Below are 52,518 nucleotides of genomic sequence, written 5' to 3' on the forward strand. Positions count from 1 at the left end.
GGGCCAGGTGATCATCAACCGCGCCGAATCCGGCCAGTTCCCTTCCGATTACTGCGGCGTCGTATTCCAGCGTGCCCAGTTCTCGTTCGTGCGCGGTGGCACAATGCCGAGGATCGATCGCGGATCGGCTGCCTGGCGCCGTGCCAGCGCGATAGCCCGGATCGCCCATGAAGGTCTCTGGGACAGCCAGGCGGGCGATGCGCTGTATTTTCACGCTCGCTACGTGAAGCCGAGCTGGAGCCGCACCAAGATCGCCCGGGCAACGATCGACACCCATATCTTTTACCGCTGACCGGGCAGGAAGCGCCTCAGCCGGCCAGCTCGACCCATACAGGGACGTGGTCGCTCGCCTTCTCGCGGCCGCGGTATTCCTTGTCGATACCGGCGGCGGTCATCCGGTCGGCGGCTTCGGGGCTCAGCAGCATGTGGTCTATGCGAAAGCCATGATCCCGCTGCCAGGCCCCCGCCTGGTAGTCCCAGAACGTCCACAGGCCCCCACGCGGGTTGAGAGCGTCGAGGGCATCGGTCCAACCGTCGCCGAGGATTCGGGCGTACGCGTCGCGCGATTCGGGTTGCATCAACGCATCGGAGGCCATCGCGCGCGGCGACCAGACGTCCTTGTCCTGCGGGATGACGTTGAAATCACCCACTACCGCGACGGGGATCTCAAGCGCCCATAGCTCGCGCATCCGAGCGCGAAGGCGTTCCATCCAGGCAAGCTTGTAGTCGAACTTGGGCCCTGGGACCGGGTTGCCGTTCGGCAGATAGATGCAGGCGACCCGCACTCCGCCGACATCGGCCTCGATATAGCGGGCATGCTCGTCGGTGGGATCGCCCGGCAGGGTCCGCTGCGCCTCGACCGGCTTCACCCCGTCGGCAAGGATGGCGACCCCGTTGAAGCCCTTCTGTCCGTGCCAGATGGCCTGGTAGCCGAGCTTTTCGAATTCTTCGTAGGGGAAGCCTTCGTCCTGGCTCTTCACCTCCTGCAAACAGGCGACTGTAGGACGGCGCTCCTCGAGCCACTCGAGCAGGCGGGGCAGGCGCGCCTTTACGCCGTTGATGTTGAAGGATGCGATCCGCATCCCGCCGGTCTTAGATGCCAAAGCTCGAACCGCAACCGCAGCCGGCGGCCGCTTGCGGATTTTCGACCTTGAACGCCGCTCCGCCGAGCGATTCGACGAAATCAACCGTGCTGCCGGCAATCAGGTCGAGGCTGATGGGGTCGACCACCAGCTGGACCCCGTCGCGCTCGGTGACCGTGTCGTCTGACTCTGGCGTCTCGGCCAGATCGAACTTGTACTGGAAGCCGGAACAGCCCCCGCCTTCGACCGCGAGGCGCAGAATCGCAGGCTTGCCCTGGCGCTGAGCGATCGCGGCAACGCGCGCGGCGGCGCTGGGCGTGAGGATGAGTGGCTCGGCCATACGGGCAATATGGGGCTTCGGTCGTCCCGGCTCAAGCGGCGCCGTCAGGCCGTCTGGATATAGACCCGCATCGCCTCGGCTTCGGAAGCGATCGCATCGACCTGCGCTTTGACAAGGTCGCCGATCGACACGAAGCCGCACATGGAACCGTTCTCCACCACCGGCAGGTGGCGAATGCGCCGGCGGGTCATCAATTCCAGAGCGTCTTCGATCCGCGTGCCCGGCGTGGCCGTGATGGGCGGCGCGGTCATTACCTCTCCGACCGGTTTGTCGAGGCTCGCCTCGCCTTCGGCCTCAAGGCAGTAGATGACGTCGCGTTCGGAAAAGATGCCGGCAACTTCACCGTCGCGGATCACCGGCATGGCGCCGATCCGGCGTGCGGCGAGGATCGACACGGCATCGCGCATCCGATCGTTCACGTCGCAAACGATCACTTCGTTGGTCGCGCGGCGTGCCAGCAAGTGGGCGATGTCCATAGGACTCTCCCTTTCTCTCAACCCGTGGGACGGAGAGAGTGACACGATTGGGCGCCGAAGGCCAGCATTGCCCATTGCGGCCGGATGAGCGCATCCCATTTAGGCGCGATGCCCCAGCCCTCCCCGCTCGACGATCCGGAAAGCGCTGCCTTCGCGTGGGGCCGCTACAGGCGAATAATGCGCCTGATGAGCTGGATCAGCCTGTTCACGGTGGCGCTGGTACTCGTATACCTGTGGGTGACGCTGCCCGGCCTGCCAATACACTTCTACATCGCGACCGGCCTCGGCGTTGGCGCTTCGATGCTGCTGATGAGCACGCTGATGGGCCTGGTCTTCATGTCGAACGGCACCGGGCATGACGAGTCGGTCACCGACTCGCACGATCGCCGCGGCTGACCCGGTTACTCGCCGCGTTGCGCGGGGTCTTCGCGCAAGCGCAATTCCTGCACCGGCTCGCCGCCGATGAGATGCTGCCGGATGATCTTCTCGAGCGCCGCCTCGTCGCACGAGTGATACCAGACGCGGTCAGGCCAGACGACCGCGATCGGACCCGCTTCGCAGATCTGCAGGCAATCGGCTCTGGTCCGTTGGACCGTCCTTCCCGCCAGGCCCAGCTCTTTCAGCCGGCGCTTGAGATACTTCCACGACCGTGAACCCTGTTCGCGCGAGCAGCACTTCTGCTTGTCCGACAGGGCGCACAGGAAGATGTGCCGCTCGACATGCTCGCCGCCGATCTTCGCCAGCGCGGCCTGCGCCTTTGCAATATCGGCGGCCCCGGTCACTTGCCCGAGGTCTGCGCGGGCTTGAGCCAGCGATCGAGCCAGTCGAACACCGTCTTGTGCCACTGGAGCGAGTTCTTTCCCTTGAGCACCCAGTGGTTCTCATCCGGAAACACCAGCAGTTGGCCGGGTACGCCCTTCATCTGCAGCGCGGTGAAGGCGGCCAGGCCCTGGGTGTAAGGGATGCGGAAGTCCTTTTCGCTGGTGATGACCAGCATCGGCGTCTTCCAGTTGTCGACGTAATTCACCGGGTTCCACTTTTCGTAGGCGGCGGGATCCTCGAAGTAGGTCTTGCCGCCGTGCTCCCAGGTGTCGAACCACAGTTCTTCGGTTTCGTATGCCATCGCGCGCGCATCGAACACGCCGTCATGCTGGACGAGGCACTTGAACTTGTCGGGCCAGCGGCCGGCGATCCAGTTCATCATGTATCCGCCATAGCTGGCCCCCATCGCACAGGCATTGTCCCCGTCGATCTGGCCGTCGAGCGCGACCGCGGCGGCAAAGCCCTTCTGCAGGTCCTCCAGCGGCTTCCCGCCCCAGTCGTTGGTGATGCTGTCCGTGAAAGCCTGGCCGTAGCCTGTGCTGCCGTGGAAATCGACCGACACCACCGCGTAGCCCTGGCTGGCGACCACGCGCGGATTCCAGCGGCTCGACCACGAATCGTCGAAGCTACCCTGCGGCCCGCCATGGACGTAGAGAATCGCCGGCATCGGGCCCTTCTTGCCGTCGAGCTTCGTAATCTGGCCCCATACGGTGTCGCCGTTCGCGCCCCTGAAGCTGAAGCGGCGGGTCACGATCGGTGCCCGCTTGCCCATGATAGACGTCGCTGCATCGGTCAGCGGAGTGGCCTGGCCCCAATTCTTCGACAGGTAGAGCTCGTTCGGGGCGCCGATCGAGTTGCGGGTGAACACGAGGTCGCCTCCTGACAGCGGCACCACGTCACCGATATGCGCTTCGTTGCCCGCCATCAGGTCGAGCTTCTCGACCTTGCCGGTGACGGGATCGATGCGGAATACCGGCGTATCGAGGACGTCGCCCGCGGTGGCGACGATCCAGCGCGAATCCGGCGTCCACGCGAGCGAGCCGGCCGAACGGTCCCAATCGGTCGTCAGTGCCCGCACCTTTCCGGTGGCGAGCTCGCGCAGCATCACGGTAAGCTTGTCAGCCTCATAGCCTGGGCGGGCCATCGCGGCGTAGGCGAGCCATTTACCGTCGGGAGAGGGGGCGGGCAGCGTGTCGGTCCCCTCGTTGGCTTGGGTCAGGTTGACCGGCGCGCGGCCGGAAAGGTCGTTGAACCACAAGTCGATGTTGGTGGAGCGCGGTTCGTCCGCATCGGCCTTGCGCGCGGCAAAGAACAGCCCGTGGCCGTTCGCGGCCCAGGCAACGTCTTCGCCGCCGCCGAATGGCTTCGTGGGCGTGTCGCCGACCAGAGCGCCCTTGCCTGCCGGGCCATCCAGCGGAACTCCGTCCCCCGTCGCCTTGCCGCCGACGAGCGGGAACGCAAACGTGCGGCCATAGACTCCCGGCGTTTCCCACTGGTCCCAGTGCCGGACGAAGCCGGTGCTGGCATCGTAGAGCCGGCCGGTGCCCGGGCCCGGCAGGTGGGTCGATCCGTCGGGATCGCAGCCAAAACCGGCGCACTCCCGCCCAACGTCTCCCCACACAGCGATACGCGTGGCATCAGGAGACAGCGCAAAACCGGCAACCGCGGCCTTGAGCGCGGTAACTTGCGAAACGTCCGCCGCGCTGCCGTCCGCGCTGATCCGGGCACGCCAGACCTGGTCGCTGCCGCCCTCGCCGCGGTCGGACAGGAAGTAAAGCCAGCCGTCATCGCCGAAGGCCGGACTGGATGCCGTGCCACCTAGGTCAATCCGCCGTGGCATCGCCTTCGCGTCTGCAAGGCTGCGTACGAAAAGCGCGGTGGAGCGCTTGAAGCTGGCCGGGTCGGTTTCGGTGACCGGGTACACCGCCATTGTCCCGTCACCACTCACCGCTGCGCCGCCGAGTCGCGGAAGCGTCACCAGATCCTGCGCGCTGAACGGCGCCCGCGCGTCCGCTCGCGCGGCTTTTGGCTTGGCGGCGGCGGGGGAGGCGATCGCGCAAAGCGCGGCGAGAGCTGCGAGCCCGGTGGTCTTTTTCATGAGCCCCCGACTAGCGGGCGCGCCCGGCGGAGGAAAGCGCCTTTAGCCGCGCTTGCCGGCAATGCGCGCAATCTCGTCCTTCACCAGCCGTTCGACCATGTCGGGCAGGTGCTTGTCGAGCCACTCGCTGAGCATCGGGCGCAGAAGATCCCGCGTAAGGCCTTCGAGCGAGGTCTCGCCCGACCGCACGATCTGCGGCGGAACCCCGGGCTCGGCGAGCATCGCCAGCGCGGCGAGGTTATGGCGCATCGAGACGCGCGCGGCCTCGGTCACGAGCGGACCATCCTCGACGAGATCCTCGTCGTCAGCCTTGTCCCGGTCGGCATCGTGAATGTCGTCGGAAGTCTCGGCGTCCTGGTACTCGGCAGCCTGCTCGACGTAATCGGCCGCCGCAAGGTCGAGCACTTCGCCCGCTTCTTCGGCATCCACGGGTTCGGGCAGGCTGTCGGAAAGCCCTTCGTTCTCACGCCGGCGGCGCGTCTCGAAAGCGCTGGCGCGGTTGTCCCGCGCGATCACTTTCTTGATCGATTCGAGGATTTCCTCGACCGAAGCTTCGCCGTCCTGGCGCATGTTCAAAGGGCCCCCGCCTCAATAGACGCCGCTGCCGGGCGTCGAATCATCGTTAACGGGAATGTCCGCGCCCGGGGCGGGTATGTCAACGGTGCGCGTGGACTGCACGACTGGATCGGGATCGCGCTCCCAGTCCCACCACTTGTTCTTCACCCGGTCGTAATTGATTTGCGGATCGTAGAGCGGGCCGTCGTCATCCAGGCCCAGGTCACGCGCCTCGGCCTTGCCCATGGCCGCCAGCAGGCTGAAACCCGCCACATAGGCATTGCGCCGCGCGGTCACCAACTGCGCCCGGGCCGCGACGAGTTCCTGCTCGGCGTCGAGAATGTCGAGAATCGTGCGATTGCCTACAGTGCTTTCGGCACGGACGCCTTCAAGGCTCAGTGCAGCCGCCTCGATCGCCACCTGCGTGCTATCGATGATCTGGTTAGCGGCCTGCCAGCTCGAATAGGCGGAGCGCACTTGCGCGATCACGTCACGTTCGGCTGCAATGACGTTTTCCTGGGCCGCTGCCGAGCGTGCCTGCGCCTGGCGCTGGAGCGCCGCGGGACGCCCGCCCTGAAAGATCGGAATCGACACCTGAACTCCGGCCTGCACCCCGAGGCCCGACTGGGAGACACTGACGCCCGGCGCGGGACCGTCGAGCGAACCGAGGTAGTTGCTGTAATCGCTGCCGGTAAAGACCGAAACCTTCGGGAGGCGCCCGGCGCCGGCGACGTCGATGTCGTACCTTGAAGCATCGGCCCGCTCCCGCGCGGCGATGAGATCGGGATTGTTGTCGAGCGCCGTCGCGACGGCCTCGGCTGCGCTGGCGGGCAGCCCCGGCAGCGGGGGTGGCGGCTGGAGATCGTCGGGTGCCATCCCGGTCACGCGAATGTAATCCTCGCGCGCGCTGATGAGGTTCGCCTGCGCGCTCCTCAGATCACCCTGCGCGATGGCGAGGCGCGCCTGCGACTGGGCAACGTCGGTGCGGGTGAGGTCACCGATCTCGAACCGGTCGCTGGTGGCCTGGGAGTTGACCGTCAGCACATCGACCTGGTTGGCGCTCAGCTGCACCAGCGCCTCCCCGCGGATCACGTCCATGTAGGCGGCGACGGCCTGGGTGAAGATCGAGGACTCGGTCCCACGCAGATCGGCCTGTCCGGCCTCGACCCGAGTCTCTGCCGCCTTGATCGAATTCTTGACCGCTCCGCCCGAATAGATCGGCACGCCCAGATCGATGCTGGCACCCAGCGAGCGCGACGGCGCGAACTGGCTGTCCGAGCTCTGTTTCACGAACTCGACGTACTGAACGCTACCAGTGGCATTCGGGCGTCCGGCAGATTTCTCGAGCGGCACGGTCTCGTCGGTGGCCCGCTGCTGGGCCCGCGCGCTCTGCAAGATTGGGTTGGTCCGGTAGGCACCATTAAGTGCGTCGCGTAGCGTATCGGCCGCCGCGGGAGCGGGAAGCGCGCATGCAGCCAAACCGGCTCCGGCAAGAAGGAGCGGCTTCAGCCTCGCTCGAATGGTCATGATCAGAAGGTCCACGCCTTAGGTCTGTCAAACGCAGCGATGCGTGGGATGCCCATCTCCGCCAGTGGCAGAAGGGCAACGGCGCCTGAGGTCTTGCGGCCGATCGCCAGCCGGCTCACCCCATCGTCGACGATTCCCGTCGCGACGCGGGCACCCTCGGCCAGGCGCTCCACCAATTGGTCCGGCAGATGCTCCGCGGCACCGTCGACCAGCAGAACGGAGTAGCCACCGGCTCCGCTGCCCGAGAACACCTCCGCCGGTGACAGGACCGCGACCGAGCGTGCGAGGCCTTCGAGCAGGGCCGGAAGATAGCCGCTGCCCCCATCGACAACGAGGACGCTGTCGGCATGGGTAGGCCTTGCCTCGGAGAGGAGGCGCGCATGGAACAGCGGTGACGCGAGAACCCCGTCGTTATCGAGGCGCACCGCGCGGTCGGTGTAGGCGGCTGCTCTAGCCTCCTGCGGGACGAAATCCTCGCGCGGAACGCTGGCGAAACGCGCCAGGACCCACGGCTCGTTGACCCCGCTGGTTCGCAGCTGGCTGTCGATCATCGCGCGCCGGGCGGTTTCGAAATCGGTCGAATTGGGAGCGGCAGTAGCCATTTTCTCTAAACCTGTATTACTCGTATAACACGGCAGGTCAACGCCCTGCTCTTACGCATAAAGCCGCAGGCGCGCCAAGCGCTTTGACGCCTTGCGCCATCGAAGACTATCGGGCTGTTGCGAATCTGCGGGCAAGGGATAGGTTTCGATGAGCGACTTGAATATGGCCGATCCGGTGACGATCCGGGAGGAGGATCTCGTCGAGAGCGTCGCGGACGCGCTGCAATTCATCAGCTACTACCACCCCATGGACTATATCCGCGCGCTCGGCGCGGCTTACGAGGCGGAGCGGGGCCCGGCGGCAAAGGACGCAATCGCGCAGATCCTCACCAACAGCCGAATGTGCGCCGAAGGCCACAGGCCGATCTGCCAGGACACGGGCATCGTCAACGTCTTCGTGAAATGGGGACAGGATTGCCGGCTGGGTTCAAGCCGCAGCCTGCAGGACGTGGTCGATGAAGGCGTGCGCCGCGCCTACAACCACCCGGAGAACAAGCTGCGCGCCTCGGTCCTCGCCGACCCCGCGTTCACCCGCCGCAACACCCGCGACAACACGCCCTGCGTGCTGTCGGTGGAAATGGTGCCGGGCAACACCGTTTCCGTCGACGTCGCCGCCAAGGGAGGCGGCAGCGAGAACAAGTCGAAGTTCAAGATGATGAATCCCAGCGATTCGATCGTTGACTGGGTGCTTGAGATGCTGCCGCAGATGGGCGCCGGCTGGTGTCCGCCAGGGATGCTCGGCATCGGCATCGGCGGCACTGCCGAACACTGCGTCAGGCTCGCCAAGCAGAGCCTGATGGAGCCGATCGACATGGCGCAGCTCAAGGCGCGCGGCCCTCAGAACGACCTCGAGGCGCTGCGGATCGAGATATTCGACAAGGTGAACGCGCTCGGCATCGGTGCGCAGGGTCTGGGCGGCCTGGCGACGATTCTCGACGTAAAGATCCTCGACTGGCCTTGCCATGCAGCGGGCAAGCCGGTGGCGATGATCCCCAACTGCGCTGCCACCCGCCACGCGCACTTTACCCTCGATGGTTCCGGCCCGGCGTTTCTGGAACCGCCGAGCCTGGACCAATGGCCCGAAGTGCACTGGCAGCCTGACGCCGCAGCGAGGCGCGTCGATCTCGATCACCTGACGCCCGAGGAAGTGCAGAGCTGGAAGGCGGGCGACCGGCTGCTGCTCAACGGCGCGATGCTGACCGGGCGCGACGCCGCACACAAGCGCATCGCCGATATGCTGGCAAAGGGCGAGGAGCTGCCCGTGAGCTTCAAGGGGCGCGCAATCTACTACGTCGGTCCGGTCGACCCCGTGATGGGTGAGGTGGTCGGTCCTGCCGGGCCGACAACGGCGACCCGGATGGACAAGTTCACGGACACGATGCTTCAGCTCGGCCTGCTGGCCATGATCGGCAAGGCGGAGCGAGGGCAGGGCGCGGTGCAGGAAATCGCGCGGCACAAGGTCGCCTACCTGATGGCGGTCGGCGGCGCGGCCTATCTGGTAAGCCGGGCGATCCGCGAGGCGCGGGTGGTGGCGTTCGAGGACCTCGGGATGGAGGCGATCTACGAATTCCGGGTGACCGACATGCCGGTAACCGTCGCGGTCGATTCCACCGGCGCCAATGTCCACACCCTCGCTCCCGCCGAGTGGCGCGCGAAGATCGCTGCCGAGCATCTGTTGCCGACTGCGTGACCTGCGTCGATGAAACGCCGACCGCGTTCGACGCGCGCGCTGGCGTGCCATCGGCGGACGCTGCACAAGCGGGGCCGATGAACCTCGTCGATTCCGAAGCGCCCGTGCGCGTGCCTCTGCGCATGGTGATCGCCTCGATCGTCGGGCTCTGGGTCTGCTATCTCGTGCTGACCACAATCCGCTCGGCTGTGGGGCTCGAACTGCAGTCCGAACTTTTCTGGCGGCGCGGACTCGTCACCCTCGCCGGGATGGCGATCACGCTGGTCCTCTTTCTGATGTTGCGCCTGTTCGATCGTCAGCGATTGTGGGTGCAGATCGTCGCCGCGCTGGCGCTGGCGATGCCCGCCGCCGGCTTGATCGCCTTTACCAACGAACGCGTGTTCGCGGACGTGCAGGAGCGAGTGAACGCCAAGATCATCGAGCGCCAGGGCTACGCATTGCGCCGCGACCAATCGGGCAACCTCATTATCGAAGGACCCGCCCCGGCCAAGGGGGGCGACCCTGCGGGTGACGATCCCCTGGGGTCCGACAATCCCCGCGCGCAGATACTGCTTCCCGGTGAAGACGAAGGCGGATCGCGCCTGGTCGCGCTGCTCGATCTTGCCTTGAGCCGCTACTTCCTGCTGCTTGCCTGGGCGGCGCTCTACTTTACGCTGCTCGGCGGCGAGCGCACCCGCGCGGCCGAGCGGCGCGAGGCGAGTTTCCGCAGCGCCGCGCGGGCCGCCGAGCTGCGTTCGCTGCGCTACCAGGTCAATCCGCACTTCCTCTTCAACACGCTCAATTCGCTGTCCTCGCTGGTGATGACCGGCAAGACGGAACGCGCGGAAGAGATGATCCAGGGCCTGTCCAGCTTCTATCGCCATAGCCTCGCCGAGGATCCCACCGGCGACGTGGGTCTTGCGGACGAGATAGATCTTCAGCGGCATTACCTGTCGGTCGAGGCGCTGCGCTTTCCCGACCGCCTTCGCGTACGCATCGAGCTTCCCGAAGAACTGGCGGATGCCCGGATACCCGGCATGATCCTGCAACCGCTGGTAGAGAATTCGGTCAAGTATGCGGTCGCGGCCAGCAGCCGGCCGGTGACAGTGGAGATTGCCGCGCGGTCCGAATACGGACGCCTGGTAGTCACCGTCAGCGATGACGGGCCCGGCCTGCCCAAGGATCCGGGAAAGGGTTTCGGGATCGGCCTCGCCAATGTTCGCGACCGGCTGGCCGCCCGGTTCGGGGAGGATGCGATGATAGTTTCGGGACCGGTCGAGCGTGGCTACCGCAGCGAACTGCGCCTGCCGCTGGTGCGGCATGACTGAAGTCGACGCCGCACCGGGCCTGCGCACTCTTATCGTCGATGACGAACCGCTGGCGGTGGAGCGGATGCAGGTGATCTGCGCCCGCCTGCCGGAGCTTCGCGTGGTCGGCACTGCCAGCGACGGTGCGGCTGCGCTCCGGCTGATCGAGGCGCTGGCTCCTGAACTGGTCCTGCTCGACCTTACCATGCCCGAGGTGGACGGCCTTGCGGTCGCGCGCAAGCTCGCTCGCCAGCCGAAACGGCCGGCGGTCATCTTCGTGACCGCGCACGAGCACTTTGCAGTCGAAGCCTTCGATCTCGACGCAGTGGATTACGTGCTCAAGCCGGTGGCTCCGGAACGGCTGCGCAGGGCGGTCGACCGGGCTTTGGCGCGCCGCGGTTCGCAAGGCCGGCCGGCCGAGGGCACCTGGCTGGAGGAACTATGGGTTCCCCATCGCGCCGAGCTTCTGCGCATCGAGGTTGCGCAAGTCTCGCGTATCGATGCAGAGCGCGATTACGTGAGACTGCATGTAGGTGATCGCAGCTACCTGTTATTGCAGACGATCGCGGGGCTTGAGGCCAGGCTCGACCCTGCCGAGTTCATCCGCATCCACCGCTCGACCATCTTGCGGCGCGATTGCATTCGCGGGCTGCGGCACGACGGCCTTGGCGTCTGGTCGATCGAACTGGAGGACGGCACGACCTTGCGGATCGGCCGGACCTACCTTGCCAAGGTGAAGGCTATGGCTGGCCGCTAGCGCGGCTTCGCGTCGAAGCAAAGCCGCGCCTGCGGCAGCTCATCAACCGCCCTTCTGAACCTCTGAGACGATCGACGCCATCTGCTGTCGCGCAGCAAGGCGGAGGTTGGCGTAGCATGCGGTGACGGATGCGTGCCGAACCCGCGAACCGGTACGCTTCGCGTCGACGAGGCAATAGTCTCGCGCGCGCTGGTCGATCCTGCGCTCCAGTTTCGCCTGGTCCTGAGCGTCGGACAGGTCGAGATCGTGGTACGGGACCACGAAGTCCTGCGCCATGGCGGGTGTCGCGGCAGCGAGAGCAACGGCAGCGAACGCAATCGTATTCAGTCGCATCTTGTTTTCTCCCTTGGTGGCGGCGGTCGCCCCTCCGGGGATGGCATCGGGCAACCGCCTGACTATTGGAATACCGCCCTCCCGGGCACGGGTCGCTCAGTGCTCGACCGCCTGCCCGGATGGCTCGATGCCCGTAAGCGCGGCCGACGGCGTGCCGACAGAGCCGGACCGACCGCCGTTGCCAATCGACGAACCGCCACCCACATTCCGGGGGCATGGCACTGGCGCTCGTCTTCCTGCTCGGTATCGGCAATTTCGCGATGCATGGAGCCGTTCTCGGCAGCGGACATCCGATGCTTGGGCGCAGCCCGTGGTTCCTTCACTTGCTCGGCGGGCGGCTCACCCTGCTCACCGAATTCCTGCTGCTGCTTGCAGCGCTCCTGCTCGCCGCCGAGGGTTGGAACTGGGCCGTGTGGGCATATTGTGGCTATTCGGTACTCAACGCACTGGCCGCCTGGCTGATACTGACTCGACGGGTTTGACGATGCGGCGGAACCGCAGCGGTCCAGAGGCACTTGTGTGGGCATGAGGGACTCCGACGAAACCTGGTTCATCTACAACGGCGCGAGCGGAAGCCACGACGAGGCGCTGCTCGATGCTCTCGTCCGGGCGATGGGCGCGGCTGGGCGCCGGCCCGCCAAGGTGCTGGACTGCAAGGACGGAACTCCCGACGGAGCAGCGGCAAACGCGGCAGGACTGGCTCTGGTCGTGATTCACGGCGGTGACGGGACCATCAGCCGGACGATCGGCGGTCTCGAAGGGTTCGCCGGCGCAGCCCTTCCATTGCCCGGCGGCACGTTCAACCTGCTCGCGCGCGAGATGTTCGGCGAGCGCGATCCGCTGGCGATCGTCGGCCTGCTGGGAGAAGGACGGCTGGTGCCGACGCGTCGCAAGTGCATCCGCGGGGCCGGCGTGCTCGCCCTGACGGAACTGCTTGCAGGACCTGGTGCGAAGTGGGCCGACGTGCGCGAGGGAATCCGCGAGGCCAACATCGGCGAGGTGATCGCCAAGGGATGGGACGCGGCTGCCACCAGCACGGTAGGCCCGATGATCGCCCTTGCCTCTCCAGGCGGTGGGCGCGACGAAGGTTATGCTGGCATACGCCTCTGCCCGAGGGGCACAGGAATCGAAATCGAGGGCTACGGCGCGGAAGGCCTGGGAGATTACGTCCAGCAGGGGATAGCCATTCTCAAGCGGGATTTCCGCGAAGGACCCCATGACGATCTCGGGATGGCGGACACGGTGATCTGCCGGTCGCTCGCCGGAGAGCCTATCCCGCTGATGGTCGACGGGGAACGCAGCGAAGCCGCCAGCAGCCTGACTTTTTCGCTCGACACGCTCGATTGCGATCTGCTTGGGCTCGCCGATGCCCGATAGGACTTTGCTGTTTCACCTGTCCGACATTCACTTCGGGCTCGAACACAACCGATCGCTGGACTGGGTCGCGGGAGAGATCGCGGAGCGCAAACCGGCCGCGGTGCTGATTACCGGCGATCTTACCATGCGCGCCCGCACCCGCGAGTTCGCCGCCGCGCGAGACTGGATCCTTGGCCTGCAAGCGCCGGTCACGGTGGAGGTGGGCAACCACGACTTGCCGTATTTCAACCTCTTTGAACGCTTTTTCGACCCTTACAAGAAGTTCAGAGGCATGGAATCGGTGGTGGAGAAGGAGCTCGACCTGCCGGGCATCGCGATCGTGCCGCTCAAGACCGCCGCCCGCATGCAGCCGCGGCTCGACTGGTCGAAGGGCTGGGTCAGCGACGCGGCGCTGGAAAAGTGTCTCAACGCCATCGATGCCCTGCCGGCTGGCAAAAGAGTGCTCGTGACCGTACACCACCCGCTGGTCGAGGTCGGCACCAAGGGCACCGCCCTGACCCACGGTGGCACGCGGGCCCTGGCCGAACTCGCCAGGCGCAAGGTCACGGCAGTGCTGTCGGGCCATGTGCACGATCCGTTCGACATGACCGAGCAAACGGTGAACGGGCCGGTGCGGATGATCGGAGCTGGCACCTTGTCGCAGCGCATCCGCTCCACTCCGCAGAGCTTCAACGAGCTGCGTTTCGAACCCGATGGCCGCCTGTGCGTCGAAGCCCGTAACCTGCAGGACGTGCCGACCGAGGCGATGAAGATCGAGCAGGTTCCCGAAGACGCCATGCCGCCGCGCGAGCCGGGTGAGCCTGTCGCGCCGGTTGGCGCCGTCCCGCGAACCGATCCGCCGGTGCACTGATCTGAAGCGGAATGGAAAAAGGGCGGCCCCTTTCGGAGCCGCCCTTCCCAATTCCGCCGTCGCGGAAAAAGAGATCTAGCGCTTGCTGAACTGGAAGCTGCGGCGGGCCTTGGCGCGGCCGTACTTCTTGCGCTCGACGACGCGCGGGTCGCGGGTGAGGAAGCCGGCGGCCTTGACGGTCGCGCGCAGGGTGGGCTCGTACTTGCTCAGCGCCTGGGCGATGCCGTGCTTCACGGCGCCCGCCTGGCCCGAAAGGCCGCCGCCCTTGACGGTGGCGATCACATCGTACTGACCATCGCGGTCGGTCAGGCCGAACACCTGGTTGATAACCAGGCGCAGGGTCGGACGCGCGAAGTAGACTTCCTGGTCGCGGCCGTTGACCACGATCTTGCCGCTGCCGGGCTTGAGCCACACGCGGGCCACGGCGTCCTTGCGGCGACCGGTGGCATAGGCGCGGCCCTGCTTGTCGAGCTCCTGCTCGCGCAGCGGGGCGTTGCTGGTGACGGGGGTGAAGCCGGCACTGGCAGGAGCAGCTTCACTCGCCGGATCGGCGGCGCCGGTCGACAGGTTCTTGAGGTCGGCGAGATCCGACACGGTGTTCTGCGAGCCGGTGTCTGAGCCAGAGTCTTGCGGGGTCATTACGCGGTGACCTTGTTCTTGCGGTTCATCGAAGCGACGTCGAGCGTCTCGGGCTGGTTGCCGGCGTGCGGATGCTCGGTGCCGGCATAAAGGTGCAGCGCCTTCATCTGCTGGCGGCCAAGCGGACCACGCGGAACCATGCGCTCGACGGCCTTTTCCAGCACCCGCTCGGGAAAGCGGCCTTCAAGCACCTTGGCAGCGGTCACTTCCTTGATCCCGCCGATGTATCCGGTGTGCTTGTAGTACTTCTTGTCGCCGAGCTTGTTGCCGGTGAACTTCACCTTGTCGGCGTTGATCACGATAACATGATCGCCGCAATCGACGTGCGGAGTGAAGCTCGGCTTGTGCTTGCCGCGCAGGATGTTGGCGATGATCGTGGCGAGACGGCCGACGACGAGGCCGTCGGCATCGATCAGGTGCCACTTCTTTTCGACCTCGGCCGGCTTGATCGACCGGGTGGTCTTGCTGAGCGCCTTCATGGCTGATGCTACCTTGTTGACGAGATGTGTTACCGCGAATCCCCGCGGGAAGCGGCGCATCTGGCGATAAGGGTGCTTTCAGTCAAGCAAAACCGCGGGTTTGCGGAGAGGTAAAATAATACCGTAAGCTTATTTACCCAGCTCCGCCAGCCATTGCGCCGTCGCCGGAGCGGCCGCATCGCAGCGCCAGCCCAGGATTGCCGGCGCCTCGTACGGGTGGATCTGTTCAAGGCGGGCGACCGCCTTTTCGAGCAGGGCCGCATCGGTCTTGAACAGTGCGCCGGTTTCCCTCGCGTCGCCGCGCTCGTCGTTCCACTGATACAGCGATCGGACTGTGCCGATGAGGTTGGCGCAGGCGATCAGCTTTTCGTCGAGCAACTGGTTCGCCGCGCGCACGGCGCTATCCTCGTCAGGGAAAGGGCACCAGATCAGCGCGGTCATCGCGCCAGAGGCGCTACACCGCGCCCCGCCGCGTGGGCGCACCATGCGGTAGACACCACCACCAGCGCTCCCACCAGCTGGTGCAGGGCGGCAAGCCACAGGGCTACCCCGGTCATCACGGTCGCGATGCCGAGGATGATCTGCGTGCCGAAGGCGCTGTGCAGCGCGATCGAGGCGGGCCGCTCGATCGAGCGCACCCTGCGCGCCAGCACGACCATCGCGGCGACGACCACCCAGGCCCACCAGCGGTGGAGGAAATGGATCAGGAAAGGATCGTGCGCCGCCGCCCAGAGGAACCCGTGCGACGTATCGTACTCGGGCACCAGCCGCCCCTGCATCAGGGGCCAGGTGTCCGAAGCCAACCCGGCGTTCAATCCGGCGACCCAGGCTCCCAGGAGAAGCTGGAAGGCAAGCACGACCGCCGTCACCGTTCCCAGCACGGTCAACCGTGCCGGGCGAGCCAGCCGGTCGCGCTCGAGCGCCAGCAGGTCGAGCGCGGCCCACACCAGCCCCGCGAGCGTGAACAACGCTGTCAGAAGGTGGATGGAGAGCCAGAAGTGGCTGACATCGGTCACTTGTTCCGAAAGGCCGGACTTCACCATGTACCAGCCGAACACGCCCTGCAGGCCGCCCAGCGCAAGCAGCGCGAGCAGACGCGGCTTGTAGCCCGCAGGAATCGCGCGGCGGAGCCAGAACCAGGCAAGCGGCAGCGCGAAGGCGAGGCCGATCATCCGCCCGAGCAGCCGATGGCTCCACTCCCAGAAATAGATGAACTTGTAATCGGCCAGACTCATGCCCGCCGGCCCGTTGATCTGCCGGTATTCGCCGATCTGCTGGTAGGCGGCAAACTCCGCGTTCCACTGCGCATCGCTCAGTGGGGGGAGGGCGCCCGTGACCGGCTTCCATTCGGTAATAGACAGGCCCGATTCAGTCAGCCGGGTGATGCCGCCGACCACCACCATCGCGGTCACGAGTGCCGCCACTGCCAGGAGCCACAGGGCCAAGGCGCGCGGCCGGCCACGGTCCGTTTCCAACGCTGCGCGGCGGGGGGATTGCATTGCTGCGTCCATCGGGCGCGCTTGTGCGTCCGCCCGACGCGAATCGCAAGCTGCTCTTAAGTGCGTGCCTTGCGTAACGATACAGCGTTACATAGATAGTCCGCACGTCATGGCGAACACGCTTCTTGCCTCGATTCGCAACCGGATCGACCGCGTCGGTATCACGCTGTCCGCGTTGTGCGTGGTGCACTGCCTCGCGACCCTCGCGCTCGTCTCCATGCTCGGCATCGGCGGGAGCCTGCTCGCCAATCCCCGCATCCACGAGGCCGGCCTCGCGCTGGCGACGATAATCGCTGCGGTGGCGATCGGTCTCGGGGCGCTGCGTCATCGCCGCGCTGTCCCATTCGTCACCGCGATGACCGGCCTGTCATTCATGGGCGGCGCGCTGGCCATGCCGCATGGCTACCAGGAGGCGGTGCTGACGATCATCGGCGTCGCGCTGGTATCGCTGGGGCACATCCTCAACTTGCGCGCCAGCGCCTTGCTTGGGCGGCGCTGTTCGCTATCTGGCGGGAATGCCTGCAGCGCTGAACCTGATCGTTAACGGCGAAAGCCGCCGCACCACCGCCGCCACCGTCGCCGACCTTGTTCGCGAACTGGGGCTCGTGCCCGAGAAAGTCGCGGTCGAGCGCAATGGCGAAATCGCCCCGCGTTCGCAGTTGGCCCGGATTGCCGTTACCGAAGGCGACGTGCTGGAGATCGTCCATTTCGTCGGCGGAGGCGATCACGGGGATTCGTGGGAAATAGCCGGGCGCCGCTTCACCTCGCGCCTGATCGTCGGCACCGGCAAGTACAAGGACTTCGCCCAGAACGCCGCCGCGCTGGAGGCATCGGGCGCCGAGATTGTCACCGTCGCCGTGCGCCGGGTCAACGTCAGCGATCCGAATGCGCCGATGCTGACCGATTTCATCGATCCGCAAAAGACAACCTACCTCCCCAACACCGCCGGCTGCTTTACCGCCGAGGACGCGATCCGCACGCTCCGCCTGGCGCGCGAAGCGGGCGGCTGGGATCTCGTCAAGCTCGAGGTGCTGGGCGAAGCGCGCACGCTCTATCCCGACATGCGCGAAACGCTGAAGGCGACTGAGGTCCTCGCGAACGAAGGTTTCCTGCCGATGGTGTACTGCACCGACGATCCAATCGCCGCGAAGCAGCTCGAGGATGCCGGCGCGGTTGCGGTCATGCCGCTTGGCGCTCCGATCGGTTCGGGGCTCGGAATCCAGAACCGCGTCACCATCCGACTGATCGTGGAAGGGGCGCGAGTGCCGGTCCTGGTCGATGCGGGAGTCGGCACCGCGAGCGATGCGGCGGTGGCGATGGAGCTTGGCTGTACCGGCGTCCTCATGAACACCGCAATTGCAGAGGCGAAGGATCCGATCCGCATGGCCCGGGCGATGAAGCTCGCCGTCCAGGCCGGGCGCGAGGCCTACCTCGCCGGGCGGATGGCGACCCGCAAGTACGCCGATCCGTCCAGCCCGCTGGCAGGACTGATCTAGGACGGCAGTGACAGCGGCCGCGTGCTGCGGCGCTCAGCCTTCGCGCTGCAACGGCATCGTCAGGCAATGGACGCCGCCGCCGCACGCGGTCAGTTCGTCGAGTTCGAGCTCGTGCACGGTAAAGCCGTGTTCGCGCATCATCCGGGCCACTCGCGGAGTACCAGCGGCGGCGATGATCGAATGTCCGTCGATCGACAGGACGTTGCAGCCGAGGCGGCGGGCCTCCTTGTAGGTGACCGGGATCAGCGCGATCCCGCGCGCGGCCAGCTCCGCCATGAAAGCATCGTCGAGGACATCGGTGCACGCGAGTGCGTGTTTCTCGTCGAGCATGCAGAAGATCGTGTCGAGGTGGAGGAAGTGCTCGTCGAACCGGTAGCGCAGCACATCCCAGCCATCGGCCTCGAATGGCGCGGCGAATTCGGCGGCGCCAGCCTCGTCGGTGCGTGCGCCCGATACCCCGATGATCAAGAGTCCCGGGCGGGCAATGCACACGTCGCCGCCTTCGATCCGGCCCTGACGGATGCGGCGTGGCCTCTCGCCCAGCGCGGAGGTAGCCCAGCCGGCGATCTTGTCGACTTCGCTCGCTCGGTGGTCGAGCGCGGGGTGCAGCGCGACGAGCCCCCATGGCGTGGCGACCGCGGCATCGCGGGTAAAGCACATGTCCGCCTGACCCGCCGCTGGCGGCAGCGAATGGCAGCGCACCCCGCTGGCCTGCAAGAGTTCGCGCAGGCGACCATGCTGTGCCACTGCCCGCGCGTTGTCGGTCGAATATCCCTCGCGGAGAGCTTCTTTCGTAACCGAACAACAGGGCACTGGCGCCAGGTAGCGCGGGGTGCACAGGGCTACGTCGGTCAATCGGTGCGTTTCGCCGCGCACGCGGACAAAAGCAGGCTGAAGACGGGTTTCGGGAAAGGGACGGTGGGCAAGGGCAAAGTCGAGCTTCATGGCCTTACCAGCACCTCGGGCGCTGAATCGTTCCCCGTGCGTGGCTAACGCGATATTAACCACGTGGGGCGATCCTTGGCCATATTGAGGGGGTAGGCAGCATGGCCGTCAAGAATGCCGCATCGCTGACGATTTGCGAGATGCGCGAGTTCGCCAGCTTCACCTGTGCCGAGCAGCGCTACATCCGCCGCAGCCTGGACATCGGCCTGGGACGGCAAGATGCCTTCAAGCTGTGGGCGCGCAGCGCCGACGAGTGTGCGGCGATCCGCAGCCAGTACGTCGCCTACCAGGACCTAAAGCTCCTGCGCTCCAGCGTGCCCGCAGAAACCGCGTTCGAGGCGGTCGAAGGGTTTATCGGCAAGCTGACCCGCGTCGCTGCGTTCGACCTGGCGCAAGAGCGGATCGAGTGCTTTTCCGCCTTCCGCTTCCTCTACGAGCGCCTGCTCGGCGCCGATGCGCGGCCTTGGCTGCCGAGCGCGTTCTGCGCCGCGGCCGCGCTGCCGCAGATCCGCCCGAGCCGCCGCAAGGTGCTGCTGCAGAGCCTGAGCGAAGCCGCCGCCACCGCGCCCGGGTGGAGCGATCGTGCTCCGAGCTTCTACCCGGAATATATCGAGCGGGAGGCTGCCTGAGGGAAGCTTCGCTTAAGGAATTCGCTCATAAAACGGAGCGATGTCAGCCTTAGGCAACCATTCTCAGTTCGATGTCGCGGGCGAGCCACTGCGCAACGTGGCCCCGCTTTGGCGCGGCGCGATGATCGAGCGCTACGCCCGGACCGAGCATTTCGTTCTCAGGTCCCTCAAATGCCTCGCGCAGCATCGCATCGCGCTGTGCGATAACGCATTTGCGCCCCTCCCCAAGGTGCGGCTGAACGCGCTTATCTTGGCGCTACGGAAAAACGATTTCGAGCAGCGCCAGTTGCCTGCGCTTGCATCGCTCGAGGATCTTCAGTCCCGCTGGGACGAGCGAAATGCATTGTCTCATGGGCGATTCCGCGTCGGCGCCCGCTCCGTGACCGTGATATGGACGGCCATGGACAAGGGGCCGGTCGAGAAAAACCTCACCTTGCAGGTTACCGACATGCTGGAGAGGCTGGCCGCGCTCGATACCCTGCAGCGCGTATTGGGGGCGCGGCTCGGTCATGTCGATGCCGCATGCAAGCGCAGGGCGCCCTAGCTCTTGTAGAGAGCGTCCATCCGCGCGCCATACCGCTCGCGGATCTTGTGCCGGCGTATCTTGAGGCTCGGGGTCATTTCCTCGTTGTCGGTGGTGAACGGCTCGTCCGCGAAGGCGAACTGGCGGACCTTCTCGATCACCGACAGCTCCTTGTTCGTCCGGTCGACCGCCGCGCGTACCGCGCTGCGGAACGCGGGCAGGTCCTGCAGCGCCTTGAAATCCAGCTTTTCGTCGTTTGCCTTGGCCCACTCAAGCGCCCATTCGGCATCCGGGACGATCAGGCCCACCAGGTAAGGCCGCCGGTCGCCGCTGACCATCGCCTGGGCGATCTCAGGCTGGAGCGTCAGCATGCCCTCCACCTTCTGCGGGGCCACGTTGTCGCCCTTGTCGTTGACGATCATGTCCTTCTTGCGATCGGTGATCACGATGCGGCCCTGCGCGTCCAGGTGGCCGATATCACCGGTGTGGAGCCAGCCGTCCTTGAGCGCCTTCTCGGTTTCGGCCTTGTTCTGCCAGTAGCCATGCATCACCAGCTCGCCGCGGACGAGGATCTCGCCATCCTCGGCAATCCTGACCTCGACCCCTTTGAGCGGCGGGCCGACCGTGTCCATCTTGATACCCGCCCTGGGGCGGTTGCAGCTGATGACCGGGCCGGCTTCGGTCTGACCGTAGCCCTGCAGCATCGTCAGCCCCATCGCCTCGAAGAAGGTGCCGACTTCGGGGTTAAGCGGCGCACCGCCCGAAACCATCGCCTTGATCCGCCCGCCGAAACGCGCGCGGATCTTGGGCCGCAGCAGCTTCTCGATGACGAGGTCGATCGGCCGGTCGCGCAGGCGCTTCCTCGGCTGGCCGGCGATCTCCAGTGCGCGGGTCATGAGGTAATTGGGCACCTTGCCCTGCTTTTCGACCAGCTTCATTATCCGCGCGCGCAGCACCTCGAACAGGCGCGGGACCACGACCATGATCGTCGGCTTCGTCTCCTCGATATTGCTGGCGAGCTTCTCGAGCCCTTCCGAATAGAAGATCTCCGCCCCGCATCCGATAGGGAGGAACTGCCCACCCGTGTGTTCATAGGCATGGGACAGCGGCAGGAACGAGAGGAAGCGCTCGTCGTCGTCAAGCCCGAAATCCTGCGCGAGCACTTCGGCCGCCCCCGCAACGTTGCACAGGATCGCGCCGTGGTGCTGCAACACGCCGCGCGGCGCGCCGCCGGTGCCGCTGGTGTAGATGATGCAGGCGGTATCGCCGCGGCCGATGCCGGAGATACGGGAATCAACCGCCCGCCGCGCTTCGGTCGTGTCGCCCTCGAGCAGCGTTTCCCAGGGGTGGCAGGCAATCTGGCCGCCCTGGTACTGGCGGATGCCGTCGATCGGTATGACGATTTCCGCGATCCCGGTGCGCATCATCGCCGGGATGAGCGGCACCGATAGCTTTTCGGTCGATACGATCACCGCCCTCGCGCCAGAATTATCGAGGATGTGCTGGTGATCGCGCTCCGTATTGGTGACGTAGGCCGGCACGGTAACGCAGCCAGCGGCCATGATCGCCAGGTCCGCGATGCACCATTCGGGGCGGTTTTCAGAGACAAGCGCCACCCGATCGCCATCCCCCAGACCCAGCCGGCGCAGGCTCTCGGCAAGCAGGCACACCTGTTCGGCCACTTCGCGCCACGAACGCGTGCGCCACTCGCCGCCGCTCTTCGCGCCCAGGAAAGGACGATCCCCCCTTGTGTCGGCCCGCCTGAGGAAGAGCGCGACGAGATTGTTGGCGGAATCGATATCGCTCAGCTGCAAGGCTCTGGCTCCCTCAAACCGTCTTGCCGTTCAGGGACGGGGACTTAGGGCGGGCGCGCGCCAGCGGCAAGCGGAGGCTACTCCGCCTTCCAGGCGCCCTCGCTGCGCGGATCCGCGGCTCCCACCCAGGCTCCGCCGATCCGCCTGGCGGCGTTGGCCTTGAGCGGCAGCCTGCGCGCTTCGACCTTGTGTCCCAGGGCCCGCAGAGCGGGAGCCATCGCGGCAAGAGATGTCCCCTCTTCGACGATCACCGTGTCGCCGGGGCTGAACAGCACCGGCAGCGCCAGCGCCCGGTCGGGAGCCAGGCCGAAATCGATCATGGCGATCAGGTTCTTGGCCGTCTGCACGGGAATCGTCGCACCGCCCGCCGCGCCGACTGCGATCATGAGGCGGCCAGCGGCATCATAGACAAGCGTCGGGCTCATCGAGCTGCGCGGACGCTTGCCACCCTCGACCCGGTTGGCGACAGGCACGCCGTTGACGCTCGGCACGTTGCTGAAATCGGTCAGCTCGTTGTTGAGATAGAAACCGTCCACCACCAGGCCCGACCCGAAGGCGCTTTCAATGGTGGAGGTATAGCTGACCCCGTTGCCCCAGCGGTCTATGGCGACGAAGTGCGAAGTCCCGTGCTCTTCGGGCTCGTCCCCATCGGCCAAAGCCAACGCGCCCGGAACAGGGCCCGCCGTCACCGCGGGCATGGTGCGGTCGGCCGCGATCAGGCTACCGCGGGCCGCGAGATAATCGGGATCGGTCATTCCCGCGACCGGCACGGTGACGAAATCGGCATCGCCCGAGAACTTCTCCCGGTCGGCGTAGGCGAGCCGCTGCGATTCGGCGAAAAGGTGCCAGAAAGTCGGCGAATCGGGCCCCATCGCCTGGAGGTCGAAACGTTCAAGCTGCTTGAGGATGGCATAGACCGTGGTCGCCCCGGAGGAGGGCGGACCCATTCCGCAGATGCGATAGGTCCGGTACGTGCCGCAAACCGGCGGGCGGTCCTTCGCGCTGTAGCTGGTCACGTCGGTGACGGTCATCGGGCGGGGCCGGGGCGTGTCGGCAGCCACTTCGGCGGCGATCGCGCGCGCCTGCGCCCCTTCGTAGAAAGCGTCCGCGCCATCGCTGGCCAGCCGCTGCATCGTGCTCGCCAGAGCTGGGTTCCGCACCGTGGTTCCCACCGGCAGCGCCTGGCCACCGGGGTCGTAGAACAGCGCCCGCCCATCGGCATCGCGCGCGCCTGTCGCCCGCTCGCCATCGAGCGCGTCATGAAGGCGCGGGGAGATTGCGAAGCCATCTCGTGCAAGCGCGATCGCCGGGGCGAACAGGGCGCTCCAGGGAAGCTTGCCGTTTTCCTTGTGCGCCCGGGCGGCCAGGCGGAGGTTGCCCGGTACCCCGACGCTCAGGCCGCTCGCCTGGGCCTGGGGGAAGGGCAGCGGCTTGCCATTAGGCCCGAAGAACCAGTCCCCCGTCGCGCCGGCTGGAGCCGTCTCGCGCCCGTCGATGGTGGAGACGTGACCCGCCGCGTCGCCGCGTACAAAGAAGCCGCCGCCGCCGATGCCCGAGCTCTGCGGTTCGACCACCGTGAGTGCGAGCATCGTCGCGATCGCTGCGTCGGTCGCGCTGCCGCCCTGGCGGAGCATGGCCATCCCGGCTTCGACCGCGCGCGGGTCGGCTGCCGAAACCAGGCCTGTGGCGGGAGCCGCCGCGTCGCCGGGCGGGACGTGATCGGCAACCGGGGCGGGAAGGGTGGCGCAACCGGCGAGAAGCGGCAGCGCGAAGGCGGACAGGAGGAAGCGGCGAGCCATGGCCGCCACGGCTATTCGCTTCCCACCGCCTCGGCAATCGAATTGAACCCGTCGCGCCGCATCAGCGCCTCGAACCCGCGCGTGATGCGTCGGGCAAGACCGGGGCCTTCATAAACCAGCGCGGTGTAAAGCTGGACGAGAGTAGCGCCTGCGCGGATGCGCTCCCATGCCTGCTCGGCGCTGGCGATGCCGCCCACGCCGATCAGCGGCAGCTGACCGCCCGCAACGGAGCGAAAACGCCGCAGCTGCGCGAGCGCCAGATCATGCAGCGGCGCGCCCGACAGGCCGCCTTTCTCGCCCGCATGGGCGGAGCGGAGTGGCGGTCGGCTGATGGTGGTATTGGCCACGATCAGCCCGGCAATCCCGTTGTCGATCGCCGCCCGGACGATCCGTTCGTGGTCGCCATCTGCCAGATCCGGCGCGACTTTGAGAAATACCGGCGGGTCGGCCGGCCGGCGGTCGGCGGCGATGGCCGAAAGCAATGCCGCCAGTTCCCCTTCGGCCTGGAGGTCGCGCAGACCCGGCGTGTTGGGCGAACTGATGTTGACCGTCAGGTAATCGGCGACCGGCGCAAAGGTCGCGATCCCCGCCAGATAGTCGGCGATCCTGTCGGAAGAATCCTTGTTCGCGCCGACGTTCACCCCAACCACGCCGCGTCGCTTGCGCTTCGTCAGGCGGGCGAGCGCTGCCACCGCTCCGCCGTTGTTGAATCCCATGCGGTTGATGACGGCGCGGTCTTCTCTCAGGCGGAACAGACGCGGACGAGGGTTTCCAGGCTGGGGACGCGGAGTGATCGAACCGACTTCGGCAAAGCCGAAGCCGAGCCGCAGCACAGCGTCAGGGACGGCGGCATCCTTGTCGAATCCCGCAGCGAGTCCCACGGGGTTGGGAAAGTCGAGGCCGGCCACGCGAATCGCCAGCGGACCGGCGGCAGCCGGTCCCGGCGCAGGCACCAGGCCCAGGGCGCCCATCGTAAGCCGATGCGCAGCCTCGGGCTCGAGCGCGAAGAGGGCAGGGGCTATGAGGCGGTACACCATCCGAGCCACCGCCTCTGCCAAGAACCGGGTTCACTGTCGAGCGCCGCGCAGATGTATCGATTTTGGACGAAAATGGCTGAATCATCCATCAAAGCTGTCGCTTTCATACAATGCGATGGCCAGCGACTCAGCTAATAAGACCGTGCGACCCGAAGGGCTCGAAGCTTCCAGCGACGAGTTCCTCTACTTTCAAGCGGCCTCGGTTCTTTTACCGGGGCCGCTTTTTTTCGCCTCTTCCAGTAACGGCTCTGCATTCAGGCGAGCTTGAGCCCTTCCTTATTCATTGCCTTTGTCAATTCGCCGTTTTCCTGCTCGTTCAGCGCCGCGCGAAGTTTCGGAAAGTGCTCGTTTTCTTCAAGCGCCATGTGCTCTTCCAGCTCGTTTCGCAGCGCGCGAACTTTTTCCAGCCACCGTGCATCGTCGCGCTGCATCTCGGTCAACTCGAACAGCAACTGTTTCACGCCGGCATGGTCTTCGTTCAGCCCTTGCGCGGCCGCGAGCAATTCGCGTTGCCGCATCGAGGCGTAGACGGTGTTCTCCTCCTGGAAGGAGTGCTTGCCGATCATGTGCTTGAGTTGGGCCAGGAGGATCGACCGGCGCGCCGTGTCATCCGGATCCGTTTTCTCGATCACGCCGATCAGCGCGAGCGTCGCCTTGTGCTCGGCCGCGAGCGCCTCGTCCCACGCGCCCTTCAGCATCGTCGGAGTCTGGACTGCCAGCTTGCGTGCCGGGTTGGCGAGCAGGCCCAGCAACAACCCGGCTCCACCCGCGAGCAGCATGGGAACGGTGCCGCCATCCTTGTTGAAATCGGCCATCGCTCAATCTCCTGTAACGGGCCCCCTGTAACGAGGGGCCAACGCGGCCCGTGCAGGCCCGTTCCGGCCGACCGATGAAAACGATTCGCAACAAAGCATTGCGTGTTGAAACGGTGTCTCCTTGGGACTAGGTAATCGGACCAATTCAATCCGATTAGGCCCAGCCGCGTCCATGCGCCTTTCCAATCTCGCCGATTACGCTGTTGTCACGATGGGCGCTGCTGCCCGTCATTGCGGTGGGGGACGCACCAGCGCGGCCGAATTGGCCGCGGAAACCGGGTTGCCCGCCCCCACGGTGGCCAAGCTGGTCAGCCGGTTGACGGCGGCGGGCCTGCTGCGCTCCACGCGCGGGGCCAACGGCGGGCTCCAGCTCGCCCGTCCCGCGGCGGCGATCACCTTGGCCGACATCGTCGAAGCGGTCGAAGGTCCGATCGCGCTGACGTTGTGCAGCGAAGGACGGGGCGATTGCGCGGTCGAGGCCGGGTGCGCGGTTCGTCCGCACTGGCCGGTGGTGAACGAGGCGTTGCGCGGGGCGCTGGCGAACGTCTCGCTGATCCAGCTGAGCAGGCATTGAGAAAGATGAGCGAAGACATCGACATGGCGACGGATGTGCAGGACCGCGCAGCGCGCGAGGCGGCCGATCGCGCCGCCGACTACGAGCATGGCTGGTCGGCCGAGATCGACACCGAGTTCGCGCCCAAGGGTCTCAATGAAGACACCGTCCGCTTCATCAGCGCCAAGAAAAACGAGCCCGAGTGGATGCTCGACTGGCGCCTCAAGGCGTTCCGCCTGTGGCAGACGATGACCGAGCCCGACTGGGCCAAGCTCGGCTACCCGGCGATCGATTACCAGGATGCCTATTACTACGCCGCGCCCAAGCCGAAGCCCAAGCTGGGTTCGCTCGATGAACTCGATCCCGAGATCAAGGCGGTTTACGACAAGCTCGGCATTCCGGTGGCGGAGCAGGAAGTGCTCGCGGGGGTCGAGGGCGCGCGCAAGGTCGCGGTCGACGCGGTGTTCGATTCGGTCAGCGTCGCGACGACTTTCCGCGAGGAGCTGAAGCGCGCGGGCGTCATCTTCCTGTCGATCAGCGAGGCGATCCGCGAGCATCCCGAACTGGTCAGGCGCTGGCTCGGCAAGGTCGTGCCGGTGCGCGACAACTACTTCGCCACATTGAACAGCGCGGTCTTTTCCGACGGGACGTTCGTCTACATCCCCGAAGGCGTGCGCTGCCCGATGGAGCTCAGCACGTATTTCCGCATCAATGCCGAGAACACCGGCCAGTTCGAGCGCACGCTGATCATTGCCGAGAAGGGCGCCTACGTCAGCTACCTTGAAGGCTGCACCGCGCCCCAGCGCGACGAGAACCAGCTCCATGCCGCGGTGGTCGAACTGGTCGCGCTCGACGATGCCGAGATCAAGTATTCGACCGTGCAGAACTGGTATCCGGGCGACGCCGAGGGACGCGGCGGGATCTACAACTTCGTCACCAAGCGCGGCCTCTGCCAGGGCGCGCGGTCGAAGATTTCGTGGACCCAGGTCGAGACCGGCAGCGCCGTCACCTGGAAGTATCCGAGCTGCGTCCTCAACGGGGAGGACTCGGTTGGCGAATTTTACTCGGTCGCGGTCACCAACAATTTCCAGCAGGCCGACACCGGCACCAAGATGATCCACAACGGGCGCGGCAGCCGCTCGACGATCATCTCCAAGGGCATTTCGGCGGGCAAGAGCAACAACACCTACCGCGGCCTCGTTCGCGTCGCCGCCAATGCCGATGGCGTGCGCAACTTCACCCAGTGCGATTCGCTGCTGCTGGGCGACAGGTGCGGCGCACACACGGTGCCCTACATCGAGGTGAAGAACCCCACCGCGCAGATCGAGCACGAGGCGACCACTTCCAAGATCAGCGACGACCAGCTGTTCTACGCCATGCAGCGCGGGCTGGGGCAGGAGGAAGCCGTCGCGCTGATCGTCAACGGCTTCGCCAAGGACGTGCTCAAGGAACTGCCGATGGAGTTCGCCGTCGAGGCCCAGAAGCTGCTGGCGATTTCGCTCGAGGGGTCCGTCGGATGACCGAGCGCAAGACTCTCGGCGTAAAGACGGACGCAGCCGCTCCCGCGATCAGGAAGAAGGGGCGGGGCTGGGAAATCTCGGAGAAGCGCCTCGATGCGCTGCACGACCGGGCGCGCGAGATGCGGCGGCATTCGAGCCCGGCGCACAAGGCGCTCGCCGAGCGTTTCGCCAAGGCCGATCTCGGCAAGTACAAGTTCACCCGCCACGCGGTAATCGGCTCCGCGATCGTCGATTTCGGCTGCCCGATGCTCGGCATGGCGTTGTCGATCGACGAGGAAGGGGTGGATCCGGCCATCGCGACGCGGCGCGACAAGAGCCTGGAAGCGGTCGGCATCCGCGTGATGCGGGTGAAGGCGAGCGATATTCTCGAGGACATGGACGCCGTGCTCGCGCGGATCACCGCCGGCATGAAAATGCGCATGGCCGACAAGAAAAGCCGCGCGCGCGAACACGCGGCGGCGAACCCGCGGCAGGACTGGTCGAGGCCGAAGCGGTGATGCTCACCCCCACACCCCATTGTCATGCTGAACCTGGTTCAGCATCCATCTCTCCTCCCGCGCCGACGGCGCCTGGGGCGCGATGGACCCCGAAACGAGTTCAGGGTGACGGTCCCTGGAACTTTGAGGTGGTCAAATGAAAAGCCTCCTGCCTTTCTTCGCCGTCCTCGCGCTCGCCGCCCCCGCCGTCGCCGACGACATCCCGGCCGACCTTGCCGAATCGCGCCTGCGCGGATGCCTGCTCGCGGGCGCGTCGGGCACCGGTCAGACCCAACTTGAAGCCGCCGTGATCCAGGTGCGCGCTTACTGCGGTGCGCAGATCCGGCGCGTGAAGGATCAGCGCGTGAAGGCCGCTGCCGAGGGGCTTTCGGGCAATGACGCCGAAGCCGCGAAGACCCGCGCGATCCGCGCGCTCAACACCGAGATCGCCCAGGCGGTCGCCAACTTTTCCGGACTGACCCAGTGACCATGCTCAGAATCGAAAACCTTCACGCCACCGTCGGCGAAACCGAGATTCTCCGGGGCCTCAGCCTCGAAGTCGGGGCGGGCGAAGTGCACGCGATCATGGGACCCAACGGCGCCGGCAAGTCGACGCTCGCCTATGTCCTTGGCGGGCGGCCCGGCTACGAGGTGACGGCGGGATCGGTGACGTTTCAAGGGCACGACCTGCTCGCACTGGAGCCGCACGAGCGGGCGGCGGCGGGGCTGTTCCTCGGTTTCCAATACCCGGTCGAGATTCCGGGCGTTTCGAACGTCCAGTTCCTGCGTGAAGCGCTTAATGCGCAGCGTTCGGCGCGAAATGAAGCGCTTCTTTCGGGGGGTGACTTCCTCAAACTGGCGCGCGAAAAGGCCGGCTTGCTGAAGCTGGACATGGACATGCTCAAGCGCCCGGTGAACGTCGGCTTCTCCGGCGGCGAGAAGAAACGCGCCGAGATGGTGCAGATGGGGATCCTCGATCCCGCCTTCGCGGTGCTCGACGAAACCGACAGCGGGCTCGACATCGATGCGCTGCGCACGGTGGGCGAAGGCATCAACGCAATCATGAGGAAGCCCGACAAGGGCGTGCTCCTCATCACCCATTACCAGCGGCTGCTCGATTACGTGAAGCCGGACAAGGTCCACGTGCTCGCGAAAGGACGCATCGTCACCTCCGGCGGACCGGAGCTCGCGCGGCAGCTTGAAACCGAAGGCTACGAGGCGGTGGCGGCATGAACACTTTCGCTGCCATCCTCCTGCTCGCGGCCCAGGCTGCCGCACCGGCGACCGCGCCGCGCGAGATCGACCCGAAAGTTGCCGCCCAAGTTCCGATCATCGCCGGCAAGCTTGAGCAATGGCGCGGTGCCTGGGGCGCTGCGGACGGGAAGATCGCCTGCAAGACGATCCGATCGAGCGGTGACCAGGAGATCGACGCGCTCGGCTGCGCATCGATGATCGCCTGCGTGAAACCGGCCTATCCCGCGCTTAAGACGATTGCGGACAGCAAGGCCACCGTGGACGAGAAGAAGCGGCAGATTTCCGCGAAGCTCGCGACCCTGCAGCCGTGCATGAAACAGCATCGCGGACAAGGCATCGCGGAACTGGCGATCAGGCGGGGGCGGGGATGACCCTCGCAGCTCTCCCGACCACGCGCGACGAGAACTGGCGCTACGCCGATCCGGCGGCTCTCGGCGGGCTGCAGGCGGCAGATCTGGATTCGTGGCACGAAACGGTGCTGGCCCCGGGCGAAGTGCGTTCGAAGGACCTGATCCTCGACGATGCTTTTCCCGGCGTCCACCGTTTGCGCATCGACGTGAAAGCCGGCGCCCGGGCTGAATTGTTCGCGGTCCTGTCGGCGGCGAGATACACGCGGCTCGAAGTCGAAGTGACCCTGCACGAAGGCGCGCATTTCCAATTCGGCAGCGTGACTATCGGCGGAGAAGACGTGACCCGTGAAGTGGTCACCCGCGTGACCCACGCCGAACCTGGCGGGTCGAGCGACCAGGTCGTTCGCGCGGTCCACTGGGACACTGCGACGGGCAACTTCCTCGGCCGCATCGCGGTCGCGCGCGATGCGCAGAAGACCGACGCGGCGCAGAGCTTCAAGGCTCTCCTCCTTAGCCGCGGGGCGAGCGCGAACACCAAGCCCGAGCTCGAGATCTTCGCCGACGATGTCAAATGCGCTCACGGCGCCGCCATCGGCCAGATGGACGAAGCGGCGGCCTTCTACATGGCGGCGCGCGGACTTCCGCCCGAAACAGCGCGAAAACTGCTGGTGCGCGCATTCGTCGCGGATGCCTTCGCCGCCCATGCCCAGCCGGACGCCCTGCTCGATGCCGCGCTCGGCGCGCTGGGAGAAGATGCGTGAACGTGATGGGCGCGATCGGCCGGACGGCGGAGTTTCCCGGCCTGGTGGGTCCGGACGGATCGCGCTGGCACTATCTCGATACGGCCGCAACCGCGCAGAAACCGCAGGTCGTGATCGATGCGGTAAGCAACGCGCTCGGCCGGGACTATGCGACGGTGCATCGCGGCGTCTATTCGCGCTCGGCGCAGATGACGCTCGGCTATGAGGCTGCGCGGCGGCGGGTTGCCTCGTTCATCGGTGGACGCGAGGATGAGATCGTATTCACCCGCGGCGCGACCGAGGCGATCAACCTCGTCGCCTACAGCTACCCCGACAAGGGCCGCGTGCTGCTCAGCCGGCTCGAGCATCACTCGAACATTGTGCCTTGGCAACTTGCGGGCTGGCAGGTGGATGTCTGCCCGTTGACCGAGGACGGGCGGATCGATCTGGCCGCGGCTGAGGCCATGCTGACGCCCGAACACACGATGGTGGCGCTGGCGCACGTTTCAAACGTGCTCGGCTCCGTGCTCGACGCGCATCGGGCCGCCGAACTGGCGCGCTCTGTCGGCGCGAAACTGCTGCTCGACGGCTGCCAGGCCGTGCCGCGGTTGCCCGTCGATGTCGCGGCGCTCGGCTGCGATTTCTACGCTTTCTCCGGGCATAAGCTTTACGGACCCACCGGCATCGGAGCCCTGTGGGGGCATGCCGACCTGCTTGAGTCGATGCCGCCATGGCAGGGCGGGGGCTCGATGATCGACAATGTGACGTTCGAGCGCACCACCTTTGCCCCACCGCCGCAGCGGTTCGAGGCCGGCACGCCCGCGATCGTCGAGGCGATCGGCCTTGCCGCGGCATGCGACTACGTTTCGGCCATCGGGCCCGGCGCCATCCATGCTCACGAAGCCGCTCTCGTGGCAGACCTGCGCGAAGCGCTGCGCCCGATGAATGACGTCACGCTGTTCGGTCCAGAAGACAGCGCGGGCATCGTCAGCTTCGCGCTGCAGGGGGTGCATCCGCACGACCTCGGCACCATATTGGACGAGGAAGGGGTGGCGATCCGCGCCGGGCATCACTGCGCGCAGCCGCTCATGTACTGGCTCGGCGTTCCCGCCACTGCGCGAGCGAGCTTCGGGCTCTACAGCGATGACAGCGATGTGGCCGCGCTGGTGCGCGGGATCGAGCGCGCAAGGCGGATATTCGGATGACCCAGGACTTTGCCATGAACGAGCACAACCGGATCGAGGTCGAACAGGTGGACGCGGTCGACAAGCCGCCGCGCGCCAGCGTCGATGACGCGGAGACCCCACGCGAGAGCTTCGAACGCAAGCGCGACTACCTCGAGGGCTTCCTCGCCCAGAAACCGCAGGTGACGCATGCCGGAGAGCCGGGTGGCGATCTTTATGAAGGCGTGGTTGAGGCGCTCAAGGAGATTTACGATCCGGAAATTCCGGTCAACATCTACGACCTCGGCCTGATCTACGCGGTCGAGGTCACGCCCGACGGTGATGCCAAGGTAACGATGACGCTTACCACGCCGCATTGCCCGGTCGCCGAATCGATGCCCGGGGAAGTCGAATTGCGCGTCGGCGCGGTGCCTGGCGTGCGCGATGCTGAAGTGCTGCTGGTGTGGGATCCGCCGTGGGGTCCCGACAAGATGACCGACGAAGCCCGCCTCGAACTCGGCATGCTCTGATGGGCGATGTTCGTGTCCTGGGCGAATGTCTGCTCGATCCCTCGCGCGAGCAGTGGGAGCGGATGCAGGCCGCGCAGGATCTCGATCAGCAGGGCGCTGATGCGCTGCCCTACCTGTTCGAAGCCGCCTCGCTTGACTGGTCGCACGATCCCGGGATGCGCGTGTTGATCGGCACGTCGATCGCCACCATCTGGCATGGACAGGGAGCACTCCGCACCGCTTCGACCGACGGGCTTCCGCCCGAGACGGTGGCGGAGATCGAGAACGCCCGCCGTCACGCACCAGGAATGTCATGACCGAAACCACCCTCCGCCAGCGCCCCGCGGCCGTCACGCTTACCGCAGCCGCCGAAGCGCGCGTCACCGACCTGATGGCGAAGGCCCCCGAAGGCGCGATCGGCGTCAAGCTATCGACGCCGCGCAGGGGCTGCTCGGGCCTTGCTTACTCGGTCGATTACGTGACCGAAGAGGCCAAGTTCGACGAGAAGATCGAAACGCCCGGCGGCACGTTCTACATCGACGGGCCGAGCGTGCTCTACCTCGTCGGCAGCACGATGGACTGGGTGGAGGACGATTTCACCGCCGGCTTCGTGTTCACCAACCCCAATGCCAAGGGCGCTTGCGGCTGCGGCGAAAGCTTCATGGTGTGAACCGGGCCGGCGCGAGTCCGCGCCGGGCTATTTCCGCAGCGCCTTGACGCAAGCGGCACGATCGACGTCGAGACCATCGCTGGCGCGCCGCGCATCGACGTAAGTAGAGGTCGGAATCGCGCCGGGACGCGAAGGATAGAGGTACACGTCGAGCACGCACGCCTCGCCCGAGAACTGCAGCTTGCGCGCATCGCCTTCCCACACATCGAGCCGGGGTGCGCCGAACTGGCGCTGGAGCTGCGCCGAATCCACGCCGATTACGCCTTCAAGCCCCGGCAGGCTCATCACCTTGGCGACCCGGAACCCGCCAGTGGCCGGCGGTGCCGGGCGGGTTGCGGGAACGCTTCCGACACGCGCGGGGGCCTCGGCTGGAGTCGATGCAACCCGCGTCCCCGTGGTCGGACCGCAGGCGGCGAGCGCAATGATCGGCAGAAGCGGCAGGACTTTCACGGTCGGCTCTTTTTCAGCGGATTGATTCGCGACTGGACCATATGCGTCGCAGCAGCGGCTCCCAGAACGGGTGCCAAAAGGTTCACGAATGGCACCAGCAGCAGCGCGGCGACGATCCCGCCCAGAGCCAGGCGTGTCAAGGGCGGCAGCGGCGGAGTGGCCTGTCTGTCGTGCCGGTGACGGAGCCACGCCATGTCCTGAAGTTCGCGGCCGAGCAGCCACCCGTTGACGACCCAGAACAGGATCGCGGTGCCAACCCCGGTAAGGAGCAGCAGCAGTGCAAAGGGCAACGCCGCGAGATTGACGACCAGCGCTCTCGCCACTCCCGTGAGGGCGTTGCGCGCATCTTCGGCGAGGGGGAGCTTGCGGGCGGTCGCCGCCGCCTGGGGATAGTGCCGCTCCTCGACCGCCAACACTATCTCGTCGGCAAAGAACTGCAGCACAGCGAGCGCGACCACCCGGAACAGCAACCATCCGCCGAGAATCGCCAGAACCAGGCCGATCAGGCCGCCCAGTTCGCCGTAACCGGCGGCGTAATGCTCGATCAGGCTTCGGGCGAGCTGCCACAGCACGATCCCTGCCAGCACGAATATCGCCAGCGTGAGTGCGATGCTCTTGACCAGCACACCGATCACTCGCCGGTCCCCAAGCTGTCCAAGTGCGCGGGCGAAGGCAGGAAGGACACCGGTCATGCGCGCGCTTCTCGTTCGCCTGGCCTCGCCCGTCAACGCGCTTGGCGCAGGCCGCCCCAGCCGCTAGGCGCGCCGGCAACACTGACCACCCCGAAGGAATTTTCGTGACCGAACCCCGCTACGACGTCATCGCCATCGGCAATGCCATCGTCGATGTGATGGCCCCGTGCGATGACGCGCTGATCGACGAGCTCTCGCTCAACAAGGGGGGGATGACGCTCGTCGATGCCGATGGCGCCACGCGCCTCTACGACGCGATGGGTCCGGCTCGCGAGATTTCGGGCGGCTCGGCGGCCAACACGTTGGCAGGCCTTTCGGCCCTGGGCGCGCAGTGCGCCTTCATCGGCCAGGTTGCCGACGACCAGCTCGGCGAAGTGTTCGCGCACGACATCCGCGCCGTCGGTATCGATTTCGACACCCCACCGCGTGCCGGCGACCCGCCGACCGCGCGGTGCCTCATCTTCGTCACCCCCGATGCCCAGCGGACGATGAATACGTTCCTCGGCGCCAGCCAGTTCCTCCCGGCCGCAGCTCTCGATGAAGAGGCGATAGGCGGAGCGAAAGTGCTCTACCTCGAAGGCTACCTGTGGGACCCCGAAGAGCCGCGCGCGGCGATGCGTCGGGCGATCGAAGCGGCTCGCTCTGCGGGCCGCGAGGTGGCCTTCACGCTGTCGGAAGTCTTCGTGATCGACCGCCATGGTGACGATTTCCGCAGCCTGATTGAAGAAGGACTGATCGACGTCCTGTTCGCCAATCACCACGAACTCGAGGCGCTGACCGGCACCAGCGATTTCGAGGCCGGTATCGAAGCGCTCCACGGCAAGGTGCCCACGCTCGTCGTCACCCGCAGCGCCGACGGCGCGGTCGCGGTGCGTAAGGGTGAGCGGGCCGAAGTGCCGGCCGAGCCGATCGATAAGGTCGTCGACACAACCGGCGCGGGCGACCTGTTCGCCGCCGGCTTCCTCTATGGCCACGTGGCGGGCGAGCCGCTCGAGCGGTGCCTGCGCCGGGGAGCGATCTGCGCGGCCGAGGTGATTAGCCATTATGGTGCGCGTCCCGAAGCCGACTTGCAGGCGCTGATGGCCGAAAAGCTGGGTCAGGTGGGATAGAGGGGCGGCGGAGGCTCGCCCCGGTAACCGATAAAGTGCCGTCTCAGCTGGGTGGCATAGACCACGCGGCGCAGGCAATCGAAGCGCGCGGCGGCGACGCCCGGCACGGGCTCCCTCACCGCGGTGTCGACGGGGGCGTGGCTGTATTCCAGCCATCGGCCGCCGACAGTGTGCAGCGCGCCGCCTGGTTCGAAGCCGCACCAGTCCTCGATCCGGTGTGCGAGGGTCTGTAGCGGCTCTCCCCGGCGCAGGCGGGGGACGCGCTCCCAGTCGCCATGGCGCTTGAGAACCGCGATTTCCTTTGCCATCTCGCGGCGGAAGAGCTCCTCCGTCACGTCCACCGCGCGTTCGGCGGCGGGATCGGCGAACGTCAGCCGGAAATTGCTGTCGAGCACGAGGCTGGCCAGCGCATCGCGGTCCAGCTTTGCCATGCGATCCCGTCCGACCCGTAGTTGGATCACCTCGATCTGGTGATCCGGCTCGACAACGAGGGCATACTCGTCCGGCCCGACTCCGAGCGCGCCAAGTTCATGCCGCAGGCCGTCGATTCCCAACTTCTCGCCCGCGGCGAATTCGGCTTCCTGCCGCGCCTGCCGCTGCGAAGGTGTCTCGGAGTAAACACCGGCGCCGTGCTTCGTCCCCCCGCATGCCACCGCGCCGAGGGCCAGCAGCAGCGCAGGCAAGGCGCGCTTCACGCTCAAGCCCCCGAGCGCTCCCGCGCGATCTCCCGCCATCCGATGTCGCGCCGGCAGAACAAGCTCGGCGCGTCGATCTGGTCGACTGCCGCATATGCCTTTTCCTGCGCCTCGGTGGCATTGGCGCCCGTGGCAGTGACCGCGAGCACGCGGCCACCGTTGGCGACTAGGCGATTGTCCCGCAGCACGGTGCCCGCGTGGAACACCTTCGCCCCGTTCGCCTCTGCCTGGCCCAGATCGATGGTGCCGCCCCTGGCCGGGGTGCCCGGATAGCCATCGGCCGCCATGACCACGGTCAACGCGGTTTCGCGCCGCATCTTCACCGGTTGCACGCGGGCAAGGCGGTTCTCGGCACAGGCCAGCAGCAATTCGCCGAGATCGTCCTCCAGCCGCATCATCAGGACCTGGCATTCAGGATCTCCGAAGCGGCAGTTGTATTCGATCAGCTTCGGTCCTTCGGGGGTCAGCATCAGGCCGGCGAACAGGACTCCCGAATAGGGCATGCCGGCATCGGCCAGCGCACGCACCGTCGGGATCACGATCTGTTCGAGAACTTCGCCTCGCAGCACCGGGGTGAGCACGGGAGCGGGGCTGTAGGCCCCCATTCCGCCGGTATTCGGCCCCGTGTCGCCCTCGCCGACGCGCTTGTGGTCCTGCGCGCTGCCGAAGGCGAGGACGCTGGCGCCATCGGTGAGCGCGAAGAAGCTGACCTCCTCCCCTTCCATGAATTCCTCGATCACCACCTCCGTGCCCGCCTCGCCGAACTGGCCGCCGAACATCTCGCCGAGCGCTGCTTCTGCTTCCTCGCGGGTGGCGGCAATGACCACGCCCTTGCCGGCGGCCAGCCCGTCGGCCTTGAGGACGTAGGGCGGGGTGAAGCCGGATAGCGCCGCGGTCGCTTCGGCAAGCGATGAAGTGCGCACATAGCCGGCGGTGGGGACGTTCGCCCGGCGGCAAAGGTCCTTGGTAAAGCCCTTGCTCCCTTCGAGCTGAGCGGCTGCCCTGGACGGGCCGAACACCGGCACGCCTTCGCCGCGCAGGGTGTCCGCCAGGCCATCGACCAGCGGCGCTTCGGGCCCGACCACAACGAGGCCGATGCCATGATCGCGGCAGAAGCGCGTCACCGCGGTGTGGTCGGTCTCGTCCAGCGCGACCAGCTCGGCGTGCTGCGCGATCCCCGGGTTGCCCGGCGCGGCATAGAGCCTATCTCCCTCGTCGGCCAGAAGGCGGGATTGCGCCAGCTTCCACGCCAGCGCATGCTCGCGCCCGCCTCCGCCCAGCAGAAGGATGTTCATGGCCGCTCCCGATTTTGCCGACGACGATGCCCGGCTGGTAGCGAAGGGCCGCGCCGGCGACAACGCCGAGCCGCTGTCGGTGAGCGAACTGGCCGGAATGCTCAAGCGCACGGTCGAGGACCGTTTCGGCTTCGTCCGCCTGCGCGGCGAGCTCTCAGGCGTGAAGCGCGCGGCATCGGGCCACCTCTACTGCTGCCTCAAGGACGATTCCGCGGTGATCGACGGGGTGATGTGGCGCGGGCCCGCGTCCGCGCTGGCGTTCCGCCCGGAGGACGGGCTGGAAGTCGTCGCGAGCGGGAAGCTGACGACTTATCCCGGGCGCTCGAAATACCAGGTGGTGATCGACAAGCTCGAGCTGGCTGGTGAGGGCGCACTGCTCGCCCTGTTCGAAAAGATGCGTCAAAGGCTCGCGGCAGAGGGCTTGTTCGCACCCGAGCGTAAGCGGCGCCTGCCCTATCTCCCCACTACGATCGGCGTGGTCACTTCTCCCACGGGCGCGGTGATCCGCGACATCCTTCACCGGCTCGCAGACCGATTCCCGAGCCGCGTCGTGGTCTGGCCGGTGCTGGTCCAGGGCCAGGGAGCAGCCGAACAGGTCGCCGCCGCGGTGCGCGGGTTCTCGGCCCTGCCGCACGGACACGAATTGCGCCCCGATCTCCTGATCGTCGCGCGCGGCGGCGGTTCGATCGAGGACTTGTGGTGCTTCAACGAGGAGGCGGTCGTGCGCGCGATCGCCGAGTGCGCGATTCCCACCATCAGCGCGGTCGGGCATGAAACCGATACCACCTTGGCCGACCATGCGGCCGACCACCGCGCACCGACACCAACCGCCGCGGCGGAGATCGCCGTGCCGGTGCTGCGCGAGCTTGCCGCCACTCTGGCCGATTTCGCCCATCGCAAGCAGCGCTGCGCCCTGCGACCGGTGGAGCTGGGACGCGAACGGCTCGAAGCCCGGGTCAAGCGCCTCCCTCAACCCACCACGTTGCTCGCCCCGCAAGCGCAGAAGCTCGACGACCTGTCGGAACGGCTGCGGCGAGGCCTGCGCGATTCGGCCTCGCGTTCGCGCGAACGGCTGCAGCACGACCGCGCGCGGCTGGTCCCGTCGCTGCTAACCCACCGGCTCGAGCGTGGACGCGACAGACTGACCGCGACGGCGCGCCTGATGGCCTCGCTCGATCCCGATGCCGTGCTCCAGCGCGGCTATGTCCGGGTGACCGGGGCCGAAGGACGCACGGTGACCGACGCATCGGCAGCACGGGGTGAGGCAGCCCTGGTGCTCAAGTTCCGCGACGGTACGCTGGACGTCGCACCGCTTTCCGGCGTCCAGCGCAAGCCGCGCCCTGTCCCGTCCGTGAAACGGCCCGTGGCGTCGCCGCGGCAGGACGATTTGTTCGGCTAGCCGCAAGCTGATAGGTGCTAGGTCATGCTAATGAAATCGGGTGAAACCGCCGCGCAACTGATCTTCGGGCCCAACGGATTCCGCGTCATGCGGCCTGGCACGCACGTGGTATGTGCCGTGACGGGCGAGGCGATCGCGCTGGAAGAGCTGCGTTACTGGAGCGTCGAGAGGCAGGAGGCCTACGCGTCGCCCGAGATCGCAACCCGGCGCCATCTTTCGCGGTGATCGTCCGCTACCCGCAACTCCTCGCCTTGGCCGCGCTCGCCGGCTGCACCGCGCCCGATGGCGCGGCCGAGCCGGAGACGACCGCCGTGGTCCAGCCAATTCCCGCAACTTCGCCGACCGCCGCACCAGTTCCGGCAGGGCCGAGCACTTTCGCGTTCGACGGCCAGCTGACCCAGGGCGGCTGGATTCGCGGGCAGGTCCCCGCAGGGACGCGCACTGCGGATCTCGATGGCCAGGCGATCTCGTTCGACGCGAACGGCCGCTTCTTTGCCGCTTTCGATCGCGACGCAGGACCGCGCGCGACGCTGACCGCCCATCTTGCCGATGGACGCATCCTCACCAGCCCGGTGGCGATAAGCCCCCGCGATTGGGCGATCGAGCGGATCAACGTCGCGCGCACGCCGGGCGGGCCGACCGAAGCATTTCTCGCCCTGAGGCGGCCGGAGCTGGCGAGGATCGCCGCGGCCCGCGCGCGAAACAGCATGAGCGACGGCTGGCGTCAGAACTTCATCTGGCCGGTCGAGGGACGCATTTCCGGGCGTTTTGGCTCGCAGCGGATCTATCGGGGGGAGCCGGCTGCCTACCATTCGGGCCTCGACATCGCGCCCGGGAACGGGGTCGCCTATGTCGCCCCGGCGGATGGAGTTGTGGTGCTCGCGGCCGAGCAGCCATTCACGCTGGAGGGCAACCTCGTGATCATCGATCACGGCATGGGCCTCAACAGCGCCTTCCTACACTCCTCGCGCCTCGCCGTGAAGGAAGGCGACGTGGTTCGGCAGGGTCAGCTGATCGGCTATACCGGAGCCACGGGCCGGGCCAGCGGGCCGCATCTCCACTGGTCGATCAAGTGGCGCGCCGCGCGGCTCGATCCGTTGCTGTTCCTGCCCCCGCGCTAGTCAGGCCCATATCCGGATAAGCAAAGGTGGCCGGATACGCAAAAGCGCGCGGAACCCCGAAAGGCCCGCGCGCTTTGCTGTGCCTTGCGGCGCGAATCAGGCGGCGGCGGCGCTCTTCTTGAGTTCGCGCTTTACCTTCAGCGCGCTCGCCGAGAGCTTCTCGTCGCTGGTCTTGAGCAGCCAGTTGTCGAGCCCGCCATTGTGCTCCACCGAACGCAGGCCGTGAGTCGAGACCCGGAACTTGAAGCTGCGGTCGAGCTTCTCGCTCAGCAGCGTGACATTCTGCAGGTTGGGCAGGAACGTCTTCTTGGTCTTGTTGTTGGCGTGGCTCACGTTGTGGCCGATCTGGCGGCCCTTGCCGGTGAGTTCGCAGATGCGCGACATGACAGATCTCTTCGCAAAAGTGGTTTCGGCGGTGCCGGGAAAGGCGCGCGCTTAGCCAAGGGCTCGCGAATCGTCAAGCGCCGGGCTACGCGGCTGGCATGATGCGCTGGCCCCTGCCCGACCCGATGCGCCGCGCACTGACGCTGGCGCGTGAGGCTGCCGAGGCGGGCGAAGTGCCGATCGGCGCGGTGGTGGTCAAGGATGGAACGATCGTCGGCGAAGCCCGCAATGCGCCGCGCGCCACCCACGATCCGACTGCTCACGCCGAGATCGCCGCGATTCGGGCCGCCGCCGCGACGCTCGGAAACGAAAGACTGTCTGGCTGCGAACTGTACGTCACGCTGGAACCTTGCGCCATGTGCGCGGGGGCCATCGTTCATGCGCGGATTGGCCGGCTGGTTTACGCAGCGCCCGATCCGAAGGGCGGCGCGGTGACGCATGGAGCGCGGGTATTCGACCACCCGCAATGTCTTCACCGGCCGGAAGTTGTCTCGGGCATCGGCGAAGGCGAATCGGCAGATCTGTTGCGCGAATTCTTTCGCGCAAGGCGCTAGAGCCCGCGCCAGATCTTGATCGGCGCGGCGTCCGCGGGGCCGAAGCGCCGGCGGTCGCAGCGCGCTGGCATGAAGTCCTTGCCGTAGCAGAGGCGGAGCTCCTCCAGCCAGCCGCGCTGGTTGAGCTTCACGCCAACTGCCTCCGGGCGCCACCCGGGATTGGCGGCAGCAAAGCGGTGGCGAAGCAGGCCCGCGCTCAGCTCGGGGTCTTTCGAAAGCCGGTCGAGATCGGGCAGCCGCAGGCCGTTGAATAGAATGCGCGTGACCTTGAAGTAAGCCTCCGGAGTGCGGACCATGCAAGCTCCGTGCTTGGCCCACTCGGTCGCTTGCAAGCGCGGAGAGGGCACCAGGCACATGTTTCGTCGCGCTTCGACAGAACTCAGCTTGCGCGCCGTGGGGCACCACTGAGGCCAGGTTCCGCGTGCTTCCGGCCACAGGCCGTGTACCACCAGGCCGAAGCGTCCATTGCGGGTCGAACATTGAAACGCCCCGGCAGCTCGCGCCCCACGACCGTTGCAGAACTCGGGCGACCAGCTGAGTGCGAGCGTGTACCCGGTCGGCCGCGATTGCCGCACCGGCCCGTCGGGATGGACTTGCGGCACCGATACCGCTTTCGGAACGCGGCACTGATAGGCCTGGGCGGACAGCGGCGCGCCGCTGGCCAGCAGCGCGAGGCCCAGCGCAATTTTCACAGCGGCGTGAAGTCGAGCCCGATGTCGGCCGCGGGCGCGCTCTGGGTGAGCCGGCCCACCGAAACGTAATCGACGCCGGTTGCCGCCTTGGCCTTGATGGTTTGGAGGTTGATGCCACCGCTCGCCTCGGTCGGCACGCGGCCAGCGACGAGGGTGATCGCCTCACGCAGCGTTTCGGGCTCCATATTGTCGAGCAGCAACCGGGTCGCGCCCCCCGCGAGCGCGGGTTCGATCTGCTCGATCCGGTCGACTTCGCAGATGATCTCGCGCACTCCGGCGGCGACCGCGCGGCGCACGGCCTCCCCGACGCTGCCGGCGACGAGGACGTGGTTGTCCTTGATCATCGCCGCGTCCCACAGGCCCATCCGGTGATTGCGCCCGCCGCCCATTCGCACGGCGTATTTCTCGAGATGGCGCAGGCCGGGAATGGTCTTGCGCGTGTCGAGCAGGACGCAGCGCGGATTGTCCATCGCGCGCACGTACTCGCGGGTCAGCGTAGCGACGCCGGACAAGTGCTGAACGATGTTGAGCGCGCTGCGTTCGGCGGTGAGCATGGCGCGCGCGTTGCCCTCGAGGCAGATGAGATTCGCGCCTGCCTCGACTTCCGCGCCCTCGTCGACCAGCCGCTCGACCGTCATCGCCGGATCCAGCGCGCGGAAGAAAGCTTCGGCGATCGGCAAACCCGCCACCACGATGGCGTCGCGGCTGTCCATTACGCCGCTAAAGCGCGCATCGGCCGGAATCACGCTCTCGCTGGTAACATCGCGTCCGCCGCCTGGAAGGCCCTCGCCGAGGTCCTCGGCCAAGGTTTCACGGACAAAGCGGTCGAGATCGAAGCCGGGGAGCGACCAACCCTCAATGGACAAAGCGGGCCACCACGTCGCGGTAGGACCGGCTGACTTTCACTTCCGCGCCGCTGTCCAGCACCAGGAAGCACTCGCCATTGGTGTGCGGCTTCACCTGGCGCACGAGGTTGAGGTTGACGATCGTCGAACGGTGGACCCGCTGGAAGGTGCGCGGATCGAGCCGGCGTTCGAGGTCCTTCATCGTCTCGCGCAGGATCAGGCTGTTGTCGCCGGTGTAGATGCACATGTAGTCGCCCGCGGCTTCGATGTGCTCGATCGAGTCAATCTCGACTCGGAAGATCTGTCCGCGGTCCTTGATGTTGATGAGCTTTTCGTAGCGGTCGGAGCTTTCGGCCGGCGCTTCGTCCGCCGCGGCGAATTCCTCGGCGGCGTCGGGAGCGACTTCGCTTAGCACGTTTTTGAGCTTCTCGGCTTCCTCCGCGCTGCGCTTTTCGGCGAGGCGCTGGCGCACCCGCTCGACGGTGTCGGCCAGCTTGTCTTCGTCGACAGGTTTCATCAGGTAATTGACCGCGTTGGCCTCGAACGCGCGGATCGCATGCTCCTCGAACGCGGTGACGAACACGAACAGCGGCGGTTCGATCTCCATCACCCCTTTGACGACCGAGAACCCGTCGAAGCCGGGCATCTGGATGTCGAGGAACACCAGGTCCGGCTTTTCGGTCTTGATCGCCCGGATCGCTTCGCGCCCGTTGGCGCAGGTGCCGATTACCTCGACATCGTCGAACTTCTGGAGGCGGAGTTGCAGGCCCTGGATGGCGAGCTTCTCGTCGTCGACGAGCAGGGTGCGGATGGTCATGCGGCAGTGGTTCCAATCGTAGGCGCCCGAAGGGGCGTCGCGGGTGCGGGAATTGCGGAAGCGGGCCGTTCGACGCCTTGCGTTTCACGCGGCGCTGCGGCCTCGAAGGGGATTTCGATGATCACTGTGAAGCCGCCTTCCGGCGGGTTGCGGATTTCGAAGCGGTGCTCCTCGCCATAGGCCTGTTGGAGACGATCGCGGATATTGGCCAGGCCGACCCCGGTCGAAACCGTGCGACCCACCCCCGCGAGCGACCCCGATCCGCTGCCGCCGCCGCCGCTCTCGCGCAATCCCGGTCCGCTGTCCGATACGGCGACCCGCAGTCTCTGTCCGACGAGTTGCGCCGTCAGGGTGATGGAGGCGCCCTCTTCCTGGGGGCTGACCGCATACTTGATCGCGTTCTCGACCAATGGCTGAAGCAGCATCGAGGGCAGGCAGGCGTTGGCCGCTTCCGGTTCAACCTGGAAATCGGTCCGCAGCCGTTCCTCGAACCGCATCCGCTCGATGCCGAGGTACAGGTTCAGAGTCTCGACTTCCTGCGCGATGGTCACCTTGCTGCCGGGCTCGCTCACCAGAGTGTGGCGCAGGAAGGCGCTCAGGCGGGTGAGCATCGCGTTCGCGGGCTCCGTCTGCTTGAGCAGCACCAGCGTGGAGATCGAATTGAGCGTATTGAACAGGAAGTGCGGATTGAGCTGGTAGCGCAGCATGGCGAGCTGCGCGCTGGTCGCCTGCGCCTCGAGCCGCTCGAGCCGGTCGGCCTGTTCCTCCACCTGGAGGAAGAAGTTTATCGCGTAATAGAGCGCCGACCACGCCCCAAGCAGCGTCCCGTCAAGGAACGCCAGTCCCACGATGCGCTGGGCAAATGTCGTTTCGCGCGTGCCCGAGAAATAGATGCCCTGCAGCCAGGCGTCGATCCCGGCATAGACCCCGACCGCCAGGGCAAGCACAACCGCGGTCGTGCCAAGGGTGACGAGAGCGGTGCGCTGCATCAGTTGACGGTAGATGACCGACAGAACGAGGCTGATCGCGAAGCCTGTCACCACCTGGACCAGCACGACGAGCAGCAGGTCCCACGGCGCCTGGTTGGCCATCGCGGACACTGCGCGCAGTGCGAACACGCCGCCCCAGCCTGCGAACTGCAGGTTCCAGAATGCGGCGTTCTTGTTGTCGAAGAACGGCGCCGGGCGGAAGGGCAGCATGACCATCTGTCGCAGCCCTAAACTAATGTCGCCCCCGCGTCAGACAAGTTTTGGCAAGCGCCTGCCCGATGCGCTATGCTGCAAGGCAAGGAGAGAGCCATGGATGTGACCGAAGATACGCTCCACGGGGCGGCAGAGCGCGCGAAATTCCGCGAGATGAAAGAAGGCACCGCCGAGGACTGGGCGATCATCGGGGCGGACTACATGCAGTTCGCAGCCGGGCTGCCCGATCGCGTCCTGGCCCATCTTCGGCTGCTGGATGGCGATTTCGGCGGCTTCCCGATCTGCCGGCTCGAGCATTCGTTGCAGACCGCCACCCGCGCGCACCGGGACGGGCGAGACGAAGCCTACGTGGTGATGGCGCTGCTTCACGACATCGGCGATACGCTGGGCACCTTCAATCACCCGGAAGTAGCGGCATCGATCATCAAGCCGTTCGTGAGCGAGGAAGTGCACTGGATCTGCCAGAACCACGGACATTTCCAGGGCTACTACTACTTCCACTACCTCGGCATGGACCAGAATTCGCGCGAGCAGTTCCGCGATAATCCCTCTTTCGACGCATGCGCGGAATTCTGCGAGAAGTACGACCAGGCGGCCTTCGACCCCGCTTACCGTAGCGAAAGCCTCGAGTTCTTCGAGCCCATGGTTCGCCGCGTAATGGCCCGGCCGATCAATTCGCTTTACGCCAAGGTTGCCGAAGCGAAAGCGGCCTAAGGCAAGACTTCGCGGATGAAGTGCGTCCGCCAGTCGGCGGGCGCACCGGCAGCGGACAGAGCTGCGATCTTCGGCAATTCGCCCTCGACGAACTCAGCGCGTTCGTCCCAGCCGTCGTGGGTCGGGGCGCGGAAGATCCAGCCGTCGTTGCCCGGGCCCCACTTGCGAAAGAATCGCGCCGCAGCAGCCGGATCGTAACCCGCGTTCGCGAGCAGCCACGGCATCAGGCGATCCGCCTCGCGCTCGGTAAGGCGGACGTTCCGGGCCTTGCGTCCGGCGACATTGAGCAACTTGCGGTGTGCCATCAGGTTATGCGCGAACTCGTGCGCCACTGCCGCAGCCATCTCGTCCTCGGCCAGGCCGAACCCTTCGAACCGGCGGCCGAAAACCACTCTCTTGCCATCGGCGACCGCGCGTCCGCCGCCATCAAGCAGTTCGAAGCGAGTGGGGCAGGCGGGAGTCCCGGCGATCCGCGCTTCGCGTCGCGCTCCCCCGGACGTGCGCCACGCGATATGCACCGCGCCATCGCGAGCGAGCGCGGCATCGATCGCATCGTGCAAACTTGCCAGGCGGCGCCAGTCGTTGGCCCTTACCGCAGGCAACTCCGTCATCGACCGCCCGTCTATCTCGAGGATCTCGTCATTCGGCGACAGTCCCGCCAATGCAGCAGGAGCGCCGGCCACTGCCGCCTCCACCGCGATGTCGCCCTCGATTCCCGCCGCGGTGCGCATCCGCTCCGGTTGCGCGTAATTCCCCATATCCTGCAGCAGCAGGCCGATGGACGGCTTCGCCTCGCAAAACGCGGCGTTGGCGGTGGCCAGTCGCCACCCGAGCGTCTGCAGGCGCAAGTCGTCCGCCTGCAGGCTGAGCAGGCCGGCGCGGTCTTCCGCTACGCCGGCATGGACGGGGGAGGAAAGAAAAGCCAACGCGGCCAGCAAGACGGCCCGCGTCATCAAACTCCGCCTGCATCGGGGGCAATGGCGGCGATGGCGTCGGCCAGTCGCTCGCGCCCGACGGCGCCCGAAAACGCCTGGTTCCCCACTACCCAACTCGGCGTGCCTTCGAAGCCGAGCTTTCGGGCGAGCTCATGGTTGGTCCGCAGCTCGAGATCCGCTTCGGGCGAGGTGGCGAAGGCACGCGCGGCCGCCAGATCCAGCCCGGCGCCCCTGGCCGCGAGCTCGATCGACTGTTCGCTCGGCGGGCCATGCGCGAACATCAGGTCGTGGAAAGCAGCGTACTTGCCCTGTTTCGCCGCGGCCAGGGCCATTCGCGCGGCAGCGTCGCTGCCTTCGAAAATCGGCCATTCGCGCACCACCACGCGCAAGTCCGGATCGGCGGCGACCAGCGCCTGCACATCGGCGATCGACTGGCGGCAGTAGGTGCAGCCGTAATCGGTAAACTCGACCAGCGTCTTGCTGCCACGGGGGTTGCCGAGCACCGCGCCGGGGAACGGACGGGCAAGGTCACCCTCGATGCCGGCCAGCCGCTTGGCGGTGTCCCGGTTCTGCAGCCGCTCGGCCATCCGGGGCAGGATTTCGGGATGGTCGAGCAGATATCGCTCGGTGCTGCTGCCACCCAATCCGCTCAGGGCAAACAGCCATGCCCCGAGGAAGCCGCAAACGAGCGCGGCGAGCGCGAAGGGAATTAATCGGAGCATCGAACCCTCGCTACTTGCGGTCCTTGGCCCGTTCAAGCTCTCCGCGGGCCTGCATGGCGATGTCCTGCGCGCGCAGCCAGTCCGGCGATCCTTCCGGCAGGCCGGCCTCGGCCGCCTGCGCGCTGCGCAGCGCTTCCATGTACTGGCCGCTCATCACCTGCTGCTCGGCGCTCGCGAGGCGCGCGCGCGGCATATCGTTCTCCGCGGCATAGATGACCCCGAGCTGGTACCAGGCGAACGGGTTCAGCCGATCACGCGACACCGCCGTGCGCAGGACCTTCTTGGCTTCCTCGTACTGCGACGGATCCTCTGTCGCGATGAGCGCGTGTCCGAACAGCGAGGCGATCAGCGGCTCGTTCCCGGTAAGCTCGGTTGCCTTGCGCAAGGGAGCGATGGCATCACGCGGCCGGCCCGATTCAAGCAGCACCTGTCCTTCCAGTTCCAGGTAATAGGGATCGTCTGGAGCGGACTTGAGCAGCGCCTCGGTTTCGGACAGCGCCTTGTCCATCATCGCCTGCTTGTGGAACGCATAGGCGCGGGCATAGCGTGCAGGCGCGCCGGTGTCGGTTTCCGGAAACTCGCGCAAGGTTTGCTGCGGTTCCTGGACATATCCCGCAAGCTTGGCCTTCACCCGCTCGAACCGCGCCTGGAGCGCGGGGTCGGCCGGAGTGTTCCAGGCCGGGTCCGCTTCGTAATCGTGAGTCAGGCGGGCAATGCGCTCTCCCGACATGGGATGGGTGGAAACGTAAGCGTCCTCGTCGCTGTGGCTCATGCCATAGCGGAATTCGAGGTTCTGCAGCTTCTTGAAGAAATCGAGCGAGCCGCGGCCCGAGATTCCCGCCTTCGACAGATATTGCGCCCCCGCCGCGTCGGCGGCGCTTTCCTGCACGCGGCTGAAAGCGAGGTATTTGCCCAGCGCGGCGCGCTGGCCGGCCATCATCACGCCCATCGCCGCCTCGCCCGCGCCCGCAACGGCAGCAGCCACGCCCAGCAACATCGAGAGGATGGAGATCCTGCTGGCCGTTGCCATTCCCTGCGATGAAGAAATGACGTGCCCGCCGGTGACGTGCCCCAGCTCGTGCGCGATGACCCCCTGGACTTCGGCCGCGCTGTCGGCCGCTTCGATCAGGCCGGTGTGGATATAGACCGCCTGGCCGCCAGCCACGAACGCGTTGATCGATGGATCCCCCACCAGGACGATATCCACGTTCCCGGGCGCCAGGCCTGCCGCCTTGACCAGCGGCGCCGCCATTTCGTCGAGCAAGGCTTCGGTCTCCGCGTCGCGCAGGACCGATTGGGCGGAAGCCGGCTGCGCGGTCAACGACAGTGCGGCGAGGATCGCGAGGGCGCGGGAGACGGCACGCATGGCTTGGTGTTTAGCGGTTTTCGCGCTGAACCGGAACTGAAGCTCCCTGCTTCACTTCTTTCCGGCGCCGGTTTCGCCGGCCTTATGCACGGTCTCGACGATGCTCGCGGTTTCGCCGTGCGTGGAGATCCCGTTGGCGCGGAGGAACTCCTGGCCGGTGGCGTAATCGTCGCCCAGCCAGAGCGGGACTCCGGCGGCCTCGATAAGCGCCTGCCCGGCCAGCTCGCGCGGCGAGAGCGGACCGGCGCCGGTGCGGATGAATACCGCCGCGATGCGTCCCGGATTGGCCTGGACGGTATCCGCATAGGCGGGCAGATCCCCCTGGGTGTCGTCTCCGATCAGGGCGAACCGCATGTCAGGATAGAATGACAGGAGCGCGTCGAGCGCCGCGCGCTTGTGCTCTCCGTGACTTTCCCCGCCCAGCGTCGCGCGGTTGAAACCCCAGTCACGCAGAAGCAGCGGGCCCAGCGGCAGGCCGCGGCTCTGCTGGAAGGCGACGAGATAGGAGAACAGGTTCCAGGGCGAAGACGAGATGTAGAAGAACGGGCGGTGTGTTGCGGCATGGCGGGTGCCTGCGCCGCCGGGCTCCGCCAGCACCGCTCCGCCGCCCAGCGCGCTGAAGAAGACGTCTGCGCCGGGTACCGCGATACGCTCGTCCGGAAGCTCGGCGAGAACGCGCCGCCAGTTGCGGGCGATCGCGCGCGGTCCGCCGGTTATGCCAGTTTCCATTATCGTGTCGTCGATGTCGGAAACAATCGCCAGGCGGGTCACCCCGCCGGGCGCCAGCACATGCCCTTCGGTGCATTGCGCCCCTTGGGGAGTGATCCAGTGGAAGCAGACGACCTCCCATGCCGGGTCGTCGGGCAAGGCCCACGGCGGATCGAGCGGCACGTCGAAGCGGACATACCCTTCCTGGTCGCTCACCGCTTCGAGTTCGAGCGTGGCGCCTTCGGGATTCTTCAGCTCCAGCCGCACGGCCAAGCCCGGCACCTCGCGCGAGGCGAACTGCGCCAGCATCGTGCGCATCGCCTGGAGCCGGCCGCGCGGTGCGAACTCATCCTTGCCGGGGCGCCCCGCGCGCAAGGCGCGCGCGGTGATCGTGAGGCGGGTTTCGCTGCGGTGGCCGAAGAACGGCTGGACTCGAACGGGGGCGGTTGAAAATAGCGGCATCGCCCCGCGCTAGCGGTCGCTGTGCGGCAAGGACAGCCCGCGCGGTGGGTGAGATCAGGCGACGAGCTTCTTCGCCGCCTTCTCGACCAGTGGCACGTCGGTGACTTCGCCGAGCACCACGACCCGTCCATCGACGCGGCGGATCATCACCAGCGAGAATTCCTCGCCCTCCTCATCGATGTCCTCGAATCCGAGTGGGGCGATTTCGCGCAGCTTGCGGGCGAGCGCCTCGCGCGGAGTCTCGCGGACCTCGCCTTCGGCAGGATCGGCCCGGCGATAGGCGCGCTCGGCCTGGACCACACCCTTGAGGCCGCCCTCGGCCTCGGCAAGGTGCCGTGCGAGAGTGCCGCGCGCGATGCCCACGCGGTGAGCGTGACTGAGCACCGCGGCATATTCGGTGAGGCGCGTCTTGTCGTAATTCGCGCCGAACACGAGCTTGACCACCGGGGTCATCGGCGCGCGTTCCTGTACCGTCAGCCCGCTTTCGGCGACCAGCTCGGCGAACGCCTCCGGCTCCGCCTGCGCGGCGAGGCTGAAGTCATAGGCCCGGCCGACCGCGGCGTAGAGCGCGTTACGGCTGCGGTCTTCCGAAGAGCTCGCGGCAAGCGCCAACTCGCGGGCGGCGGCGAGACAATCGTAGAGATCGTCGTCGGCCCCGTCGCCCATCGCGACCGCGAAGTCTTCTTCCACGGTGGGTGCGAAGGGCAACGGTTCGTCGGCAGGAGCTGCGGCCTGTTCGGTGAACACGGGCTCGTGAAGCTGCATCACCGGAATCGGCGCCGCCGGGGCAGGCGCATACTCGACGGGCACAGCCGCGGGCGTGTCGCTGGCCGGGCGCGGCGTCTGCCATGCGGCGAGCGCAGCGTCCTGGTCTGCGTAGTCGTATTCTTCGTCATCCTCGTCGAAGGAGTCGTGGCCGAACTCATCGGCTTCGCCAAGCTCGAGCGGGGCGCGGCCGACCTTGCTTCCGCCGAGCGAAAGCAGCGACGCGAAGCGCGTTTCGCTCTCCGGCTCGTCATCCACCGCCTCGATGGCTTCGTACAGGTCGGACGAGTGGTCCTCGTCCTCCGGGTCGAATTCGTCCTCGTCGAATTCGTCCTGTTCGGCGCCGAACGCCGGAAGAGGGAACGGATCTTCATCCGCTGCCGCCGGCAGTTCGACCGGCGCCGCAGTCGGGGCGCCCTCGGCGCTCCCGGGGCCATCGGCCCAGTCCGTTACCGGATCGGTCCGCCTCGGGAGCTCCCCTGCCGGCGCCGCTTCGAGCTCCTGATCGATCTCCAGCAGCAATTCGTCGCTGGTCAGCTGGTCGGCCATCTGCTTCCAGTTGATCACGCCGTAGATGAAATCGATCGTGTCGTCGTCGCTCGAGAACGGCAGCAGGATCCCGCGGTAGAGTATCGTCGCACCGCGCTGGTTGACGAATTCCGCCTCGAATCCGATCGGCGCCTGGTTGGCGAGGATCTGCATGTAGTGGTCGGTGATGCGGCTGAGCAGCGAGCGTGTCGGGATGTCCGACAGGCGCGCGATTCCATCGGGCGCGTCGCACTCCGTGGCCAGTTCGCCCCCCAGGTAGCGCACCGCCGGATCGTCGATCCCGTTGGTGAAGTCGAGCAGGACCGAAAACGGCCCGAAGTCCGGCAGTCCGGCCGGATCGAGATCCTCGATCGAGGGGAAGTTCCGGTCAGCCAGCAGGCTGGCCCAGTGGTTGTAGGCGCGCACCTGCATGCGCCGCTCGTCCTGCCCCACGGGGCTCGGCGGCAACTCGCGGTCGGCATCGTCCTCACCGGAGGCGTAATCGAGCGTCTCGTCGTAGTCGGCGGTACCGAATTGTCCCCGCAAGGTATCCATTACCCGTCGCTGCCCCCGTGTGTTCTCGAAGCGATTGGGCAGGTTCTGGCCGAGCGTGGTAAACATCCCGTTAAGTTGCGCCGCGACTTTTGGCCGGTGCGGGGTTGATCACATGAGATAGCGCATCCGCACCGACTGGACGACATCCTCGCCCGCGACCGCGAACGCTGCCTGGTCGAACCTGGGCGGGCCCATGCGGACCGGCGCATCGCGCGAGAAGCCGAACCCCTCGCGCGGAATCAGTCCGAGGGTCTTGTCGGCGCGGCCGTTGCCGTTCTCGTCGTGCAGCACCGAGATCGCATAGCGGCCCTGCGGAAGGTGCGCGAAAGTGGTCTCGGGCCGGTTGGCCGGCAGGATGGCCGTGCGAGCGGTGGCACTCCCGCTGCAATCGGGAAACCGGTCGGCCTCGCGGGTCAGACAGACCATCACCTGTCCCTTGTCCGAACGCAGGCCGGTGACCTTCAGGCTGACAATTCCCGCCGGTTCACCCGCGCCCGTCAGCAGCGTTCCGGCGAGCGCGAGGCCGAGCACTACGCGAGCCCGCGATCGGTGCCGCACAGCTTGTCCCAGAAACGAAAATAGAGGCCGTAGTTGCATCGATAGAGATCGTGGTGCCGTTGATGATGGCTGGCCGTTATCAGCCAGTTACCTGCTCGCGAGTGAACGAGCGCCCGGGGAAACATCTCCCAGCCCATGTGATTGGTGACCCCCATCACTGTCATCACCGTCAGCACGAGCGCAAGCATGGCCGGGTGGATCGGGACGACGAAAACCAGCGCGGGAATGACCACCGCGCCCGTCAGCGCCTCGATCGGATGGAAGCTCATCGCCGCCCATGCAGTGGGCGGACGACTGGCGTGGTGAACCGCATGAGCGACACGGAACGGCCGTGGCCGGTGCATCCAGCGGTGAGTCCAGTAGAACCACGTGTCGTGCGCCGCGAGGTAGATCACGGGGGCGACAAGGGAATACCACAGCGGGTAGGCCGCCCAGTCGGTGTAGATCGCCGTCCAGCCGCGCGCCTGCCAGCCCCACGCGACGATCCCGGCCGGGATTCCATAGATCGCGGCGGAGGCGAGCGACCAGCCGATCTCCTTGCGGATCTGGTGGTTCAGCCCGGCATAAAGCCCCGGCCGTACCCGCCGGGTCGCGAGGGCGAACAGACCACTCGCGCCGAGGTAGCGCAGCGCCACGATGGCGGTCATCGCCAGGGCGGAAGCGAGGATGGCGAGCAGCATCGCGCGCCGTTTACGCCGCTCGCCGCCGTCTGGCTACAGCCCCTGTCCCCACGGTGCGCAATGCGGATCGCTGCCCACGACCTGCCTCCTCAGCGAAGTGCGGGCGAGCCGCTCGATCTCCACCTTCCTCCGTGCCGCCGCCAGCGCGTGAGTGGGCGCGGGTCGCACGATCTCGGCGTCGTAGCCATCGGCTACGATCACCCCGCAGCAATCGGGCTTGAAGTTCAGGCCTTCGAGCAGCGTGCAATCGATGCCCGGTGGCACGCCCCAGTAGAACCGGTCGCAGAAATCGAGATAGTCCGGCCACTTGCCATCCCCGAGAAGGTCGGCGCGGCTGACCTTTATTTCGACGATGACTATCCGCCCCTTCGCATCGACCCCCATCAGGTCGGCCCGGCGGCCGTTGCGCAGAGGCATCTCGGACAGGCACCAGATGTCGTTGCGGGCGAACAGCCGGCAAATGCCCCGCGCCACCGACTGTGCCGTCGGGTTGTCGGATATCAGCGAGAGAGCAGGTGAATCGGCCATCTTCCAAAACTGGAACAGAAGGCGAACCGCGTCAAGC

The 52,518-nt window shown here is 66.5% G+C and carries 64 protein-coding genes (1 of these 64 cut by a window edge); 29 read left to right on the forward strand and 35 right to left on the reverse strand.

Annotated features, from left to right (window positions below; genetic code table 11):
- Positions 1-292, forward strand: partial view of a cell wall hydrolase gene (locus IEW58_RS12385; RefSeq protein ID WP_188645400.1) — the final stretch only. Its footprint begins 368 nt before the window's first position; only the last 292 of its 660 coding nucleotides appear in the window; its start codon lies off the left edge, out of view; it ends in the stop codon at positions 290-292.
- A gap of 16 nt (positions 293-308) precedes the next feature.
- On the opposite strand, the gene xth is transcribed toward IEW58_RS12385, so the two are convergent.
- The 3 genes from xth to IEW58_RS12400 are packed head-to-tail and all read right to left on the reverse strand — an operon-like array spanning position 309 to position 1,898.
- The gene (xth, locus tag IEW58_RS12390) at positions 309-1,082 is read right to left on the reverse strand and encodes an exodeoxyribonuclease III (protein ID WP_188645401.1); all 774 of its coding nucleotides are present in this window, start codon (positions 1,080-1,082) and stop codon (positions 309-311) included.
- A 10-nt stretch (positions 1,083-1,092) separates the two neighbouring features.
- Positions 1,093-1,422 carry an iron-sulfur cluster insertion protein ErpA gene (gene erpA / locus IEW58_RS12395; protein ID WP_188645402.1) on the reverse strand — a complete coding sequence of 110 codons (330 nt, stop codon included), beginning with the start codon at positions 1,420-1,422 and terminating at the stop codon, positions 1,093-1,095.
- A gap of 44 nt (positions 1,423-1,466) precedes the next feature.
- Positions 1,467-1,898: a CBS domain-containing protein gene (locus IEW58_RS12400; protein ID WP_188645403.1), complete on the reverse strand. Its 432-nt coding sequence runs from the start codon at positions 1,896-1,898 to the stop codon at positions 1,467-1,469.
- 84 nt (positions 1,899-1,982) lie between these two features.
- Between IEW58_RS12400 and IEW58_RS12405 the strand changes: the two genes are divergently transcribed.
- Complete coding sequence (locus IEW58_RS12405) at positions 1,983-2,294, forward strand: hypothetical protein (protein ID WP_229658576.1); 312 nt, start codon at positions 1,983-1,985, stop codon at positions 2,292-2,294.
- Between the two features lie 5 nt (positions 2,295-2,299).
- On the opposite strand, the gene IEW58_RS12410 is transcribed toward IEW58_RS12405, so the two are convergent.
- Genes IEW58_RS12410 through IEW58_RS12430 form a run of 5 tightly spaced genes read right to left on the reverse strand, consistent with a single transcriptional unit; the run spans position 2,300 to position 7,502 of the window.
- Positions 2,300-2,680 carry a (2Fe-2S) ferredoxin domain-containing protein gene (locus tag IEW58_RS12410; protein WP_188645404.1) on the reverse strand — a complete coding sequence of 127 codons (381 nt, stop codon included), beginning with the start codon at positions 2,678-2,680 and terminating at the stop codon, positions 2,300-2,302.
- The gene (locus IEW58_RS12415) at positions 2,677-4,818 is read right to left on the reverse strand and encodes a S9 family peptidase (RefSeq protein ID WP_188645405.1); all 2,142 of its coding nucleotides are present in this window, start codon (positions 4,816-4,818) and stop codon (positions 2,677-2,679) included. The genes IEW58_RS12410 and IEW58_RS12415 overlap by 4 nt, the downstream gene beginning before the upstream one ends.
- Positions 4,819-4,860: 42 nt before the next feature.
- On the reverse strand, positions 4,861-5,388 hold the full coding sequence (locus IEW58_RS12420; protein ID WP_188645406.1) for a DUF2497 domain-containing protein: 528 nt from the start codon (positions 5,386-5,388) through the stop codon (positions 4,861-4,863).
- A gap of 18 nt (positions 5,389-5,406) precedes the next feature.
- Positions 5,407-6,900, reverse strand: a complete 1,494-nt coding sequence (locus tag IEW58_RS12425; RefSeq protein WP_188645407.1) for a TolC family outer membrane protein — start codon at positions 6,898-6,900, stop codon at positions 5,407-5,409.
- Between the two features lie 2 nt (positions 6,901-6,902).
- On the reverse strand, positions 6,903-7,502 hold the full coding sequence (locus tag IEW58_RS12430) for a protein-L-isoaspartate O-methyltransferase family protein (protein ID WP_229658577.1): 600 nt from the start codon (positions 7,500-7,502) through the stop codon (positions 6,903-6,905).
- 163 nt (positions 7,503-7,665) lie between these two features.
- Here IEW58_RS12430 and IEW58_RS12435 point away from each other — a divergent pair, with 163 nt between their 5' ends.
- From IEW58_RS12435 to IEW58_RS12445, 3 genes are read left to right on the forward strand one after another with little or no spacing between them, the layout of a single operon-like run.
- Complete coding sequence (locus IEW58_RS12435) at positions 7,666-9,192, forward strand: fumarate hydratase (protein WP_188645814.1); 1,527 nt, start codon at positions 7,666-7,668, stop codon at positions 9,190-9,192.
- A complete protein-coding gene (locus IEW58_RS12440; protein WP_229658578.1) occupies positions 9,189-10,499 on the forward strand; it encodes a sensor histidine kinase in 1,311 nt (436 codons plus the stop codon). The genes IEW58_RS12435 and IEW58_RS12440 overlap by 4 nt, the downstream gene beginning before the upstream one ends.
- A complete protein-coding gene (locus tag IEW58_RS12445; RefSeq protein ID WP_188645408.1) occupies positions 10,492-11,235 on the forward strand; it encodes a LytR/AlgR family response regulator transcription factor in 744 nt (247 codons plus the stop codon). Before IEW58_RS12440 ends, IEW58_RS12445 begins: the two co-directional genes overlap by 8 nt.
- Positions 11,236-11,277: 42 nt before the next feature.
- Here IEW58_RS12445 and IEW58_RS12450 read toward each other — a convergent pair whose 3' ends face one another.
- Positions 11,278-11,568: a UrcA family protein gene (locus IEW58_RS12450; RefSeq protein WP_188645409.1), complete on the reverse strand. Its 291-nt coding sequence runs from the start codon at positions 11,566-11,568 to the stop codon at positions 11,278-11,280.
- Positions 11,569-11,783: 215 nt separating this feature from the next.
- Here IEW58_RS12450 and IEW58_RS12455 point away from each other — a divergent pair, with 215 nt between their 5' ends.
- Genes IEW58_RS12455 through IEW58_RS12465 form a run of 3 tightly spaced genes read left to right on the forward strand, consistent with a single transcriptional unit; the run spans position 11,784 to position 13,795 of the window.
- Complete coding sequence (locus IEW58_RS12455) at positions 11,784-12,050, forward strand: hypothetical protein (RefSeq protein WP_188645410.1); 267 nt, start codon at positions 11,784-11,786, stop codon at positions 12,048-12,050.
- A 43-nt stretch (positions 12,051-12,093) separates the two neighbouring features.
- Positions 12,094-12,945 (forward strand): diacylglycerol kinase family protein, encoded by an 852-nt coding sequence (locus IEW58_RS12460; protein ID WP_188645411.1) that lies wholly within the window; start codon positions 12,094-12,096, stop codon positions 12,943-12,945.
- Complete coding sequence (locus IEW58_RS12465) at positions 12,935-13,795, forward strand: metallophosphoesterase family protein (RefSeq protein WP_188645412.1); 861 nt, start codon at positions 12,935-12,937, stop codon at positions 13,793-13,795. The genes IEW58_RS12460 and IEW58_RS12465 overlap by 11 nt, the downstream gene beginning before the upstream one ends.
- Positions 13,796-13,870: 75 nt before the next feature.
- On the opposite strand, the gene rpsI is transcribed toward IEW58_RS12465, so the two are convergent.
- The 4 genes from rpsI to IEW58_RS12485 form a co-directional block, all read right to left on the reverse strand.
- Positions 13,871-14,434 (reverse strand): 30S ribosomal protein S9, encoded by a 564-nt coding sequence (rpsI, locus tag IEW58_RS12470; RefSeq protein ID WP_188645413.1) that lies wholly within the window; start codon positions 14,432-14,434, stop codon positions 13,871-13,873.
- Positions 14,434-14,913, reverse strand: coding sequence for a 50S ribosomal protein L13 (rplM, locus tag IEW58_RS12475; protein WP_188645414.1), 480 nt, complete (start codon positions 14,911-14,913; stop codon positions 14,434-14,436). Before rplM ends, rpsI begins: the two co-directional genes overlap by 1 nt.
- A gap of 129 nt (positions 14,914-15,042) precedes the next feature.
- Entirely contained in the window at positions 15,043-15,354 is a 312-nt protein-coding gene (gene cutA / locus IEW58_RS12480) for a divalent-cation tolerance protein CutA (protein WP_188645415.1), read from the reverse strand.
- Positions 15,351-16,424: a COX15/CtaA family protein gene (locus tag IEW58_RS12485; protein WP_229658579.1), complete on the reverse strand. Its 1,074-nt coding sequence runs from the start codon at positions 16,422-16,424 to the stop codon at positions 15,351-15,353. The genes cutA and IEW58_RS12485 overlap by 4 nt, the downstream gene beginning before the upstream one ends.
- Before the next feature lie 97 nt (positions 16,425-16,521).
- Between IEW58_RS12485 and IEW58_RS12490 the strand changes: the two genes are divergently transcribed.
- A complete protein-coding gene (locus IEW58_RS12490) occupies positions 16,522-16,956 on the forward strand; it encodes a MerC domain-containing protein (protein WP_188645416.1) in 435 nt (144 codons plus the stop codon).
- Positions 16,928-17,908 (forward strand): sulfur carrier protein ThiS, encoded by a 981-nt coding sequence (gene thiS / locus IEW58_RS12495; protein WP_188645417.1) that lies wholly within the window; start codon positions 16,928-16,930, stop codon positions 17,906-17,908. The genes IEW58_RS12490 and thiS overlap by 29 nt, the downstream gene beginning before the upstream one ends.
- A gap of 33 nt (positions 17,909-17,941) precedes the next feature.
- Here the strand turns inward: thiS and IEW58_RS12500 are convergent, their stop codons facing one another.
- The gene (locus IEW58_RS12500) at positions 17,942-18,853 is read right to left on the reverse strand and encodes a dimethylarginine dimethylaminohydrolase family protein (RefSeq protein ID WP_188645418.1); all 912 of its coding nucleotides are present in this window, start codon (positions 18,851-18,853) and stop codon (positions 17,942-17,944) included.
- Between the two features lie 101 nt (positions 18,854-18,954).
- Between IEW58_RS12500 and IEW58_RS12505 the strand changes: the two genes are divergently transcribed.
- Positions 18,955-19,482, forward strand: a complete 528-nt coding sequence (locus tag IEW58_RS12505) for a hypothetical protein (RefSeq protein ID WP_188645419.1) — start codon at positions 18,955-18,957, stop codon at positions 19,480-19,482.
- 40 nt (positions 19,483-19,522) lie between these two features.
- Positions 19,523-20,026, forward strand: a complete 504-nt coding sequence (locus IEW58_RS12510; protein WP_188645420.1) for a hypothetical protein — start codon at positions 19,523-19,525, stop codon at positions 20,024-20,026.
- On the opposite strand, the gene IEW58_RS12515 is transcribed toward IEW58_RS12510, so the two are convergent.
- The 4 genes from IEW58_RS12515 to IEW58_RS12530 form a co-directional block, all read right to left on the reverse strand.
- Positions 20,023-21,819, reverse strand: a complete 1,797-nt coding sequence (locus tag IEW58_RS12515) for an AMP-dependent synthetase/ligase (RefSeq protein WP_188645421.1) — start codon at positions 21,817-21,819, stop codon at positions 20,023-20,025. The two genes, IEW58_RS12510 and IEW58_RS12515, sit on opposite strands and share 4 nt — an antisense overlap.
- A gap of 77 nt (positions 21,820-21,896) precedes the next feature.
- Positions 21,897-23,618: a gamma-glutamyltransferase gene (gene ggt, locus IEW58_RS12520; RefSeq protein ID WP_188645422.1), complete on the reverse strand. Its 1,722-nt coding sequence runs from the start codon at positions 23,616-23,618 to the stop codon at positions 21,897-21,899.
- An 11-nt stretch (positions 23,619-23,629) separates the two neighbouring features.
- Positions 23,630-24,655: a quinone-dependent dihydroorotate dehydrogenase gene (locus IEW58_RS12525; protein WP_188645423.1), complete on the reverse strand. Its 1,026-nt coding sequence runs from the start codon at positions 24,653-24,655 to the stop codon at positions 23,630-23,632.
- Positions 24,656-24,909: 254 nt separating this feature from the next.
- A complete protein-coding gene (locus IEW58_RS12530; RefSeq protein WP_229658580.1) occupies positions 24,910-25,470 on the reverse strand; it encodes a hemerythrin domain-containing protein in 561 nt (186 codons plus the stop codon).
- A gap of 172 nt (positions 25,471-25,642) precedes the next feature.
- Here IEW58_RS12530 and IEW58_RS12535 point away from each other — a divergent pair, with 172 nt between their 5' ends.
- The 11 genes from IEW58_RS12535 (at position 25,643) to IEW58_RS12585 (ending at position 32,705) form a co-directional block, all read left to right on the forward strand.
- A complete protein-coding gene (locus IEW58_RS12535) occupies positions 25,643-26,044 on the forward strand; it encodes an SUF system Fe-S cluster assembly regulator (RefSeq protein ID WP_188645424.1) in 402 nt (133 codons plus the stop codon).
- A gap of 5 nt (positions 26,045-26,049) precedes the next feature.
- The gene (sufB, locus tag IEW58_RS12540) at positions 26,050-27,543 is read left to right on the forward strand and encodes a Fe-S cluster assembly protein SufB (protein WP_229658581.1); all 1,494 of its coding nucleotides are present in this window, start codon (positions 26,050-26,052) and stop codon (positions 27,541-27,543) included.
- Positions 27,540-28,040 carry an endonuclease domain-containing protein gene (locus IEW58_RS12545; protein WP_188645425.1) on the forward strand — a complete coding sequence of 167 codons (501 nt, stop codon included), beginning with the start codon at positions 27,540-27,542 and terminating at the stop codon, positions 28,038-28,040. The genes sufB and IEW58_RS12545 overlap by 4 nt, the downstream gene beginning before the upstream one ends.
- Before the next feature lie 136 nt (positions 28,041-28,176).
- Positions 28,177-28,506, forward strand: coding sequence for a hypothetical protein (locus tag IEW58_RS12550; protein WP_188645426.1), 330 nt, complete (start codon positions 28,177-28,179; stop codon positions 28,504-28,506).
- A gap of 2 nt (positions 28,507-28,508) precedes the next feature.
- The gene (sufC, locus tag IEW58_RS12555; protein ID WP_188645819.1) at positions 28,509-29,252 is read left to right on the forward strand and encodes a Fe-S cluster assembly ATPase SufC; all 744 of its coding nucleotides are present in this window, start codon (positions 28,509-28,511) and stop codon (positions 29,250-29,252) included.
- A complete protein-coding gene (locus tag IEW58_RS12560; RefSeq protein WP_188645427.1) occupies positions 29,249-29,644 on the forward strand; it encodes a hypothetical protein in 396 nt (131 codons plus the stop codon). Before sufC ends, IEW58_RS12560 begins: the two co-directional genes overlap by 4 nt.
- Positions 29,641-30,384, forward strand: a complete 744-nt coding sequence (locus tag IEW58_RS12565) for a SufD family Fe-S cluster assembly protein (RefSeq protein WP_188645428.1) — start codon at positions 29,641-29,643, stop codon at positions 30,382-30,384. The genes IEW58_RS12560 and IEW58_RS12565 overlap by 4 nt, the downstream gene beginning before the upstream one ends.
- A gap of 5 nt (positions 30,385-30,389) precedes the next feature.
- On the forward strand, positions 30,390-31,568 hold the full coding sequence (locus IEW58_RS12570; protein ID WP_188645820.1) for an aminotransferase class V-fold PLP-dependent enzyme: 1,179 nt from the start codon (positions 30,390-30,392) through the stop codon (positions 31,566-31,568).
- 14 nt (positions 31,569-31,582) lie between these two features.
- A complete protein-coding gene (locus IEW58_RS12575; protein WP_188645821.1) occupies positions 31,583-32,056 on the forward strand; it encodes an SUF system Fe-S cluster assembly protein in 474 nt (157 codons plus the stop codon).
- A complete protein-coding gene (locus tag IEW58_RS12580) occupies positions 32,056-32,352 on the forward strand; it encodes a hypothetical protein (protein WP_188645429.1) in 297 nt (98 codons plus the stop codon). The genes IEW58_RS12575 and IEW58_RS12580 overlap by 1 nt, the downstream gene beginning before the upstream one ends.
- The gene (locus tag IEW58_RS12585) at positions 32,349-32,705 is read left to right on the forward strand and encodes a HesB/IscA family protein (protein ID WP_188645430.1); all 357 of its coding nucleotides are present in this window, start codon (positions 32,349-32,351) and stop codon (positions 32,703-32,705) included. The genes IEW58_RS12580 and IEW58_RS12585 overlap by 4 nt, the downstream gene beginning before the upstream one ends.
- Positions 32,706-32,732: 27 nt before the next feature.
- On the opposite strand, the gene IEW58_RS13900 is transcribed toward IEW58_RS12585, so the two are convergent.
- Positions 32,733-33,155 (reverse strand): hypothetical protein, encoded by a 423-nt coding sequence (locus tag IEW58_RS13900; protein ID WP_373284762.1) that lies wholly within the window; start codon positions 33,153-33,155, stop codon positions 32,733-32,735.
- Positions 33,152-33,847: an EI24 domain-containing protein gene (locus IEW58_RS12595; protein WP_188645431.1), complete on the reverse strand. Its 696-nt coding sequence runs from the start codon at positions 33,845-33,847 to the stop codon at positions 33,152-33,154. Before IEW58_RS12595 ends, IEW58_RS13900 begins: the two co-directional genes overlap by 4 nt.
- A 104-nt stretch (positions 33,848-33,951) precedes the next feature.
- Between IEW58_RS12595 and IEW58_RS12600 the strand changes: the two genes are divergently transcribed.
- Positions 33,952-34,956, forward strand: a complete 1,005-nt coding sequence (locus tag IEW58_RS12600; protein ID WP_188645432.1) for an adenosine kinase — start codon at positions 33,952-33,954, stop codon at positions 34,954-34,956.
- On the opposite strand, the gene IEW58_RS12605 is transcribed toward IEW58_RS12600, so the two are convergent.
- Together IEW58_RS12605 and purD are read right to left on the reverse strand one after the other, a co-directional pair.
- The gene (locus IEW58_RS12605) at positions 34,944-35,690 is read right to left on the reverse strand and encodes a hypothetical protein (RefSeq protein ID WP_188645433.1); all 747 of its coding nucleotides are present in this window, start codon (positions 35,688-35,690) and stop codon (positions 34,944-34,946) included. The two genes, IEW58_RS12600 and IEW58_RS12605, sit on opposite strands and share 13 nt — an antisense overlap.
- Positions 35,654-36,946, reverse strand: coding sequence for a phosphoribosylamine--glycine ligase (purD, locus tag IEW58_RS12610; protein ID WP_188645434.1), 1,293 nt, complete (start codon positions 36,944-36,946; stop codon positions 35,654-35,656). The genes IEW58_RS12605 and purD overlap by 37 nt, the downstream gene beginning before the upstream one ends.
- Between purD and xseA the strand changes: the two genes are divergently transcribed.
- Genes xseA through IEW58_RS12625 form a run of 3 tightly spaced genes read left to right on the forward strand, consistent with a single transcriptional unit; the run spans position 36,945 to position 39,466 of the window.
- A complete protein-coding gene (xseA, locus tag IEW58_RS12615; protein WP_188645435.1) occupies positions 36,945-38,345 on the forward strand; it encodes an exodeoxyribonuclease VII large subunit in 1,401 nt (466 codons plus the stop codon). The two genes, purD and xseA, sit on opposite strands and share 2 nt — an antisense overlap.
- 24 nt (positions 38,346-38,369) lie before the next feature.
- The gene (locus IEW58_RS12620) at positions 38,370-38,570 is read left to right on the forward strand and encodes a DUF2093 domain-containing protein (protein ID WP_188645436.1); all 201 of its coding nucleotides are present in this window, start codon (positions 38,370-38,372) and stop codon (positions 38,568-38,570) included.
- Complete coding sequence (locus IEW58_RS12625; RefSeq protein ID WP_188645848.1) at positions 38,567-39,466, forward strand: M23 family metallopeptidase; 900 nt, start codon at positions 38,567-38,569, stop codon at positions 39,464-39,466. The genes IEW58_RS12620 and IEW58_RS12625 overlap by 4 nt, the downstream gene beginning before the upstream one ends.
- Before the next feature lie 96 nt (positions 39,467-39,562).
- Here IEW58_RS12625 and rpmB read toward each other — a convergent pair whose 3' ends face one another.
- Complete coding sequence (gene rpmB, locus IEW58_RS12630; RefSeq protein ID WP_188645437.1) at positions 39,563-39,850, reverse strand: 50S ribosomal protein L28; 288 nt, start codon at positions 39,848-39,850, stop codon at positions 39,563-39,565.
- A gap of 98 nt (positions 39,851-39,948) precedes the next feature.
- On the opposite strand from rpmB, the gene tadA reads away from it, so the two are divergent.
- Positions 39,949-40,404, forward strand: a complete 456-nt coding sequence (gene tadA / locus IEW58_RS12635) for a tRNA adenosine(34) deaminase TadA (RefSeq protein ID WP_188645438.1) — start codon at positions 39,949-39,951, stop codon at positions 40,402-40,404.
- Here tadA and IEW58_RS12640 read toward each other — a convergent pair.
- The 4 genes from IEW58_RS12640 to IEW58_RS12655 are packed head-to-tail and all read right to left on the reverse strand — an operon-like array spanning position 40,401 to position 43,963.
- Positions 40,401-41,096, reverse strand: coding sequence for a ribonuclease T2 family protein (locus IEW58_RS12640; protein WP_188645439.1), 696 nt, complete (start codon positions 41,094-41,096; stop codon positions 40,401-40,403). The genes tadA and IEW58_RS12640 overlap by 4 nt on opposite strands.
- Positions 41,093-41,956: a carboxylating nicotinate-nucleotide diphosphorylase gene (nadC, locus tag IEW58_RS12645; RefSeq protein ID WP_188645822.1), complete on the reverse strand. Its 864-nt coding sequence runs from the start codon at positions 41,954-41,956 to the stop codon at positions 41,093-41,095. The genes IEW58_RS12640 and nadC overlap by 4 nt, the downstream gene beginning before the upstream one ends.
- Positions 41,952-42,758, reverse strand: coding sequence for a LytR/AlgR family response regulator transcription factor (locus tag IEW58_RS12650; protein ID WP_188645440.1), 807 nt, complete (start codon positions 42,756-42,758; stop codon positions 41,952-41,954). The genes nadC and IEW58_RS12650 overlap by 5 nt, the downstream gene beginning before the upstream one ends.
- Entirely contained in the window at positions 42,755-43,963 is a 1,209-nt protein-coding gene (locus IEW58_RS12655; RefSeq protein ID WP_188645441.1) for a sensor histidine kinase, read from the reverse strand. The genes IEW58_RS12650 and IEW58_RS12655 overlap by 4 nt, the downstream gene beginning before the upstream one ends.
- Positions 43,964-44,056: 93 nt before the next feature.
- Here IEW58_RS12655 and IEW58_RS12660 point away from each other — a divergent pair, with 93 nt between their 5' ends.
- A complete protein-coding gene (locus IEW58_RS12660) occupies positions 44,057-44,674 on the forward strand; it encodes an HD domain-containing protein (RefSeq protein ID WP_188645442.1) in 618 nt (205 codons plus the stop codon).
- On the opposite strand, the gene IEW58_RS12665 is transcribed toward IEW58_RS12660, so the two are convergent.
- From IEW58_RS12665 to IEW58_RS12700, 8 genes are read right to left on the reverse strand one after another with little or no spacing between them, the layout of a single operon-like run.
- Positions 44,671-45,627, reverse strand: coding sequence for a PDZ domain-containing protein (locus IEW58_RS12665; protein ID WP_188645443.1), 957 nt, complete (start codon positions 45,625-45,627; stop codon positions 44,671-44,673). The genes IEW58_RS12660 and IEW58_RS12665 overlap by 4 nt on opposite strands.
- Complete coding sequence (locus IEW58_RS12670; RefSeq protein ID WP_188645444.1) at positions 45,627-46,331, reverse strand: DsbA family protein; 705 nt, start codon at positions 46,329-46,331, stop codon at positions 45,627-45,629. The genes IEW58_RS12665 and IEW58_RS12670 overlap by 1 nt, the downstream gene beginning before the upstream one ends.
- Positions 46,332-46,341: 10 nt before the next feature.
- Entirely contained in the window at positions 46,342-47,697 is a 1,356-nt protein-coding gene (locus tag IEW58_RS12675; RefSeq protein ID WP_188645445.1) for a M48 family metalloprotease, read from the reverse strand.
- A gap of 51 nt (positions 47,698-47,748) precedes the next feature.
- Positions 47,749-48,867 (reverse strand): phosphatase domain-containing protein, encoded by a 1,119-nt coding sequence (locus tag IEW58_RS12680; RefSeq protein ID WP_188645446.1) that lies wholly within the window; start codon positions 48,865-48,867, stop codon positions 47,749-47,751.
- Positions 48,868-48,921: 54 nt separating this feature from the next.
- On the reverse strand, positions 48,922-50,781 hold the full coding sequence (locus IEW58_RS14125) for a PAS domain-containing protein (RefSeq protein WP_373284763.1): 1,860 nt from the start codon (positions 50,779-50,781) through the stop codon (positions 48,922-48,924).
- Between the two features lie 42 nt (positions 50,782-50,823).
- Positions 50,824-51,246, reverse strand: coding sequence for a DUF2141 domain-containing protein (locus IEW58_RS12690; protein WP_229658582.1), 423 nt, complete (start codon positions 51,244-51,246; stop codon positions 50,824-50,826).
- On the reverse strand, positions 51,246-51,953 hold the full coding sequence (locus IEW58_RS12695) for a sterol desaturase family protein (RefSeq protein ID WP_188645448.1): 708 nt from the start codon (positions 51,951-51,953) through the stop codon (positions 51,246-51,248). The genes IEW58_RS12690 and IEW58_RS12695 overlap by 1 nt, the downstream gene beginning before the upstream one ends.
- Before the next feature lie 33 nt (positions 51,954-51,986).
- Positions 51,987-52,481: an MmcB family DNA repair protein gene (locus tag IEW58_RS12700; protein WP_188645449.1), complete on the reverse strand. Its 495-nt coding sequence runs from the start codon at positions 52,479-52,481 to the stop codon at positions 51,987-51,989.
- Positions 52,482-52,518: the final 37 nt, after the last annotated feature.

Origin of the sequence: Tsuneonella deserti, assembly GCF_014644315.1 — a bacterium.
Taxonomy (GTDB): Bacteria; Pseudomonadota; Alphaproteobacteria; order Sphingomonadales; family Sphingomonadaceae; genus Tsuneonella; species Tsuneonella deserti.

Excerpts from the sequence above, each read along its gene's own strand:
- xth (WP_188645401.1), bottom strand. The coding sequence starts at position 1,082 with ATGCGGATCGCATCCTTCAACATCAACGGCGTAAAGGCGCGCCTGCCC.
- erpA (WP_188645402.1), bottom strand. The coding sequence starts at position 1,422 with ATGGCCGAGCCACTCATCCTCACGCCCAGCGCCGCCGCGCGCGTTGCC.
- IEW58_RS12400 (WP_188645403.1), bottom strand. The coding sequence starts at position 1,898 with ATGGACATCGCCCACTTGCTGGCACGCCGCGCGACCAACGAAGTGATC.
- IEW58_RS12405 (WP_229658576.1), top strand. The coding sequence starts at position 1,983 with ATGAGCGCATCCCATTTAGGCGCGATGCCCCAGCCCTCCCCGCTCGAC.
- IEW58_RS12415 (WP_188645405.1), bottom strand. The coding sequence starts at position 4,818 with ATGAAAAAGACCACCGGGCTCGCAGCTCTCGCCGCGCTTTGCGCGATC.
- IEW58_RS12420 (WP_188645406.1), bottom strand. The coding sequence starts at position 5,388 with ATGCGCCAGGACGGCGAAGCTTCGGTCGAGGAAATCCTCGAATCGATC.
- IEW58_RS12425 (WP_188645407.1), bottom strand. The coding sequence starts at position 6,900 with ATGACCATTCGAGCGAGGCTGAAGCCGCTCCTTCTTGCCGGAGCCGGT.
- IEW58_RS12430 (WP_229658577.1), bottom strand. The coding sequence starts at position 7,502 with ATGGCTACTGCCGCTCCCAATTCGACCGATTTCGAAACCGCCCGGCGC.
- IEW58_RS12435 (WP_188645814.1), top strand. The coding sequence starts at position 7,666 with ATGGCCGATCCGGTGACGATCCGGGAGGAGGATCTCGTCGAGAGCGTC.
- IEW58_RS12445 (WP_188645408.1), top strand. The coding sequence starts at position 10,492 with ATGACTGAAGTCGACGCCGCACCGGGCCTGCGCACTCTTATCGTCGAT.
- IEW58_RS12450 (WP_188645409.1), bottom strand. The coding sequence starts at position 11,568 with ATGCGACTGAATACGATTGCGTTCGCTGCCGTTGCTCTCGCTGCCGCG.
- IEW58_RS12455 (WP_188645410.1), top strand. The coding sequence starts at position 11,784 with ATGGCACTGGCGCTCGTCTTCCTGCTCGGTATCGGCAATTTCGCGATG.
- IEW58_RS12460 (WP_188645411.1), top strand. The coding sequence starts at position 12,094 with ATGAGGGACTCCGACGAAACCTGGTTCATCTACAACGGCGCGAGCGGA.
- IEW58_RS12465 (WP_188645412.1), top strand. The coding sequence starts at position 12,935 with ATGCCCGATAGGACTTTGCTGTTTCACCTGTCCGACATTCACTTCGGG.
- rpsI (WP_188645413.1), bottom strand. The coding sequence starts at position 14,434 with ATGACCCCGCAAGACTCTGGCTCAGACACCGGCTCGCAGAACACCGTG.
- rplM (WP_188645414.1), bottom strand. The coding sequence starts at position 14,913 with ATGAAGGCGCTCAGCAAGACCACCCGGTCGATCAAGCCGGCCGAGGTC.
- cutA (WP_188645415.1), bottom strand. The coding sequence starts at position 15,354 with ATGACCGCGCTGATCTGGTGCCCTTTCCCTGACGAGGATAGCGCCGTG.
- IEW58_RS12485 (WP_229658579.1), bottom strand. The coding sequence starts at position 16,424 with ATGGACGCAGCAATGCAATCCCCCCGCCGCGCAGCGTTGGAAACGGAC.
- IEW58_RS12490 (WP_188645416.1), top strand. The coding sequence starts at position 16,522 with ATGGCGAACACGCTTCTTGCCTCGATTCGCAACCGGATCGACCGCGTC.
- thiS (WP_188645417.1), top strand. The coding sequence starts at position 16,928 with ATGCCTGCAGCGCTGAACCTGATCGTTAACGGCGAAAGCCGCCGCACC.
- IEW58_RS12500 (WP_188645418.1), bottom strand. The coding sequence starts at position 18,853 with ATGAAGCTCGACTTTGCCCTTGCCCACCGTCCCTTTCCCGAAACCCGT.
- IEW58_RS12505 (WP_188645419.1), top strand. The coding sequence starts at position 18,955 with ATGGCCGTCAAGAATGCCGCATCGCTGACGATTTGCGAGATGCGCGAG.
- IEW58_RS12510 (WP_188645420.1), top strand. The coding sequence starts at position 19,523 with ATGTCAGCCTTAGGCAACCATTCTCAGTTCGATGTCGCGGGCGAGCCA.
- ggt (WP_188645422.1), bottom strand. The coding sequence starts at position 23,618 with ATGGCTCGCCGCTTCCTCCTGTCCGCCTTCGCGCTGCCGCTTCTCGCC.
- IEW58_RS12525 (WP_188645423.1), bottom strand. The coding sequence starts at position 24,655 with ATGGTGTACCGCCTCATAGCCCCTGCCCTCTTCGCGCTCGAGCCCGAG.
- IEW58_RS12530 (WP_229658580.1), bottom strand. The coding sequence starts at position 25,470 with ATGGCCGATTTCAACAAGGATGGCGGCACCGTTCCCATGCTGCTCGCG.
- IEW58_RS12535 (WP_188645424.1), top strand. The coding sequence starts at position 25,643 with ATGCGCCTTTCCAATCTCGCCGATTACGCTGTTGTCACGATGGGCGCT.
- sufB (WP_229658581.1), top strand. The coding sequence starts at position 26,050 with ATGAGCGAAGACATCGACATGGCGACGGATGTGCAGGACCGCGCAGCG.
- IEW58_RS12545 (WP_188645425.1), top strand. The coding sequence starts at position 27,540 with ATGACCGAGCGCAAGACTCTCGGCGTAAAGACGGACGCAGCCGCTCCC.
- IEW58_RS12550 (WP_188645426.1), top strand. The coding sequence starts at position 28,177 with ATGAAAAGCCTCCTGCCTTTCTTCGCCGTCCTCGCGCTCGCCGCCCCC.
- sufC (WP_188645819.1), top strand. The coding sequence starts at position 28,509 with ATGCTCAGAATCGAAAACCTTCACGCCACCGTCGGCGAAACCGAGATT.
- IEW58_RS12560 (WP_188645427.1), top strand. The coding sequence starts at position 29,249 with ATGAACACTTTCGCTGCCATCCTCCTGCTCGCGGCCCAGGCTGCCGCA.
- IEW58_RS12565 (WP_188645428.1), top strand. The coding sequence starts at position 29,641 with ATGACCCTCGCAGCTCTCCCGACCACGCGCGACGAGAACTGGCGCTAC.
- IEW58_RS12570 (WP_188645820.1), top strand. The coding sequence starts at position 30,390 with ATGGGCGCGATCGGCCGGACGGCGGAGTTTCCCGGCCTGGTGGGTCCG.
- IEW58_RS12575 (WP_188645821.1), top strand. The coding sequence starts at position 31,583 with ATGAACGAGCACAACCGGATCGAGGTCGAACAGGTGGACGCGGTCGAC.
- IEW58_RS12580 (WP_188645429.1), top strand. The coding sequence starts at position 32,056 with ATGGGCGATGTTCGTGTCCTGGGCGAATGTCTGCTCGATCCCTCGCGC.
- IEW58_RS12585 (WP_188645430.1), top strand. The coding sequence starts at position 32,349 with ATGACCGAAACCACCCTCCGCCAGCGCCCCGCGGCCGTCACGCTTACC.
- IEW58_RS12595 (WP_188645431.1), bottom strand. The coding sequence starts at position 33,847 with ATGACCGGTGTCCTTCCTGCCTTCGCCCGCGCACTTGGACAGCTTGGG.
- IEW58_RS12605 (WP_188645433.1), bottom strand. The coding sequence starts at position 35,690 with ATGGCGGGAGATCGCGCGGGAGCGCTCGGGGGCTTGAGCGTGAAGCGC.
- xseA (WP_188645435.1), top strand. The coding sequence starts at position 36,945 with ATGGCCGCTCCCGATTTTGCCGACGACGATGCCCGGCTGGTAGCGAAG.
- purD (WP_188645434.1), bottom strand. The coding sequence starts at position 36,946 with ATGAACATCCTTCTGCTGGGCGGAGGCGGGCGCGAGCATGCGCTGGCG.
- IEW58_RS12620 (WP_188645436.1), top strand. The coding sequence starts at position 38,370 with ATGCTAATGAAATCGGGTGAAACCGCCGCGCAACTGATCTTCGGGCCC.
- rpmB (WP_188645437.1), bottom strand. The coding sequence starts at position 39,850 with ATGTCGCGCATCTGCGAACTCACCGGCAAGGGCCGCCAGATCGGCCAC.
- tadA (WP_188645438.1), top strand. The coding sequence starts at position 39,949 with ATGATGCGCTGGCCCCTGCCCGACCCGATGCGCCGCGCACTGACGCTG.
- IEW58_RS12650 (WP_188645440.1), bottom strand. The coding sequence starts at position 42,758 with ATGACCATCCGCACCCTGCTCGTCGACGACGAGAAGCTCGCCATCCAG.
- IEW58_RS12655 (WP_188645441.1), bottom strand. The coding sequence starts at position 43,963 with ATGGTCATGCTGCCCTTCCGCCCGGCGCCGTTCTTCGACAACAAGAAC.
- IEW58_RS12660 (WP_188645442.1), top strand. The coding sequence starts at position 44,057 with ATGGATGTGACCGAAGATACGCTCCACGGGGCGGCAGAGCGCGCGAAA.
- IEW58_RS12665 (WP_188645443.1), bottom strand. The coding sequence starts at position 45,627 with ATGACGCGGGCCGTCTTGCTGGCCGCGTTGGCTTTTCTTTCCTCCCCC.
- IEW58_RS12670 (WP_188645444.1), bottom strand. The coding sequence starts at position 46,331 with ATGCTCCGATTAATTCCCTTCGCGCTCGCCGCGCTCGTTTGCGGCTTC.
- IEW58_RS12675 (WP_188645445.1), bottom strand. The coding sequence starts at position 47,697 with ATGCGTGCCGTCTCCCGCGCCCTCGCGATCCTCGCCGCACTGTCGTTG.
- IEW58_RS12680 (WP_188645446.1), bottom strand. The coding sequence starts at position 48,867 with ATGCCGCTATTTTCAACCGCCCCCGTTCGAGTCCAGCCGTTCTTCGGC.
- IEW58_RS14125 (WP_373284763.1), bottom strand. The coding sequence starts at position 50,781 with ATGTTTACCACGCTCGGCCAGAACCTGCCCAATCGCTTCGAGAACACA.
- IEW58_RS12695 (WP_188645448.1), bottom strand. The coding sequence starts at position 51,953 with ATGCTGCTCGCCATCCTCGCTTCCGCCCTGGCGATGACCGCCATCGTG.
- IEW58_RS12700 (WP_188645449.1), bottom strand. The coding sequence starts at position 52,481 with ATGGCCGATTCACCTGCTCTCTCGCTGATATCCGACAACCCGACGGCA.